At 68.9% G+C, this 56880-nt stretch carries 52 protein-coding genes (1 of these 52 only partly in view); 31 read left to right on the top strand and 21 right to left on the bottom strand.

What is annotated here, in order from left to right:
• Nucleotides 1-848, top strand: the 3' portion of a protein-coding gene (locus tag ABZX37_RS14450) for an MFS transporter (protein WP_354739505.1). The gene continues 397 nt to the left of window position 1, outside the view; only the last 848 of its 1245 coding nucleotides appear in the window; its start codon lies off the left edge, out of view; it ends in the stop codon at nt 846-848.
• On the opposite strand, the gene ABZX37_RS14445 is transcribed toward ABZX37_RS14450, so the two are convergent.
• Both ABZX37_RS14445 and ABZX37_RS14440 read right to left on the bottom strand, forming a co-directional pair.
• Nucleotides 832-1179 (bottom strand): hypothetical protein, encoded by a 348-nt coding sequence (locus tag ABZX37_RS14445; RefSeq protein ID WP_354739503.1) that lies wholly within the window; start codon nt 1177-1179, stop codon nt 832-834. The two genes, ABZX37_RS14450 and ABZX37_RS14445, sit on opposite strands and share 17 nt — an antisense overlap.
• A gap of 43 nt (nt 1180-1222) precedes the next feature.
• Entirely contained in the window at nt 1223-1900 is a 678-nt protein-coding gene (locus ABZX37_RS14440; RefSeq protein WP_354739501.1) for a GntR family transcriptional regulator, read from the bottom strand.
• A 72-nt stretch (nt 1901-1972) separates the two neighbouring features.
• Here ABZX37_RS14440 and ABZX37_RS14435 point away from each other — a divergent pair, with 72 nt between their 5' ends.
• Genes ABZX37_RS14435 through ABZX37_RS14425 form a run of 3 tightly spaced genes read left to right on the top strand, consistent with a single transcriptional unit; the run spans nt 1973 to nt 4616 of the window.
• Nucleotides 1973-2395 carry a VOC family protein gene (locus ABZX37_RS14435; protein ID WP_354739499.1) on the top strand — a complete coding sequence of 141 codons (423 nt, stop codon included), beginning with the start codon at nt 1973-1975 and terminating at the stop codon, nt 2393-2395.
• Complete coding sequence (locus tag ABZX37_RS14430) at nt 2392-3135, top strand: SDR family oxidoreductase (protein WP_354739497.1); 744 nt, start codon at nt 2392-2394, stop codon at nt 3133-3135. Before ABZX37_RS14435 ends, ABZX37_RS14430 begins: the two co-directional genes overlap by 4 nt.
• Nucleotides 3136-3191: 56 nt before the next feature.
• The gene (locus ABZX37_RS14425) at nt 3192-4616 is read left to right on the top strand and encodes an LCP family protein (protein ID WP_354739496.1); all 1425 of its coding nucleotides are present in this window, start codon (nt 3192-3194) and stop codon (nt 4614-4616) included.
• 53 nt (nt 4617-4669) lie between these two features.
• Here ABZX37_RS14425 and ABZX37_RS14420 read toward each other — a convergent pair whose 3' ends face one another.
• From ABZX37_RS14420 to ABZX37_RS14405, 4 genes are all read right to left on the bottom strand, one after another.
• Nucleotides 4670-6982 carry an FdhF/YdeP family oxidoreductase gene (locus ABZX37_RS14420; protein WP_354739494.1) on the bottom strand — a complete coding sequence of 771 codons (2313 nt, stop codon included), beginning with the start codon at nt 6980-6982 and terminating at the stop codon, nt 4670-4672.
• A gap of 46 nt (nt 6983-7028) precedes the next feature.
• On the bottom strand, nt 7029-8372 hold the full coding sequence (locus tag ABZX37_RS14415; RefSeq protein ID WP_354739492.1) for an MFS transporter: 1344 nt from the start codon (nt 8370-8372) through the stop codon (nt 7029-7031).
• 71 nt (nt 8373-8443) lie between these two features.
• Entirely contained in the window at nt 8444-8890 is a 447-nt protein-coding gene (locus tag ABZX37_RS14410; protein WP_354739490.1) for a MarR family transcriptional regulator, read from the bottom strand.
• A 109-nt stretch (nt 8891-8999) separates the two neighbouring features.
• The gene (locus tag ABZX37_RS14405) at nt 9000-9341 is read right to left on the bottom strand and encodes a hypothetical protein (RefSeq protein ID WP_354739488.1); all 342 of its coding nucleotides are present in this window, start codon (nt 9339-9341) and stop codon (nt 9000-9002) included.
• A 60-nt stretch (nt 9342-9401) separates the two neighbouring features.
• Here ABZX37_RS14405 and ABZX37_RS14400 point away from each other — a divergent pair, with 60 nt between their 5' ends.
• Nucleotides 9402-12029, top strand: a complete 2628-nt coding sequence (locus tag ABZX37_RS14400) for a valine--tRNA ligase (RefSeq protein WP_354739486.1) — start codon at nt 9402-9404, stop codon at nt 12027-12029.
• Nucleotides 12030-12404: 375 nt separating this feature from the next.
• Nucleotides 12405-13028: a uracil phosphoribosyltransferase gene (gene upp, locus ABZX37_RS14395; RefSeq protein ID WP_116205731.1), complete on the top strand. Its 624-nt coding sequence runs from the start codon at nt 12405-12407 to the stop codon at nt 13026-13028.
• Here the strand turns inward: upp and ABZX37_RS14390 are convergent.
• Nucleotides 13021-13611 (bottom strand): TetR/AcrR family transcriptional regulator, encoded by a 591-nt coding sequence (locus ABZX37_RS14390; RefSeq protein WP_354739484.1) that lies wholly within the window; start codon nt 13609-13611, stop codon nt 13021-13023. The two genes, upp and ABZX37_RS14390, sit on opposite strands and share 8 nt — an antisense overlap.
• 94 nt (nt 13612-13705) lie before the next feature.
• Between ABZX37_RS14390 and ABZX37_RS14385 the strand changes: the two genes are divergently transcribed.
• The 8 genes from ABZX37_RS14385 to ABZX37_RS14350 all read left to right on the top strand — a co-directional run bounded on the left by ABZX37_RS14385 (nt 13706) and on the right by ABZX37_RS14350 (nt 22402).
• Nucleotides 13706-14107 carry a MerR family transcriptional regulator gene (locus ABZX37_RS14385; protein ID WP_354739482.1) on the top strand — a complete coding sequence of 134 codons (402 nt, stop codon included), beginning with the start codon at nt 13706-13708 and terminating at the stop codon, nt 14105-14107.
• Nucleotides 14104-15084 carry an aldo/keto reductase gene (locus tag ABZX37_RS14380; RefSeq protein ID WP_354739480.1) on the top strand — a complete coding sequence of 327 codons (981 nt, stop codon included), beginning with the start codon at nt 14104-14106 and terminating at the stop codon, nt 15082-15084. The genes ABZX37_RS14385 and ABZX37_RS14380 overlap by 4 nt, the downstream gene beginning before the upstream one ends.
• Nucleotides 15085-15325: 241 nt before the next feature.
• Nucleotides 15326-16870, top strand: coding sequence for an NAD(P)-binding domain-containing protein (locus tag ABZX37_RS14375; protein ID WP_354739478.1), 1545 nt, complete (start codon nt 15326-15328; stop codon nt 16868-16870).
• A 1-nt stretch (nt 16871) separates the two neighbouring features.
• The gene (locus ABZX37_RS14370) at nt 16872-17897 is read left to right on the top strand and encodes an alpha-hydroxy acid oxidase (RefSeq protein ID WP_354739477.1); all 1026 of its coding nucleotides are present in this window, start codon (nt 16872-16874) and stop codon (nt 17895-17897) included.
• On the top strand, nt 17894-19216 hold the full coding sequence (locus ABZX37_RS14365; RefSeq protein WP_354739476.1) for a cytochrome P450: 1323 nt from the start codon (nt 17894-17896) through the stop codon (nt 19214-19216). The genes ABZX37_RS14370 and ABZX37_RS14365 overlap by 4 nt, the downstream gene beginning before the upstream one ends.
• Nucleotides 19213-20484, top strand: coding sequence for a cation:proton antiporter (locus ABZX37_RS14360; RefSeq protein ID WP_354739474.1), 1272 nt, complete (start codon nt 19213-19215; stop codon nt 20482-20484). The genes ABZX37_RS14365 and ABZX37_RS14360 overlap by 4 nt, the downstream gene beginning before the upstream one ends.
• Before the next feature lie 92 nt (nt 20485-20576).
• Nucleotides 20577-21224: a response regulator transcription factor gene (locus ABZX37_RS14355; protein ID WP_354739736.1), complete on the top strand. Its 648-nt coding sequence runs from the start codon at nt 20577-20579 to the stop codon at nt 21222-21224.
• On the top strand, nt 21221-22402 hold the full coding sequence (locus tag ABZX37_RS14350) for a HAMP domain-containing sensor histidine kinase (RefSeq protein ID WP_354739472.1): 1182 nt from the start codon (nt 21221-21223) through the stop codon (nt 22400-22402). Before ABZX37_RS14355 ends, ABZX37_RS14350 begins: the two co-directional genes overlap by 4 nt.
• Here ABZX37_RS14350 and ABZX37_RS14345 read toward each other — a convergent pair.
• Nucleotides 22377-23069, bottom strand: a complete 693-nt coding sequence (locus tag ABZX37_RS14345) for a DUF6198 family protein (RefSeq protein WP_354739470.1) — start codon at nt 23067-23069, stop codon at nt 22377-22379. The genes ABZX37_RS14350 and ABZX37_RS14345 overlap by 26 nt on opposite strands.
• A 23-nt stretch (nt 23070-23092) precedes the next feature.
• Nucleotides 23093-24787: an adenine deaminase C-terminal domain-containing protein gene (locus ABZX37_RS14340; RefSeq protein WP_354739468.1), complete on the bottom strand. Its 1695-nt coding sequence runs from the start codon at nt 24785-24787 to the stop codon at nt 23093-23095.
• 190 nt (nt 24788-24977) lie between these two features.
• Here ABZX37_RS14340 and ABZX37_RS14335 point away from each other — a divergent pair, with 190 nt between their 5' ends.
• On the top strand, nt 24978-25886 hold the full coding sequence (locus ABZX37_RS14335; RefSeq protein WP_354739466.1) for a LysR family transcriptional regulator: 909 nt from the start codon (nt 24978-24980) through the stop codon (nt 25884-25886).
• A gap of 3 nt (nt 25887-25889) precedes the next feature.
• Here the strand turns inward: ABZX37_RS14335 and ABZX37_RS14330 are convergent, their stop codons facing one another.
• Nucleotides 25890-26243 (bottom strand): hypothetical protein, encoded by a 354-nt coding sequence (locus ABZX37_RS14330; protein ID WP_354739464.1) that lies wholly within the window; start codon nt 26241-26243, stop codon nt 25890-25892.
• A gap of 40 nt (nt 26244-26283) precedes the next feature.
• Nucleotides 26284-26724, bottom strand: coding sequence for a hypothetical protein (locus ABZX37_RS14325; RefSeq protein WP_354739462.1), 441 nt, complete (start codon nt 26722-26724; stop codon nt 26284-26286).
• A gap of 161 nt (nt 26725-26885) precedes the next feature.
• Here ABZX37_RS14325 and ABZX37_RS14320 point away from each other — a divergent pair, with 161 nt between their 5' ends.
• Together ABZX37_RS14320 and hisS are read left to right on the top strand one after the other, a co-directional pair.
• Nucleotides 26886-27269 (top strand): hypothetical protein, encoded by a 384-nt coding sequence (locus ABZX37_RS14320; protein WP_037816084.1) that lies wholly within the window; start codon nt 26886-26888, stop codon nt 27267-27269.
• A gap of 36 nt (nt 27270-27305) precedes the next feature.
• Nucleotides 27306-28601, top strand: coding sequence for a histidine--tRNA ligase (gene hisS, locus ABZX37_RS14315; RefSeq protein ID WP_354739460.1), 1296 nt, complete (start codon nt 27306-27308; stop codon nt 28599-28601).
• A gap of 453 nt (nt 28602-29054) precedes the next feature.
• Here hisS and ABZX37_RS14310 read toward each other — a convergent pair whose 3' ends face one another.
• Nucleotides 29055-29504, bottom strand: coding sequence for an NAD(P)H-dependent oxidoreductase (locus tag ABZX37_RS14310; protein WP_354739458.1), 450 nt, complete (start codon nt 29502-29504; stop codon nt 29055-29057).
• Nucleotides 29505-29514: 10 nt separating this feature from the next.
• The gene (locus ABZX37_RS14305; protein WP_354739457.1) at nt 29515-31143 is read right to left on the bottom strand and encodes a phospho-sugar mutase; all 1629 of its coding nucleotides are present in this window, start codon (nt 31141-31143) and stop codon (nt 29515-29517) included.
• Between the two features lie 57 nt (nt 31144-31200).
• On the opposite strand from ABZX37_RS14305, the gene ABZX37_RS14300 reads away from it, so the two are divergent.
• Complete coding sequence (locus ABZX37_RS14300; RefSeq protein WP_354739455.1) at nt 31201-32352, top strand: glycosyltransferase; 1152 nt, start codon at nt 31201-31203, stop codon at nt 32350-32352.
• 102 nt (nt 32353-32454) lie between these two features.
• On the opposite strand, the gene ABZX37_RS14295 is transcribed toward ABZX37_RS14300, so the two are convergent.
• Genes ABZX37_RS14295 through ABZX37_RS14285 form a run of 3 tightly spaced genes read right to left on the bottom strand, consistent with a single transcriptional unit; the run spans nt 32455 to nt 34639 of the window.
• Nucleotides 32455-33240 (bottom strand): purine-nucleoside phosphorylase, encoded by a 786-nt coding sequence (locus tag ABZX37_RS14295; protein WP_354739453.1) that lies wholly within the window; start codon nt 33238-33240, stop codon nt 32455-32457.
• The gene (locus tag ABZX37_RS14290) at nt 33237-33665 is read right to left on the bottom strand and encodes an ABA4-like family protein (RefSeq protein WP_354739451.1); all 429 of its coding nucleotides are present in this window, start codon (nt 33663-33665) and stop codon (nt 33237-33239) included. Before ABZX37_RS14290 ends, ABZX37_RS14295 begins: the two co-directional genes overlap by 4 nt.
• Nucleotides 33662-34639: a hypothetical protein gene (locus ABZX37_RS14285; protein WP_354739449.1), complete on the bottom strand. Its 978-nt coding sequence runs from the start codon at nt 34637-34639 to the stop codon at nt 33662-33664. The genes ABZX37_RS14290 and ABZX37_RS14285 overlap by 4 nt, the downstream gene beginning before the upstream one ends.
• Nucleotides 34640-34754: 115 nt before the next feature.
• Here ABZX37_RS14285 and ABZX37_RS14280 point away from each other — a divergent pair, with 115 nt between their 5' ends.
• Nucleotides 34755-35375 carry a MerR family transcriptional regulator gene (locus tag ABZX37_RS14280; RefSeq protein ID WP_354739734.1) on the top strand — a complete coding sequence of 207 codons (621 nt, stop codon included), beginning with the start codon at nt 34755-34757 and terminating at the stop codon, nt 35373-35375.
• Nucleotides 35376-35415: 40 nt separating this feature from the next.
• Here the strand turns inward: ABZX37_RS14280 and ABZX37_RS14275 are convergent, their stop codons facing one another.
• Nucleotides 35416-36822 carry an FAD-dependent monooxygenase gene (locus ABZX37_RS14275; protein WP_354739447.1) on the bottom strand — a complete coding sequence of 469 codons (1407 nt, stop codon included), beginning with the start codon at nt 36820-36822 and terminating at the stop codon, nt 35416-35418.
• 68 nt (nt 36823-36890) lie between these two features.
• Between ABZX37_RS14275 and ABZX37_RS14270 the strand changes: the two genes are divergently transcribed.
• Nucleotides 36891-37307 carry a helix-turn-helix domain-containing protein gene (locus tag ABZX37_RS14270; protein WP_354739445.1) on the top strand — a complete coding sequence of 139 codons (417 nt, stop codon included), beginning with the start codon at nt 36891-36893 and terminating at the stop codon, nt 37305-37307.
• Nucleotides 37308-37510: 203 nt separating this feature from the next.
• Here the strand turns inward: ABZX37_RS14270 and ABZX37_RS14265 are convergent, their stop codons facing one another.
• Nucleotides 37511-39244 (bottom strand): serine/threonine-protein kinase, encoded by a 1734-nt coding sequence (locus ABZX37_RS14265; protein WP_354739732.1) that lies wholly within the window; start codon nt 39242-39244, stop codon nt 37511-37513.
• Nucleotides 39245-39485: 241 nt separating this feature from the next.
• Between ABZX37_RS14265 and ABZX37_RS14260 the strand changes: the two genes are divergently transcribed.
• The 5 genes from ABZX37_RS14260 to ABZX37_RS14240 all read left to right on the top strand — a co-directional run bounded on the left by ABZX37_RS14260 (nt 39486) and on the right by ABZX37_RS14240 (nt 46555).
• A complete protein-coding gene (locus ABZX37_RS14260; protein WP_354739443.1) occupies nt 39486-41351 on the top strand; it encodes a methylmalonyl-CoA mutase family protein in 1866 nt (621 codons plus the stop codon).
• Nucleotides 41352-41412: 61 nt separating this feature from the next.
• Nucleotides 41413-43581, top strand: coding sequence for a methylmalonyl-CoA mutase (scpA, locus tag ABZX37_RS14255; protein ID WP_354739441.1), 2169 nt, complete (start codon nt 41413-41415; stop codon nt 43579-43581).
• Between the two features lie 3 nt (nt 43582-43584).
• The gene (gene meaB, locus ABZX37_RS14250) at nt 43585-44574 is read left to right on the top strand and encodes a methylmalonyl Co-A mutase-associated GTPase MeaB (RefSeq protein WP_354739439.1); all 990 of its coding nucleotides are present in this window, start codon (nt 43585-43587) and stop codon (nt 44572-44574) included.
• Between the two features lie 189 nt (nt 44575-44763).
• Complete coding sequence (locus tag ABZX37_RS14245) at nt 44764-45078, top strand: hypothetical protein (protein WP_354739437.1); 315 nt, start codon at nt 44764-44766, stop codon at nt 45076-45078.
• 190 nt (nt 45079-45268) lie between these two features.
• Nucleotides 45269-46555 carry an amidohydrolase gene (locus tag ABZX37_RS14240; RefSeq protein WP_354739435.1) on the top strand — a complete coding sequence of 429 codons (1287 nt, stop codon included), beginning with the start codon at nt 45269-45271 and terminating at the stop codon, nt 46553-46555.
• 625 nt (nt 46556-47180) lie between these two features.
• On the opposite strand, the gene ABZX37_RS14235 is transcribed toward ABZX37_RS14240, so the two are convergent.
• Nucleotides 47181-47633, bottom strand: a complete 453-nt coding sequence (locus tag ABZX37_RS14235; protein ID WP_344288881.1) for a gamma-glutamylcyclotransferase — start codon at nt 47631-47633, stop codon at nt 47181-47183.
• Nucleotides 47634-47765: 132 nt separating this feature from the next.
• On the opposite strand from ABZX37_RS14235, the gene ABZX37_RS14230 reads away from it, so the two are divergent.
• From ABZX37_RS14230 to ABZX37_RS14210, 5 genes are all read left to right on the top strand, one after another.
• Nucleotides 47766-49169 carry an NAD(P)H-quinone dehydrogenase gene (locus tag ABZX37_RS14230; protein ID WP_344288879.1) on the top strand — a complete coding sequence of 468 codons (1404 nt, stop codon included), beginning with the start codon at nt 47766-47768 and terminating at the stop codon, nt 49167-49169.
• 78 nt (nt 49170-49247) lie between these two features.
• Nucleotides 49248-49700, top strand: coding sequence for a hypothetical protein (locus ABZX37_RS14225; protein WP_354739433.1), 453 nt, complete (start codon nt 49248-49250; stop codon nt 49698-49700).
• A 198-nt stretch (nt 49701-49898) separates the two neighbouring features.
• Nucleotides 49899-50540, top strand: a complete 642-nt coding sequence (locus tag ABZX37_RS14220) for a hypothetical protein (protein WP_354739431.1) — start codon at nt 49899-49901, stop codon at nt 50538-50540.
• 59 nt (nt 50541-50599) lie between these two features.
• The gene (locus tag ABZX37_RS14215; protein WP_354739429.1) at nt 50600-51184 is read left to right on the top strand and encodes a class F sortase; all 585 of its coding nucleotides are present in this window, start codon (nt 50600-50602) and stop codon (nt 51182-51184) included.
• Between the two features lie 94 nt (nt 51185-51278).
• The gene (locus ABZX37_RS14210) at nt 51279-52076 is read left to right on the top strand and encodes a VOC family protein (protein WP_354739427.1); all 798 of its coding nucleotides are present in this window, start codon (nt 51279-51281) and stop codon (nt 52074-52076) included.
• Between the two features lie 371 nt (nt 52077-52447).
• On the opposite strand, the gene glpK is transcribed toward ABZX37_RS14210, so the two are convergent.
• Together glpK and ABZX37_RS14200 are read right to left on the bottom strand one after the other, a co-directional pair.
• On the bottom strand, nt 52448-53956 hold the full coding sequence (gene glpK, locus ABZX37_RS14205; RefSeq protein WP_354739425.1) for a glycerol kinase GlpK: 1509 nt from the start codon (nt 53954-53956) through the stop codon (nt 52448-52450).
• Nucleotides 53957-53978: 22 nt separating this feature from the next.
• Nucleotides 53979-54725: an MIP/aquaporin family protein gene (locus ABZX37_RS14200; RefSeq protein WP_354739731.1), complete on the bottom strand. Its 747-nt coding sequence runs from the start codon at nt 54723-54725 to the stop codon at nt 53979-53981.
• Nucleotides 54726-54938: 213 nt separating this feature from the next.
• On the opposite strand from ABZX37_RS14200, the gene ABZX37_RS14195 reads away from it, so the two are divergent.
• Nucleotides 54939-56708: a glycerol-3-phosphate dehydrogenase/oxidase gene (locus tag ABZX37_RS14195; protein ID WP_354739423.1), complete on the top strand. Its 1770-nt coding sequence runs from the start codon at nt 54939-54941 to the stop codon at nt 56706-56708.
• Nucleotides 56709-56880 lie beyond the last annotated feature (172 nt).

The following is a 56880-nucleotide window of genomic DNA, read 5'->3' as shown; positions in this document are numbered from 1 at the left end:
ACCAGACTTTGCTCCGCCGGGCCAACGGCTACCTGCGCGGGGCGTCCACCGCCGCCGGGCAATTCGCCGGGCCGCCGGTCGGGAGTTTCCTTTTCACCGTGGGAAGAACGCTGCCGTTCGCGGTGAACGCGCTGACCTACGTGGCCAGTGCGGTGCTGATCCGGACGCTGCCGCCCGCACCGGTGCCGAAACGCGAACCGGGTCGCTCGGTGTGGGCGGACTCGAAGGAGGGTTTCGCTTACGTAGTCAAGGATCGGCTGCTGCTCGGCCTCGCCTTGCGGCCCGCCGTCGGGAACCTGGCGTTCGGCGCTTTCGGGGCGGTCTTGGTGGTGTTCGCGAAGGACGCGCTCGGCCTGCACACCGCTGGGTACGGCTTCCTGCTCGCCGCGGAAGCCGCCGGGGGATTGGTGGGCGCGATGGTGCTCGCCGGACCGCTGGAGAAATGGCTGGGCACCGGAACCGCGCTCACCGTCACTGCGGTGATCGAGGGCGGCGCGGTGCTGGTGTTCGGCCTCGCCCGCGACCCATGGCTCGCCGGGGCGATGTTCGCACTGTGCGGCTGTGCCATGGCGGCGACCATGGTCCTCGGCGGATCGCTGCGACAGGTCGTGGTCCCGGCGCGGCTGATGGGCCGGGTCGCCGCGGCGTCGCGCCTGGTCTCGGCCTCGGCCGCACCGGCAGGCGCCGCGCTTGGCGGCTGGCTCGCCGCGACGGCCGGGGTGCGGGTGCCGTATGTCGGGGCCGCGGGGGTGCTCGTATCGATGACTCTGGTGACGATGAGCATGACGAGCAACAAGCGGATCGAAGAGGCGCTCGCGCGGGCGAAAGAGGCTACCCCAGTCGCATAGAAGCCACGACAGCGAAGAGGATCGGGAACACCAAGGTGAGCGGGCAAACCGTGAGCCACACGCGGCGCGCTGGTCGTTTCGGCTGGCCCAGAGAAGCGACCAGCGCGCCGATTCCGGCCGCGACCGGCAGCGCGAAAAGCCCCCACTGCGCGAAGGAAGCGAGCACGATGATCCCGAGCACGACCGGCAAGCTCAGCCCCTTCGAACCAGCCGCCACTCCGGCCGCGAGCGCGCAGAGCACCAAGGCGCTGACCAGGAACGCGCCCGCGCCGTGCAGTGCACCGGCGAGCGCGGGGCGGGCTTGGGTCGGTTCGCTCGGGTCCGGGTCCACGCAAGGATCCTGGCAGGCCGGGAAGCGCGGCGGATGCGTGGAACTACTCGGTTCGGATACGGCCGAGCAGGCTTTCCCTCGCGGACTCCACGTGATGTTCGGCCACTCGGGCCAGCCGTTCCCGGTCTCCGGCACGAATCAGCTGCGCCAATTCCCGGTGCTCGGCGACCACCCGGGCCCGGTAATGCTCGTGTCCCAGCGAAACCCGCTGCAGCTGGAACAGGAACACCTGCGATCGCACGGCTTCCCAAGCCTCGGTGAGCCGTCCGTTGCCCGCCGCCGCGTAAACGCGGTCGTGGAACGCGATATCCAGCGCCAGCAGCCGCGGGCCGTCCGCATTCGTGCGGACGGCCGTCGCCAACTCCGCGACTAACGCGTCCAGTGCGTCCAGATCCTCGGCGGTCGCAGTAGTGCGCGCGGTGACCGCGGCGAGCCGGTCGAGGGCGGCGCGCACCGAGTAGACCTCTGCTACATCCTCGGCGGTCACGTCGACCACCGTGGTCGGGCGATGCCAGCCGCAGCGGACCAGGCCTTCCCGGGCCAGTTGGGCGATGCCCTCGCGTACCGAACCGCGGCTGATTTCCAGCGACGCGGCCAGTTCGACCTCGCGCAAAGGCGCGCCGGGCCGGAAATGGCCGGCGAAGATCGCTTCGCGCACCCGGTCGGCGGCCTCGTCGGCGAGCCCGCGGCGCGCGGCCTTCCTCAGGGGGGTGACTTCCACGTCCTAATGTTGACATTCGAACATTGGCCAGTCAACGTGAAGAGACCGATCCCCGTGCCGAAGGAGTGCCTCATGGCCGTCCGTCCCGCCTTCCACCTGGCCATACCGGTCGACGACCTGCCGAAAGCCCGCGAGTTCTACGGCACGGTGCTCGGGCTGGCGGAAGGCCGCTCGGCGGACGCGTGGGTCGACTGGAACTTCCACGGCCACCAGGTCGTCACGCACGTGGTCCCGGGCGCCCGCGCGGAAGCCGGCCGCAATCCGGTCGACGGGCACGACGTTCCGGTGCCGCACTTCGGGCTGGTGCTCGACGTCGACAGCTTCCAGGAGCTGGCCGGGCGGCTGCGCGCGGCGGGCACCGAGTTCGTGATCGAGCCGTATCAGCGGTTCCCCGGCGAGCCGGGGGAGCAGTGGACGATGTTCCTGCTCGACCCGGCCGGGAACGCGCTGGAGTTCAAGGCTTTCCGCGACGAGACGCGGTTGTTCGCGAAATGAACGTCCTCGTCACCGGAGCCTCGCGCGGGATCGGCCGCGCCATCGCCGTCGCCTTCGCCACCAGGGGCGACCGGGTCGCTGTCCACTGTGGATCCAACCGGGAGGCCGCGCGCGAGACGCTCGAGGCGCTGCCCGGTTCCGGCCACGTGCTCGTGTCCGGCGACCTCGGCAACCCCGACGCCGCGCAGTGGATCGCCGACGTCGCCGAGGAGCAGCTCGGCGGGGTCGACGTGCTGGTCAACAACGCCGCGGTCGGGACCACTCCGGCCACCCGCACATCAATCAGCGAAATGTCCTATGCGGACTGGCAGGAGGCGTGGCGGCGCACGCTGGACGTCAACCTCCTCGGCGCGGCCAACGTTTCCTTCCACGTCGCCCGCCACCTCATGGCTCGCGGCGTGCCCGGCCGGATCGTGAACATCGGCTCGCGCGGGGCGTTCCGCGGCGAGCCCGAATACCTCCCGTACGGCGCGAGCAAGGCCGCGCTGCATTCGTTCGGCCAGTCGATGGCGGTTCAGCTGGCACCGCACGGCATTTCGGTTACGTCCGTGGCCCCGGGCTTCACCGCGACCGAGCGCGTCGCCGACCGGGTCACTGACCAGGTGCGGGAGCAGAGCCCGTTCGGCCGGGTCGCCGAGCCGGAGGAGATCGCCGAAGCGGTGGTGTTCCTGGCCTCGTCGGACACGCCTTGGGCGTCCGGCTCGATCCTGGACATGAACGGGGCCTCGCACCTGCGCTGAGCTGTGAGCTGTGTCACGAATGCAGCAGATCGGGGCCGCCGGACGTCCAGAGGGGCGTGCGGATCGCAGGGAAAGTTATCGCCGGCACGCTGTCGATGGTGGTGTTCGCCGGCACGGCCTACGGGTTCTCGACGCTGTCGGCGCTGGACGACATCACGCGCAGCGACGTCATCGGCACCGGCGGATCGGTGGAGGAAGGCCAAAAGCACGCCGACGGGGCGCTGGACATCCTGTTGGTCGGCCGGGACGCGCGCAAGGGCCCGGACGGGACCCCGCTGCCGCAGAGCGTCCTGGACGAACTGCGCGCGGGCGCGAACGGCGACGACCTCACCGACACGTTGATCGTGCTGCGGATCCCGGACGGGCAGCAGGAGGTCAAGGCGTTCTCCATCCCGCGCGATTCGTACGTCTCCATGCCCGGCGGGAAAGGCAAGATCAACGCCGCGTTCGGCCGCGGCAAGGCGGCCGAGGCCTCGAAACTGCGCGCGGCCGGGGAGACGGACAAGGACAAGATCGAGAAGGACTCGATGACCGCGGCGCGCAAGTCGACGCGGCAGGCGGTCGAGGATCTCACCGGCGTCACCATCGACCACTACGCCGAGGTCAACCTGCTGAGCTTCTCCGAGATCAGCAAGGCTGTCGGCGGGGTCGAGGTCTGCCTGAAGAAGGCCACCAAGGACGAGAACTCGGGCGCGGACTTCCCGGCGGGCAAACAGCGGCTCTCCGGCGGCGCCGCGCTCGCTTTCGTGCGGCAGCGCGACAACCTGCCCGGCACCGACTTCGGCCGGATGCGGCGGCAGCAGGTCTTCCTCGCTTCGATGGCGCACGAGGTGCTTTCGGCCGGGACGCTCGCCGATCCGGGCAAGCTGAGCGATCTCATCGACGCGGTGAAGCGGTCGGTGGTGCTGGACCAGTCGTGGAACATCCTGGACTTCGTCAGCAAGATGCGCGGGGTGTCCGGCGGCGGCATCCAGTTCACGACGATCCCGGTGGTGAACCAGGACTACCGGTACGACAAGTCCCATCCCACGGCGACCGCGGTGCAGGTGGATCCCACGCAGGTGAAAGCGTTCGCGTCCGGGCTGATCGGCGCGGCCGCGCCCGCCGCGCCGCCGGATGCGCCGAAGGCGTCGGTGGAGATCTCCAACGCCGGCGGCGCGTCGGGCCTCGCGGCGCGGGTCGCGGATGTGCTGAAGGGCAAGGGATTCGCCGCCACCGCCGAGGGGAACGCGCCGTCGCAGCGGACGTCGATCGTGCGCTACCCGGCCGCGCTCGCCGCCGAGGGCGCGGAGGTGGCGAAGGAACTGGGCGGACTGTCCGCTAAGGAATCGGCGGACGTTCCGGCGGGGCACATCCAGGTGGTGCTCGGGAAGGTCTACTCGGGACCGGGGGTGTCGGACGGCGGGTCTGCGGCTGGGGTGCCGGCGAAGGCCGACCAGCCGCAGCCCGTCACTTCTGACGGGGACAACTGCATCGACTGACGTGTCATGAGCGGCGATCCCGGTTCTCACCGGGATCGCCACTCATGAGCAGGTCACGCGTGGTTGTGCGGCTCCAGTCGAATCACCACGGCCTTCGACACCGGCGTATTCGACTTCTCCGCAACAGAATCCAACGGCACCAACGCATTGGCCTCCGGGAAATACGCAGCCGCACACCCGCGAGCCGTCGGGTAAGCCACCGCCCGGAAGCTCGGCGCGCGCCGGTCCCCGTCCCGCCACTCCGAGACCAGGTCGACGATCTCGCCGTCCGCAACCCCGAGCGCGGCCAGGTCGTCCGGGTGCACGAACACCACCCGACGCCCGTCCTCAATACCGCGATAACGGTCCGACAGCCCGTAAATCGTGGTGTTGTACTGGTCGTGGCTGCGCAGGGTCTGCAGCAGCAACCGGCCCTCGGGAACTTCCGGATACTCCAGCTCCGACACCGTGAACGTGCCCTTGCCGGTAGCCGTGCCGGTGAATTCCCGCGAGTCGCGCGGTGCGTGCGGCAGCACGAAACCGTCCGGCTCGCGGACGCGCTGGTTGTAGTCGTGGCAGCCCGGCACCACGGCGGCGATGCGGTCGCGGATCAGGTCGTAGTTCTTTTCGAACGACCGCCACGGCACCGAGTGGTCCGCACCGAGCAGCTTCTCCGCCAAGCGGCACACGATCGCGACCTCGGACAGCAGCTCGTTGCTCGCCGGAGCCAGCCGTCCGCGCGAGGCGTGCACCTGCGACATCGAGTCTTCGACGGTCACGAACTGCCGTCCGGATTCCTGTTCGTCACGCTCGGTGCGGCCGAGCGTCGGCAGGATCAGCGCGGTGCGGCCCGGGACGACGTGCGAGCGGTTGAGTTTCGTCGACACGTGCACGGTCAGCGAGCACGCCCGCAGCGCGTCCGCGGTCCGGTCCGAATCCGGGGTGGCGGAGGCGAAGTTGCCGCCCATCGCGAAGAACACCTTGCCGCGGCCGTCGAGCATCGCGCGGATCGAGTCGACGGTGTCCCAGCCGTGCTTGCGCGGCACGGCGATGCCGAACTCCCGGTCGAGCGCGTCCATGAACGGCTCGGGCATCTTCTCCCACACGCCCATGGTGCGGTCGCCTTGCACGTTCGAGTGGCCGCGCACCGGGCACAGGCCCGCGCCCGGCTTGCCGATCATCCCGCGCACCAGCGCCAGGTTCACGACCTCGGCGATCGTCGGCACCGCGTGCTTGTGCTGGGTCAGCCCCATCGCCCAGCAGTAGATCGTGCGCTCGGACGTCGCGATCATCCGTGCGATGTGCTCGATCTGCTCGCGAGCGAGGCCGGTGGCCTTCTCGGTTTCCGGCCAGTCGATCTCGCGCAGCTGCTTGGCCCAGTCCTCGAAGCCGTGCGTGGACTTCTCGACGAACTCAAGGTCCACAATGGACCCCGGCGCGGCGTCCTCCCACTGCAGCAGCAGATGCCCGACCGCCTGGAACAGCGCGAGGTCGCCGCCGAGCCGGATCTGCGCGAACTCGTCGGCCAGCGGCGTGCCCTTGCCGACGACGCCGCGCACGTTCTGCGGGTTCTTGAACCGCATCAGCCCGGCCTCGGGCAGCGGGTTGACCGCGACGACCTTCGCGCCGTTGCCCTTCGCCTGCTCCAGCGCGGACAGCATCCGCGGGTGGTTCGTGCCGGGGTTCTGCCCGACGACCACGATCAGGTCGGCCTGGTGGATGTCGGCCAGCGACACCGAACCCTTGCCGATGCCGGTGGTCGCCGACAGCGCCGCGCCGGACGATTCGTGGCACATGTTCGAGCAGTCCGGCAGGTTGTTCGTGCCGTACGCGCGCACCAGCAGCTGATACGCGAACGCGGCCTCGTTGCTGGTGCGGCCGGAGGTGTAGAAGATCGCCTCGTCCGGGCTCGCCAAGCCGTTCAACTCGTCGGCGATCACGCCGAACGCCTCGTCCCAGGAAATCGGCTCGTAGTGCGAAGCGCCCTCGCGCAACACCATCGGCTCAGTGAGCCGGCCTTGCTGGCCCAGCCAGTAGTCGGTGCGCTCGTTCAGCTCCGACACCGGATGCGCGGCGAAGAACTCGCGGCCGACGCGCCGTTTCGTCGCTTCCTCGGCGACCGCCTTCGCGCCGTTTTCGCAGAACTCCGCGAACTTCCGCTTCTCGCCGTCGACCTGCCGCGGCTCCGGCCAGGCGCAACCGGGGCAGTCGAAGCCGTCCCGCTGGTTCAGCAACCGCAGCGTGCGCGCGGTGCGGACCGGGCCCATCTGCTCCACTCCGCGCGCGAGCGAAACCGCGACTCCCGGGATTCCGGCCGCCCAGCCTTTCGGCTTGCCCACTTCGAGGCGGGCTTCGTCCACGTCACCAGTCGGAGCTTCGCGAGTCATGGGCTCATCGTCCGCCTTTGTCTCGCGGAACCCAAGACGGGGGTGGTCACACTGCCGCCTCGCGGTCCCGTTCCCGGCGTTCGGCCCGCAGCAGCGCGCGGTCGGCGGCGGTCACGATCAGCAGCAACCCGCTGGTCACGATCAGCACGACGGCCAGCCGGTGCAGCCCGCCGGAGTCGGCGTGCCCGCCATAGCACTGCGCGATGACCGTGGCCGCGACTATCGCGCCGAGGTATTGCGCGGTCCGGAAGAGCCCGCTCGCGGTGCCCATCGTCTCGGACGGGGTCTCGCGGTACAGCGTCGTTTGGTTGGCGACGCTGGTGAGCCCTTGCGCCAGACCGAACAGCGCGGCGAGCACGAGGAGCCAGATCAACGCGGTGTCGTCGTTCACGAACAGCAGTGCGACGGAGCCCGCGAGGAGTGCGGCGCCGACGAGCAGCAGCCTCAGCCGGACGCCGGTCGGTCGGCCGGACAGCGCGGCCGCGCCCACTGCGATCCCGGACATCGGCAGAAGCATCAGCCCAGCGGCGGATTCGGCGAACCCGCGAGCCTCTTCCAGCCATTGCACGTAGCCGAACATGATCGTGTAGATCGCGAGGAAACTCAGTGCCTGCCGCAAATACGTGCGCAGGACCGCGCCGTTCGCGGCGAGCATCCGCAGGTCGATGAACGGCTTCCGGGCGCGCAGTTCCACTCGCACGAACAGCGCGCCGAGCACGATCGCCGCGGCCAGCAGCCACAGATCGCCGATGCCGGGAGCCATCAGGTAGCACAACAACACCAGCAGCGCGGCGGAAAACAGTGCGATCCCGGCGACGTCGATCCGCTCGGTCGGCTTCTCCGCCGGAGTGTCCTTGGGCACCCACAGCAGCGTGAGCACCAGCGAAATGCCAGCCAGCGGCAGGTTTACCGCGAAGATCGCCGGCCAGCCGAAGAGCGCGATCAGCACGCCGCCGAGCGTCGGGCCGATCACCATGACCGTCTGCGCGGACATCGCCAGCACGGACAACACCCGCGAGGGCACGCCTTCGCCGATCTCGTCGGCGCGCCGCCGCAGCACCGCCATCGCGGCCGGGAACCCGGCGCAGGTGCCGATGCCGAGCACCGCTCGCACGCCGGTGAGCCATTCGACCGAGATCGGGATCATCCCGGCGATCCCGGCCACCATCACCACGGACGCGCCGCCGAGCAGCACGCGCCGCGCGCCGTAGCGGTCCACGAGCAGTCCGACGACCGGCTGCCCGACCGCCGTGGCCAGGTACAACGAGGAAATCAGCCAGGCCGTGCGGCCCGGTCCGGCGCCGAAGGCCTGCCCGATCGGGACGAGCGCGACGGCGATGAGCGTGGAGTTGATCGGGTTCAGCACGGCGCTCGCGACCAGCGGGGTCACCAGGCGCGCGCCGAAGCGGGATTTCGCGGGGGCGGTCGCGGTGTTCGTCAGTGCTCCTCAGGTTCAGGGGGTCAGCGCTGGGCGATCCGCTGCAGCAAGGGCAGCGCGCGCCGGACCGTTTCGAGTTCGTCCTCGGTGAGTTCGTCGGCCAGCGCGGCGGCGAGCCATTCGTCGCGGTGCTGCCGGATCCCGATGACGGTCTTGGCACCGAGATCGGAGAGCGAAATCACGACGCGCCTGCCGTCGGCGGGGTCACGCGTGCGGTTCAGGTAGCCGAGTGTGTCGAGCACCCCGAGGGTGGCGGCCATGGACTGCTGCCGGACGTGCTCCGCCGCGGCCAGTTCGGCCTGGGTCCCGGGACCCTCGCGGTGCAGCCGGTTGAGCACGGCGGTCTGCGTCGGCGTGAGGATCTCGGCGTTGTCGACCTGCCGCAACCTGCGATGCAACTGGCCGACGACGCCGCGGATCCACCCGGCGGACTCGGCTACCTGCGGCGGGACGGACGGGTGTTCAGGCATAAGCACAGTCTAGCCTGTTGAGTCCAGGCTGTGCATCCTCGGCTGAAAAGCAGTGAAGGGCTCCTTGGGGGAATCAGATTCCCTCAAGGAGCCCTTCACGGACTTCGAGCTAGAGCGGCTGGCTGCTGGTCTCAGCGGACGAACCGAGCCCGACGATGTACCCGATCTTCTCGTCGTTCACCCCGATCGGCTGAACCTGGTGCACCACGATGGCTGCGGCCAGCAGCAGCACCAGGCCGACGATCGCCGCGATCCCCGGCAAGCGGCTCGGGGCCGCGCCGCCGCGGCCGTAGACCGCGGCCGGGGCGGTGCGGCGTTCGCGCTTGCGCCGCTTCTTCATGTCCTTCTTCGCGCCGAGCCACGCGTCCCGCTGGGCGTGCTTGCGCCACTCCGGGTCCATGAGGTCCGGATGGGTTTCCATCCGGTCGTCCGGATCCTCCGGCCGAGTCATCGGCGCACCGCCTTTCCCCCTGCGTAACCCCGCCGCGGCGGGTTCGTAGACTTGTCCATTGTGACCGAGAACGCTCCGCAGCAGAAAACCGACCTTCCGGGTGCCTGGGACCCGGCCGCCGAGGAAGCCCCGATGTACGACCGCTGGGTAGCGGCCGGGTACTTCACGGCCGACGCCTCGTCGGGGAAGCCGCCGTTCTCGATCGTACTGCCGCCGCCGAACGTCACCGGCAGCCTGCACATGGGCCACGCGCTCAACCACACCCTGATGGACGCGATGAGCCGCCGCCGCCGGATGCAGGGCTACGAGGTGCTCTGGCTGCCGGGCATGGACCACGCGGGCATCGCGACGCAGAACGTCGTCGAGCGCCAGCTGGCCGGCGAGGGCCTGTCGCGCCACGACCTGGGCCGCGAGAAGTTCGTCGAGCGCGTCTGGGAGTGGAAGGCCGAGTACGGCGGCAAGATCCTCGGCCAGATGAAGCGGCTCGGCGACGGCGTCGACTGGTCCCGCGAGCGCTTCACCATGGACGAGAACCTGTCCAAGGCCGTCCAGACGGTGTTCAAGAACTTCTACGACGCCGGCCTGATCTACCGCGCCGAGCGGATCATCAACTGGTGCCCGCGTTGCCAGACGGCGCTGTCGGACATCGAGGTCGACCACAGCGACGACGACGGCGAACTCGTGTCGATCCGCTACGGCGACGGCGACGCCTCGATCGTCGTGGCCACCACGCGCGCCGAGACGATGCTCGGCGACACCGCGGTGGCCGTGCACCCGGACGACGAGCGGTACGCGCACCTGGTCGGCACCGAGATCGAGCTGCCGCTGACCGGCCGGAAGATCCCGGTGGTCGCGGACCGGCACGTCGACCCGGAGTTCGGCACCGGCGCGGTCAAGGTGACCCCGGCGCACGACCCGAACGACTTCGAGATCGGCCGCCGTCACGACCTGCCGATGCTGACCGTGATGAACGAGCGCGCCGCGATCACCGTGCCCGGTCCGTTCGAGGGCCTCGACCGGTTCGAGGCGCGTCCCGCGGTGGTCGCCGCGCTGTGCGAGCAGGGCCGGATCGTCGCGGAGAAGCGGCCGTACGTGCACGCGGTCGGGCACTGCTCCCGCTGCGACACGGTCGTGGAGCCGCGGCTGTCCCTGCAGTGGTGGGTCAAGGTCGCCGAGTTGGCGCAGGCCGCTGGCGACGCGGTCCGTGACGGGCGGACGAAGATCCACCCGGCGGAGCTGGAGAAGCGGTACTTCGACTGGGTCGACAACATGCACGACTGGACGATTTCCCGTCAGCTGTGGTGGGGGCACCGGATCCCGGTCTGGTACGGGCCGGACGGCGAGGTCGTGTGCGTGGGTCCGGACGAGCAGCCGCCGTCGGGTGACGGGTGGACGCAGGACCCGGACGTGCTCGACACGTGGTTCTCGTCGGGGCTGTGGCCGATGTCGACGCTGGGCTGGCCCGGCGAGACGGACGACCTGGCGAAGTTCTATCCGACCAGCGTGCTGTCCACCGGCTACGACATCCTGTTCTTCTGGGTCGTGCGGATGATGATGTTCGGCGTGCAGCAGATGGACGGCCGCCAGCCGTTCGACCACGTGTACCTGCACGGACTGATCCGCGACGCGAACGGCAAGAAGATGTCGAAGTCGCGCGGCAACGTGATCGACCCGCTGGAGTGGATGGACGCCTACGGGGCCGACGCCACCCGGTTCACCCTGGCCCGCGGCGCGAACCCGGGCACGGACATGGCGCTGGCCGACGAATGGGCCGCGGGGTCGCGCAATTTCTGCACGAAGCTGTGGAATGCCAGCAAGTTCGCGATGATGAACGGGGCGACCGCGGCGGGTTCGCTGCCGTCCGCTGCCGAGTTGACCGAGCCTGATCGGTGGATTCTCGGGCGGCTCGCGACGCTGGTGTCCGAAGTGGACGGACTGTTCGAGGACTTCCAGTTCGCCAAGGTCGCCAACGCGTTGTACCAGTTCACCTGGAACGAGCTGTGCGACTGGTATCTGGAGCTGGCCAAGGTTCAGCTGTACCAAGGGGATTCCGCGCGGGTCGAGGCTACGCGGAAGGTGCTTGGGCAGGTGCTCGACACTGTGCTGCGGTTGCTGCACCCGTTCGTTCCGTTTGTGACCGAGAAGCTGTGGACTGCGTTGACCGGCGGCGAATCGCTGGTGATCGCCGAGTGGCCGAAGGCGGTCGAGGGCTACGCCGACCCGGTCGCCGACGCTCGGGTGGCCGACGTGCAGAAGCTGGTCACCGAGATCCGCCGGTTCCGCGCCGACCAGGGCTTGAAGCCGGGGCAGAAGGTCGCCGCGCGGCTGACCGGCGAGGCGTATCCGGAGGGACACTCGGGCGCGATCCGGTCGTTGGTGCGGCTTACGGAGCCGGAGGACGGTTTCTCGGCCAGTGCTTCGTTGGAGGTGGCGCTGGCTGGTGGCTTGGTGACTGTGGAGTTGGATACTTCCGGGACCATTGATGTCGCTGCCGAGCGGAAGCGGCTGGAGAAGGATCTCGGGGCTGCGCGGAAGGAATTGGCGCAGACTGAGGGGAAGCTCGGGAACGAGGCGTTTATTGCCAAGGCCCCGGAGCAGGTGATCGAGAAGATCAAGGTGCGGCGGGAGACTGCTGTGGCTGATATTGGGCGGATTGAGGCTCGGTTGGCTGCGTTGCCTGCTTCCTGAGGTCTCGCGTTCGGCTCGTCGCCTGGCGGCGACATTGCGCCCTGAGTGGGGCCACCACCCCGAAGTTTGATTGTGCTGACGGTTCGGGGGTGCTTGTCAAGGCGGGAAAGATGCCTTGACAAGCACCCCCGAACCGCAGGGAGGCTTCGTATCGGGGTGCGGGGGAGGGGCTGGGTGCCTCGAACGTCGGGTGCACCGGTGCGGTTTGGGTGGTGGCTGGGGCGCATCGCGGAGGGGTTCGCGCGGGTCGGAGGTACGTGAGGGGAACCCTGAGGGAATCAGAGTTCCTGAAGGTGGCCCTCACGGACGTAATCGGGCCCACGAACGCGCGGGGAATGAGTGGCGTCCCCGAACTGGGCGGCTAAGTTGTGCGGCATGGATGTGCACGTCGTCGATCACCCGCTGGCCAAGGCTCGTCTCTCGACCATGCGGGACGCTCGGACGGACAGTGCCGCGTTCCGGGCCGCGTTGCATGAGTTGACTGTCATGCTCGTTTATGAAGCCACGCGGGATGCGCCGGTGCGTACTGAGCGGATTCATACTCCCGTTGCCCGGACCGACGCGTATCGGCTGGCCAGTCCGCCGTTGCTGGTGCCTGTCTTGCGGGCTGGGCTGGGGATGGCTGACCAGGCGCACAAGCTCATCCCGGACGCGCAGATGGGGTTCGTCGGGCTCGCTCGGGACGAGGAGACGCTCAAGCCGACTCCCTACCTCGAGTCGCTGCCCGAATCTCTCGCGGATCGGCCGGTGCTGGTGCTTGATCCGATGCTCGCGACCGGTGGGTCGATGGAGTACACGATCCGGCTGCTGACCGATCGCGGGGCTACTGACGTCACCGCGATCTGTGCGCTTGCCGCGCCGGAGGGGCTCGCGCATCTTGAGCAGACTGGGCTGCCGGTTCGGGTGGTCACCTCGAGCATTGACGAGCGGCTCAACGACTCCGGGTTCATCGTGCCGGGGCTGGGGGACGCGGGGGATCGGCAGTACGGGGCTAGGTAAGCCAGCCGGAAGCGTTGGCGTGCAAGGCCTTTTCGTACGCATCGGAGACGCTGAAGTCGGCTGGCAGGCGGCCGGACAGTTCCAGGGACACCAGGCCGTGCACGAAACCCCACAGGCTGACTGTGATCAGTTCCGGCGCGACATCCTGGAACTGGCCGGACGACACCGCGGCGCGGACGACTCCGGTCAAGGGGGCGAGGGTGGACTGGGCGACCTCGTCGGCTTCGGCGTTCGGTTCGAAGCCGGGGACGGAGCGGCTGAACATGATCGCGTACAGGTGCGGGTCGGCCAGGGCGCTTTCGCGGTAGGCGATGCCCAGGCGCACGAGGTCGGGTACTGGCTCGCCAGTGAGGGGGACCATCGCGAGGCGGGCGCCGAAGCGGCGGAAGCCTTCTGCGTACAGGGCGTTCACCAGGTCCGGTTTGCTGCCGAACAGCGAGTACACCGCGGTGGTCGACGTGCCGGAGTCGGCGGCCAGTTTTCGCAAGGACAGCGCCTTGGGGCCGTCCGCGGAGATCAGTTCGCCTGCCCGGTCCAGGAGCTTCAGCCGGAGGGATTCGTCGTGGGTACGGGGGCGAGGCATGTACCCAGCGTAACGCAACAACGTTATAAAACGCGACCGTGACCGTCGTTGAAGATTTGACCTGGAGTGCACTCCAGGTCGTACTGTCGAGCGCATGAGCTACTCGATAGCGGAAGCCGCACGACGTAGCGGCCTGTCGATCGACACCCTCCGGTACTACGAACGGATCAAGCTTCTCGAACCGCCCGCTCGCGATTCGGCGGGGCGGCGCGCCTACTCCGACGAGGACCTGAACTGGCTCGGCTTCCTCACGAAGCTGCGGCTCACCGGGATGCCGATCAAGAGCATGCGCGAGTACGCCTCGCTGCGCAGGCACGGGGTGGCCAGCGCCGGACGGCGCAAGGCGATCCTCGTGGAGCAGCGGCAGTCGGTCGCCGACCGGATCGCCGAGCTGCAGGGTTGTCTCGACATCCTGGACTACAAGATCGCCAACTACGAGCAGGTCGAGCGCAAGGCCTTCGGCGTCGCGCCCGAAATGGAGGGAATTTCCGCGTGATCGGTACGAGGAAGCTCGGCGCACTGGAGGTCGGCGCACAGGGGCTCGGCTGCATGGGGATGAGCTCGGCCTACGGCGTGCGCGACAACGACGGCGAGTCCGTCGCCACGGTGCACCGGGCGCTGGAACTGGGGGTGACCCTGCTCGACACGGCCAACGTGTACGGCGCGGGGGAGAACGAGAAGCTCGTCGGCAAGGCGATCGCGGGCCGTCGCGACCAGGTGGTTCTCGCGACCAAGTTCGGCATCGTGCACACCGACGCGGGCATGACCGCGCGCGGTGACGCCGCGTATGTGAAGCAGTGCTGCGACGAGTCGCTGCAGCGACTCGGGATCGACCACGTCGACCTCTACTACCAGCACCGCGTCGACCCGAACGTCCCGATCGAGGAGACCTGGGGAGCGCTTGCTGAGCTGGTCGAGGCCGGGAAGATTCGCTACGCCGGGATTTCCGAGGCGGGCGCGGAGACGATCCGCCGGGCGCACGCGGTGCATCCGGTGACCGCGTTGCAGAGCGAATGGTCGCTGTGGACGCGCGGGATCGAGGACGAAATTCTCGGTACTTGCCGGGAGCTGGGGATCGGAATCGTGCCGTTCTCGCCGCTGGGCCGCGGGTTCCTGACCGGCGCGGTCACGTCGGTGCAGGAGCTGCCCGAGGGCGACATGCGTCGTGGCCTGCCGCGGTTCGCCGAGGACAACCTCGCGCGCAACATGGCGATCGTCGAGGCGCTGCGTGCGCTGGCCGCGGACAAGGGCGTCACGGCGGGGCAGTTGGCGCTCGCCTGGGTGCAGGCCAAGGGGGCCGACGTCGTGCCGATCCCGGGCACGAAGCGGCGGAAGTACCTGGAAGAGAACGTCGGCGCGGCCAAGCTGGAACTGTCCGAAGAGGACATCGCGGCGATCGAGAAGGCCGCTCCGGCCGAGGCGGTCGCGGGTGCGCGGTACCCGGAGGCGCTCGCGCGCGTCACCGGCAAGTAGCGGTCGAGCCGAACGCCCCAATGCCACATTGGGGCTTGTCAGTGGTGCGGTGTGTGGCTCGGCTGCTGCGAAGGCATCGCGTGCGCCGGGTCAGCCGCGCGGCGCGAGAACTCCCGCGCGCTGCTGAGAAACCAGCGTTGGGCACCGGCGTCCCGAAGACCGGGTACGTTCTGAGGGATTTCTGAGATCTTCCGACCACTCTGATCGCCGTCAGATCAAGGCGACGCGGGAGGTCGGTGTCATGGCGGACGTGCTGGACTACCTGGTGGTCGGAGCCGGGCCGGCGGGATTGCAGTTCGGGCGGCAGCTGGGCGGGGCCGGGCGAAGCTACCTGGTCCTGGAGCGCGGGTCCGTGCCCGCCGCGTTCTTCACGCGATTTCCCCGGCACCGCACGCTCATCTCGGTCAACAAGAAATACACCGGATGGACCGACCCCGAGCTGAACCTGCGGGTCGACTGGAACTCGCTGCTCGACGACGGGCCGGACCCGCTGGTCTTCACCGACTACAGCGCCGAGATGTTCCCTCCGGCGGAAGCATTTCTCAGCTACACCGCCGATTACGCGGCGAAACACGACGTCAAAATCCGGTACGACACCGAGGTTGCGCGAATTTCGCGCGCGGACGACGTCTTCACGGTCACCGCCGGCGACGGGGAGAAGTTCAGCGCGCGGCGGCTGATCATGGCAACCGGCGTGACCAAGCCGTATGTCCCGGACGTGCCGGGCATGGAGCTGGTCGACCAGTACGCCGATTACGACACCGATCCGGAGCAATTCATCAACCAGCGCGTTCTCGTGCTGGGCAAGGGAAACTCCGCATTTGAGACGGCCGACAGCATCAACGCCTTCGCCGCGGTGCTGCACGTCGCCGGCCCGCGACCGGTCAAGCTCGCGTGGCGTACGCACTTCGTCGGACACCTGCGCGCGTTCAACGCGGGCGTGCTCGACATGTATCAACTCAAGCTGCAGCACGCGATCCTCGACGGCGACGTCCGCGAGATCACCAAGGACGAGAACGGCTACCACGTCAAGTTCGCCTTCGCGCGGGCCAATGAACTGGTCAAGGAAATTCGCTACGACCGGGTCATCGCCGCGACGGGGTTCCGGTTCGATGCCTCGATGTTCGACGAGGATTGCCGCCCGGAGATGACGATCAACGACCGGTTCCCGGCGCAGACCTCGTCGTGGGAATCGGTGAACGTGCCGGGACTCTATTTCGCCGGGACGATCACTCAGGCCCGCGATTTCAAGAAGGCCACCAGCGCGTTCATTCACGGCTATCGCTACGGCGTGCGCGCGCTTTCCAAGGTCCTCGACGAGCGTTACCACGACACCGAATGGCCGAGCACGGCGGTGGCTAATAAAACCCCCGAACTCGTCGACGCGGTCATTCAGCGAATCAACCGTACTTCCGCGCTGTACCAGCAGTTCGGCTTCCTCGCCGACGTCCTCGTGGTCGACGGCGACCAGGCCCGCTACTACGAGGAAGTCCCGGTCGACCGGTTCAAGGACACCGCGCTGGGGGAGAGTGCCAACGCGTTCGTGATCACCCTCGACTACGGTCCGGACCACGACAAGATCGATCCGTTCGACTTCACCGTCACCCGCGCGAGCCAGGATGTCGCGAACGATTCCGGCGAGGGGCATTACCTGCATCCGATCGTCCGGCATTACCAGGGCGGCGAATTGGTCGCGACCCATCACGTCACCGAGAACCTCGAAAACGAGTGGAACCGCCCGGTGCACGTGGACGCGTTGACGGCCTTCTTCACCAAGCAGCTCTGAAATGCGCACGATCGCGGAGCTGGAAGCCATCGCACGCGAACGGATGGAACCAGCGCACTACGACTATTACGCCGGTGGAGCGGGCGAGGAAGCCACCTTGCGCGCCAACGAAGAAGAATTCCGCCGCCGGGTGCTGGTGCCGCGTGCACTGCGCGGAGTCGGCAAACGCGACCTGACGGTGGAAATCTCCGGCTCAACGATGTCGATGCCGATTCTGGTGTGTCCGACGGCTTTCCACCGTCTCGCGCACTCCGACGGAGAACTCGCGACCGCGCAAGCAACTGCGGAAGCGGGCACCGTCTTCGTGTGCAGCATGGCCTCGACGACGGCTGTCGAGGATGTCGCCAAGGTCGCCGACGTGTTCTGGTTCCAGCTATATCCGCAATCAGACCGGGAGTTCACCGAAGCGGTCATCAGCCGGGCGGAGAACGCGGGCGCGCGGGCATTGGTGGTGACGGTCGATTCCGCGGTGCACGGACGGCGGGAACGCGACCACCGCCACGCATTCCACGATCTCCCTCCGGGGCTGGCCGCCGAGAACATGCGCGACGCCACCGGCCGGGTGCGGGATATCGAGATGCCCGCCGACCTGGCCTGGGACGATCTCGCCTGGTTGCGCGAAACCACGAAAATGCCGGTGCTGCTCAAGGGAGTGCTGCATCCGGAGGACGCCCGCCGCGCGGTGGCGGCCGGAATCGACGGGATCTTCGTGTCCAACCACGGCGGACGGCAACTCGACGGCGCGATCTCGAGCCTGGCCGCGCTCCCCGAAATCGTGTCCGTTGTGGACGGTCAAGTGCCGTTGATCCTCGACGGCGGCGTGCGAAGCGGCGCGGACGTCGTCAAAGCGCTCGCTCTCGGCGCGGACGCGGTCGGCGTCGGCAGGCCGGTGCTGTGGGGGCTCGCCGCGGCGGGTCAGGAAGGGGTCGCTGAAGTGCTGGAGCGGTTGCGCGAGGAAACGGACACCGCGCTCGGGCTTTGCGGCGCGCGGACGCCCGGCGAGCTGACAGCGGACCTGGTCCGATGAAACGGCTCGTGCTCGCCGCCGCGGCCGGGCTGGTCGCGACCAGCCCGAGGTGGCTGCCGGGCCGGGTCGTCGCGATGCGGAACCGGATCTTCACCCTGGTCAACGGGGACGAGGGCTACCAGGTGCCGGTCGAGGACTTCCGCCGGGTGTACGCCGATCCGGCGGCCGACGGACGCAGCGAGGGCGCCGCGCTGTCCGACCTGTTCTGGTACTGGCTCGCGCCCGGACCGCAGGTGCACCAGGAACATCTGGAACCGGGCCCGCGCTACGACGAGGTCGCCAAAACCACCCGGAACATCCTGGTCAAGTCCAAGGCCGAATCGCAGGCGCTGACCGAACGGGTCGCCGCGCGCGTGCTCGGCCGGATCGAAACCGGGCCGGGACGGCTGCTCCGGCTGCGCGACGAGATGATGCCGGTCTGGGCCGAGCTGTACTACGAGCTGGTGTTCGGCGAACCGTGCCCGCCGGAGGCCCGGGATCTGATCGTCGGGCACGCCGACGACGTCGTGTCCGCGCTGAAATGCGTACGCCCGCGCAACATGCGTCGCCGCGCTCGGCTGACCGCGTACCTGCGCCGCCGGCTCGACGACGTGCCGCATCCGCTGCCGTCGCGGCTCACCCGCGAGGAGCAGGTGTTCTACCTGCAAGGGACGTTCTTCAACACCGCGGTCGTGCAGATGTCCGAGGCGATGGCGCACCTGCTGATGGTGCTCGCCGAACACCCGCAGGTGCAGCGCAGGCTCGCCGAAAACCCGGACGACGACGAGTATTTCGACCGCGTGCTGGACGAATGCCTGCGCACGTACCCGCTGTTCGGCATCGCGCACCGCATCACCACCGGAGACATCGAACTGGCCGACCGGACCATCGACGCGGGCACCGTGCTGTTGTTCAGCTATCCGGAGTTCCACCACGCCGGAGTGGACCGTGCCGACGAGTTCGACCCGGAGCGCGGGGCCGGTTGCCCCGCGCACCAGCAGCGAAATTTCTTGCCGTTCGGCGTCGCGCAAAACCGGCCGTGCCCCGCGCGCGGCCTCGCCCCGGTGACGATGCGCGTGGTCACCAGGGAATTCCTGCGCCGGTTCGCCCTCACTACGAGCGCCGCGCACACCCGCTCGATTCCCAATCGCGGACCGGTTTTCGCCACCCCGCGCGGATCGCGGCGAAATCCCCGCACCGCATTGGCCTACCTGGCGGTGCGCGATCGCTGGGAAGACGTGTGGCGCAGCCTCGCGCAGCTGGTCTTCGGCACCTACATGGTGCTCGACGCGCGGCGGCTTCGGCTGTGCACCAAACACTTCCAAGGAGGAACCCGATGAGTGCCGTAGAAGCCGCACCCGCGTTTTTCCTGGCGGCCGTGGTGATCCTGGTGGCCTGCCGGGCGGTGAACGCGCTTGCGGTGCGGCTCGGGCAGCCGCCGGTGGTGGGCGAGATGGTCACCGGCGTGCTGCTGGGTCCGTCGCTGCTCGGGCTCCTGCTCCCGGGTGTACAGGAATGGCTGTTCCCGGACTCGGTGCGCACGCTGCTGTACCTCGGCGGCCAGATCGGGCTCGTCATCTACATGTTCGGCGCGGGCTACGAGTTTCGGCTGAGTGCGCTCAAGGAAGGGAGGAAGACCGTCGCGGCGGTTTCCGCCGCGGGCACAGTCGTGCCGCTCGCGCTCGGCGTGGGGGTGAGCGTGCTCGGCGCGAACTGGGCCGGAATCCTGAAACCCGGGGTGTCGCCGGTGGTTTCGGCGGCGTTCGTCGCGGTGGCGCTCGCGATCACCGCGTTCCCGATGATGGCCCGGATCATCACCGAACGCGGCTTGGGCGGCACGAGGTTCGGCGCGCTCGCGCTGGCCTGCGGCGCTCTCGACGACGTCCTCGCCTGGATCCTGCTGGCCGTCGTCCTCGGCATGCACGCCGGCACGGCCGGTCCGATCGCGACGGCCATCGGCGGCGGCCTGCTGTTCGTGCTGCTGATCTGGCTGGTGGTCCGGCGGATCGTGGCGCGGGTGATGGACAACCCGCGGGTACCGGTGGATCAGCGGATGCTCGTCACCGCCATGTTCCTGTTCGGCGCCGCGTGGTTCACCGACGTCATCGGCCTGTACGCGGTGTTCGGCGCGTTCATGCTGGGGCTGGTGTTCCCGCGCGGCGAAGCGGCCGACGCGGTGCTCGCGCGGATCATGCCGGTCGGCCGGGTCGTGTTCCTGCCGCTGTTCTTCACCTATTCCGGCCTCAACACACGATTCGCGCTGCTCGCCGACCCGAAGCTGCTGATGTTCGCGCTGGTCTGCATCGCGGTCGCGGTGGTCGGCAAACTCGGCGCCTCGTGGGGCGCGGCGCGGCTGACCGGCGAACCGCAACCGGTCGCGCTGCGGATCGGCGTGCTGGTGAACGCGCGCGGACTGATGCAATTGGTGGCGTTGAACGTGGGGCTGTCCGCCGGAATCGTTTCGCCCGCGCTGTTCACCGTCCTGGTGCTCGTCGCGCTCGTCACCACGATCATGACCTCGCCGGTGCTCGGCTGGCTGGACAAACGCGACGCCCGCCGGTACTCCGACGGGGAAATGCCCGAATTTCTCCTCACCGGACGAAGCTGAACGATTGCCTACGAAAGTCGAGGGTCGGATGGCCGGATCACTGCGAGTATGGACCTGTGCACGATGAGGCAGAGACCCCGGCGGCTTCCCGGGTGCTCCTGGTCGAGGACGATCGCGATCTCGCCGGGATGCTCGTCGAATTGCTCGCCGGAGAAGGTTACGAGACCGAAGTGGCCCACGACGGCCAGCGCGGCCTGCACCTCGGGCTCACCGGACGGCACGCGGTGGTGATCCTCGACCGGCGGCTGCCGGTGGTCGACGGCCTCTCGGTGCTGGCCCAGCTGCGCCGCCGGGCGGTGCCCGCGCGGGTGCTGGTGCTGTCGGCGCTGGGCGAGCTGGCCGACCGGGTGCACGGCCTCGACACCGGGGCCGACGACTACCTGGTGAAACCGTTCGAGACCGACGAGCTCCTCGCCCGGGTGCGCGCGTTGTGCCGCCGCGACGAGGAGCACGCCGAATCCCTCCCGCTCGGCGCGGCGGCGCTGGACCTGCAGCGGCACGAGGTCGTGCTGCCGCGCGGCGAGCGGGTGACGCTGTCCGGACGCGAGTTCGAACTGTTGCGCACGCTTGCCCAGCGGCCCAAAGCAATCCACCCGCGGGCGTCCCTGCGCGCGGGGGTGTTCACCGAATCCGCCGCCGAGTCCATTGTGGACACCTATGTGTACTACCTGCGGCGGAAGCTGGGGCGGGACGTGGTGAAGACGGTGCACGGCCTTGGCTACCAGATCGGGGCGGTGTGACCACCGTCGTCGCCCCGGAGGCGCGGGCGCTGCGGCGCGCGCGGCGGACCATCGCGGGCCAGATCGCCGTGGTGATCACGATGGTCGTGCTCGCCGCGGGCGTGATCGCGTACTGGGTGCTCCTGCGCGGGCAGTCCGCGGAGACCGAGCGGCAGCTGGAATTCGCGTTGAGCCACGGGCTTTCCGCGACCCCGCCCGGATGCACCTACCTGGTGACGCCGGAGGGACACGCGCCCGCCGGGCGGCTGCCGTTCACGCTCCCGCCGGTGCCGCAAGTGCCGCACGACGGTGATGTGGCGACGGAAGAACGCGTGCTCGACGGCGCGACGTACACCATCCGCACGGTGAACCGCGGCGGCGAGGTCTGGCAGGCGTACTTCAACGAGCATTACCTGATCTCTGACCGCGAACAGCTGTTGTTAGGGCTCGGGGTGGCCGAGCTGGTGGTGCTGATCGCGTCGGTGATCAGCGGGTATCTGCTGGCAGGGCGGGCAATTCGGCCGCTGGGCGAGGCATTGCGCCGGCAACGGACGTTCGTCGCCGACGCGTCCCATGAGCTGCGTGCGCCGCTGACCCGGTTGCACACCCGCACGCAGCTCCTCGCCCGGCGCGGCGGCGCGGGACCGGCCGAGCTGCAAACCCTGGTCTCGGGCACCCGGGAATTGGGCGCGGTGGTCGACGATCTGTTGTTGTCCGCGCAGGCCTGCGCCGAGCGGCCGCACCTGGAGCCGGTGCAGCTGGCGGTGCTGGCGGAACAGGCGGTGGCGGCGGAATCGGTCCGGGCGAACGACCGGCAGGTGGACCTCCGGCTGAGTCGTTCGCCGGGGCTGGAGGACGTGGTGCCGGGCGTGCCGACCGCGTTGCGGCGGGTGTTGTCCGCCTTGCTGGACAACGCGATCGGGCACACGCCGCCCGGCGGGTCGATCGAGGTGATTCTCGCCAATCCGGACGCCCGGCACGTCGAACTGCGCGTGTGCGACACCGGAACCGGCTTCCCTCAGCAGGAAGCAGAACGGCTTTTCGAACGGTTCGCCCATGGGGCGCACGGCGAGGGACGACGGTTCGGGTTGGGATTGGCGTTGGTGCAGGAAGTCGTGACCGGACACGGCGGGACCATTGCCGCGTTCGGAAAGCCTGGGGTCGGCGCGACGTTCACGCTGCGCTTTCAACGGGCTTGAGCTTTCGGGCCTGGAACTTCTTGTACAGGAAGAAATAGAGCTTGATGTACTGGCCGACCAGGACGGCGTTGATGATCGTGCCCTCCCGGATGAAATGCGGTCCGCCGAGGAAGATCAGCCCGATGCCCGCCGAGATCGCCAGCAGCGTGCAGTCGAAGACCGTCTTGATGTTTCCCCATTTGCGGCCGGTCTTCTTCTGCAGGGTGTTGACGAACAGGTCGATCGGCATCAGCACCAGATTGGCGCGGATCATCAGGAAGAGCCCGAACGCCAGCATCGCGTCGGCGAGGAACAGCAGCGCGAGATTAGCCGCGTAGGGCGCGAGCGAGATCCACTTCGTCGCCATCAGGTTGAAGTCGAGCAGGGCGGCCAGAATCAGTGCTGGAACCAGCGAGAACAGATTCTTGAGTTTGAATGCCCTTGGCAGCACCAGGAAAGTCAGCCCGAGCATGAGCACTTCGAGCATGAGATTGAACGTGCCCTGGCTGAGCGGCGGGAGCACGAGCGTCATCGTGCGGGTCAGGCTGCTTTGCGGGGAGATGCCGATCCCGGCCCGGATGGCCAGGCCGAGACCGAGCGTCAGCAGGTAGATGCCCGCGATGTAGGTGATCCACCGCCGCACCACGTTTCCGGTGTCGATTACTCCCGCGTCTTTGTCGTAAGGCACGACCGCGACCTCCTCGTTGAGGGTTACTTCATGAATCCGAAACGGTCGAGCGAGATGAACAGGGTCAGGAGTTTGTTGACGACGGGCTCGCCCTCGTTGCGGTTGCCCAGTTTCTCGAGCGCGGCGTCGACCGAGCGGGTCGCGTCGACGAGTTCGGCGAGGTTCATGTCAGCCATCACGCCGTAGAATTCCAAGGGCAGACAGGCTTTCGTCTCGCCGTCCTCGGTCACGATGCAGCCGCCGACCAGGGTGTCCAACTGCTTGAGGTTGGCGTACATTTCCGCGCTGTCGCTGCCGACGCTCACGAAGTACGCCGACGGGGCGGGCCAGAACGTCGACACCGCACCGCGGTCGATCGAGACGCCCTTGAACAACCCAGTGACGATGTGCCGCTTTCCGTCGGCGTAACGCTGCACGACCGAGATCCGGTTGAGCCGCTCGCCTTCGTGCTCGGGCACGACCGCGCCGTCGCGGAACGGCACCCAGATTTCTTGGGCGAACTTGAGATGTCCGCGCCCGTAGACGTCGAAAAGCAGCACCTTCGCCCGGTTGCCTTCGGGAGAAATTTCGAGCGGCGTCAGGTCGAGTTGCTCGGCGGTCAGCTCGGCGATGCCCGGCTTCGGTTCCTTGGCCAGGCTGGAGTAATCGATGCCGACTCGGTTGAGCAGCTTGCGGTCGCGTGCGACGAGTTCGCCGCCCTTGAACACGTACCGCGGGTTGATCTTCGCGAGGCTGTCGGTGAGGACGATGTCGGCGAAGCGACCCGGGCTGAGCGAACCGAGATCGCGGTCCTTGCGGAACGAGCGGGCGGCGTACAGCGTGCCCATTTTGATCGCCTTGATCGGCGGCATTCCCATTTCGATGGCCAGCGAGATCACCCAGTCGATATGGCCCTGCCGCAGGACGCGGTCCACCGAAATGTTGTCCGCGCAAAGCTGGAAGTTCTCCGCGGGCCAGCGCCGCTTCACGATGGCGCGCAACATGGTCCGGATGACTTCCGGACTTCCGACGCCGAACTTGATCTGCGTGTTCAGCCCGTAGCGGACGCTCTTTTCGATGTCGTCCTCGTTCCAGACGTCGTGATTGTTGTCGACGCCGATCGCGGGCATGTAGTTCAGCAGCATGTCCGACAGCGCCGTGACGCCCCAGTGGCAGTTCACGAAACCGGAATTCGCCCGGCCCAGCGCGGACTTGCGGAAGTCGTCGGCGTCCCCGGTCATGTAGGACAGGTGAGCCAGTTCGCCCAGCCCGATCACCGGATCCATCTTCAGCATGGCCTCGGTGACGTCGGTCGAGGTCTTCTTCCCCGGCGCGAACGCGTAAAGCCGATACGGCAGCTTTTCGTGGTCGGCAAACAACGTCTGGACGGCTTCCACCGCCTCGTCCCCGGCCGCGCTGGCGAAGTCCAGGGTTTCCCCGAACACCGTGGTCGTTCCACTCGGGACGATCGCCTCCCCGAACGCGGCCGGATGCGCGAGCTGCGATTCGAAATGCAGATGCGCGTCGATCAACCCGGGGATCGCGTAAAGCCCTTCGCCGTCGAAGACCTCGCGCACCCGCACGACCGACTCGTCGGGGTTCAGCGCGACGATCCGCTGCCGGTAAACGAGAAGCGAGCCGGGATAGACACTTTCCGTGTGCACGTCGACGATGTGGAGATTGCGCAGCAGCAGGTCCGCCTCCTGCTCGCCGGAGAGGATCCCGAAGATCGTCCGCACGTGATCTTCTTGCGCGGCAACGTCTTCGGCCGGGATCGGGGGATACGTCGTCGGATCCTGCACAGTGTCCTCGCTTCGCTGTCGTTGGTGCACTGATAGAACCCGCCGCATACCGTTGCTGACAAGCATTCATTTTCGTACGACGTGTACTCTTTTTTCGTACGCTAAGGAGGGCTAGGGAGGTTCACCCGTGCTCCACTCGCGGTTGCTGCAGTACATCGACGAAGTGGCGCGCCTCGGCTCCATCCGCGCGGCCGGCGCGCGGCTGCACGTCGCGCCGTCGGCGATCAACCGGCAGATCCTGCTGCTGGAAGCGGAACTCGGCCAGCCGCTGTTCGACCGCCTGCCGCGCGGGATGCGCCCGACACCGGCCGGGGAGGCGCTGCTCGCGCATGTCCGGCGCACGCTGCAGCAGTACCGCGAGACCGTCGCGGACATCCGCGACCTGCACGCGCTCGGCAGCGGCGAGGTCGTGATCGCCACGATGACCGGCCTGGCCAGCAGTGTCGTCGCCACCGCCGCGGCGGCGTTCCGGGCGCGACATCCGCGAGTCCGGATCTCGATCCGCACGATGACGACGCAGGACATCCTGCACGCGGTCGAGGCCAGCGAAGCCGATCTCGGACTCGGCTTCAACGTCCCGCCGTCGGCGCACCTCGAGGTCTGCTGGCAGATGAACACCCGGCTCGGCGTGGTCGTCGCCCCGCACCATCCGCTCGCCGGCGCGGACCCGATCCCGCTCGCGCAGTGCCCGCCCTACCCGCTGATCTTCGCCGACCGCTCGATGGTCATCCACGGCATCGTCGCGGAAGCCTTCGCCAAAGCCGGTCTCGACATCGAACCGGCCTTCCACACCAACTCGATCGAGACGATGAAACGACTCGCGGCCTCCGGCGACGCCATCGCGTTCCTCAGCGAATTCGACATCGCCGAGGAGATCCGCGACGGCCGCCTCGTCTTCCGCCCGGTCCGCGACGCGTTCAGCAACAACGTGGTTTCGTTGGTGCGGCGGGAAAAGCACGGCCACGGACTGGCGAGTTTGTTGCTGGCCGAGGACATCGTGGGCGCGCTGGCCCACGCGCAGACTCCGCGGCCGTAGGGCTCAGTCGGTGAGACTGTCCGTCGGCAGCAACGCCCGCAGCCGCCGAGTCGTCGCCTCATATTCGACGTAAGCGCGCGAGTTATCCGGCCCTCCGGCGGCCATCAGCTCGTCGTGCGCGATCGCCTGTTCCGCGATCACCGACGCGAGCAGCACCAGAAACCGGGCCGAACGCTCGGAACGGACCGCCATCTCGGCGGAACCCGGCAGACCCCGCTCGGCGAACCCCTCGAACACCGCAGTGTTCTCGCGCTGCTTCTCCGCCAGCAACCGGCAGGTCGCCGATTGCTGGCGGAGTTGGTCGGCATAAGCCACCTGCGGCGAAGCGGCATCCCCGGGCTGGCTCACGCCCGACATGATGCCCGTTCCCCGCCGCGGGCAGCCACTGGCTCGGTTCCTAGAGCACGACCACCGCGAACACCTCGGAGGTGGCGGTGGCGAACAGGGCGGTTTCGGGGTGGAAGACCCGCAGCGTCAGCGTCCCGGAGACGTTCAGCCGGAGGCCGAGGTCGAAGTCGTTGTCCGGCAAGCACGAGGCGGAGGCGAGGTTCACCCAGACCCCGGCCTGGGTTTCTTCCTGCAGGTACAGGATCTCGTCGTCGGCGCGGCCCGCCGGTCCGGTCGCCACGTGCCCGTGGATCCGGATCTGCTCTCCCTTGTGCACCCTGGACTTGACCGGCCCGGCCTTGATGTGGACCGGCTTCTTCTTCGCCGCCTGGTGCGTGGCCGGTGCCGCGGGGGCGGCCTGAGCGGGCAAGGAGGTCAGGCAGAGGCCGCTGAGGGCGAGGGACAAGGCGAGACCGGCCCATCGGGCGGGGCGCCGCATCGAGGTAGTCATGAACTTCACCGCAGTCCACTGCCGCTCGCGCCGCTGCCCAATTCCCTCGACGGTCGGGGGACAGCCACCGGCAAGAGGGAAGGCGTGACCGGCGGAAGAAGTTTCGTGACAGTGTTTTAAAAACGGTGTTATGGTCGCTTCCGCACCCCAAGGAGGCGACCATGCACGGCCCAGTCCAGTTGTTCACCGTCATCGCGCTCGTATCGCTGCCGACCGTCATGTACGGCGGCTACGCGCTCAGCGGCGTCCTGCGCCGCGGCGACCTCACCGAGAAGCAGCGCGGGTTCTTCCGCGCCGGACACGCGCACGCCGGCGTGCTGCTCGTCCTCACGCTCGCCGCGTTGCAGCTGGTCGAGCACGGCGGGCTCGGCGACACCGCGCGCTGGATCGTCTGCTTCCTGCTGCTGTTCGGCGTGCTCGCGCAGTCCGGCGGGTTCTTCCTCGCGATGCTGCGCACCCGCGTCGGCATGAGCGTCACCACCGGCGGCGCGGTGCTGCTCGGCGCGGCCATGCTGCTCACCGCCTACGGCGTCGCGTTCCCCTGACGAAATGGCTGGCGCCGGGTCGTTAAGCTGGATGACGTGCCTGAATACCTGTCAACTGCGCCTGTCAAGGGGACCCGAGACTTCCTCCCCGCCGAAATGTCCGTCCGTACGCAGGTGTTCGGCCATCTCTACGACGTGCTGGAGCGCTACGGCTACCTCCGCTACGACGGCCCGGTCCTGGAGCAGGCGGAGGTCTACGAGCGGAAGTCCGGCCAGGAGATCGCCGACCAGCAGCTGTACACGCTCACCACGCGCGGCGGCGAGCGGCTCGCGCTGCGCCCGGAGATGACGCCCTCGGTGGCCCGGATGATCGCCGGCCACGCGAAATCGCTGTCGTTCCCGGTGCGCTGGTACAGCCACCCGAACTGCCACCGCTACGAGCGCCCGCAGCGCGGCCGCGTCCGCGAGCACTGGCAGATCAACGCCGACATCTTCGGTTCGGAAAGCGCGAACTGCGAGATTGAGATGTTCGAGCTGATCCACGACCTGATGGGCGCGGTCGGCGCGAGCCCGGACATGTTCGCGGTGCGCGTCAACGACCGGAATCTGCTGTCGTCGGCGCTGACCGACGTCGTCGGCATCTCGCCGGACCACCTGCCGCAGGTGTTCGCGCTCGTCGATCGGTGGGAGAAGACCTCGGCCGAGGAGCACGCGGCCAGCGCGGCCGAGATCGGGTTGTCGGACAAGCAGTACGAGAAGCTCGCCGAGGCGCTCAGCGCGGGCCCGGCGCTGCTCGACGAACTGCCCGCGGAGGTCAAGGCCGAGTCGAACCTGGTCAAGGTGCTCTCCAGCAGCGCGGCGAGCCTGGTCCGGTACGAGCCGCTGATCGTGCGCGGGCTGGCGTACTACACGTCGACCGTGTTCGAGGTCTTCGACACCTCGCCGCAGAACCGCCGCGCGCTGTTCGGCGGCGGCCGGTACAGCAACCTCGCCTCGATGTTCACCAAGGAGCAGATCTCCGGCATCGGGTTCGGCATGGGCGACGTGACGCTGATGGACTTCCTCGACACGCACGGCCTCACGCCGCAGCCGCGCAGCGAGGTCGACGTCACCGTCATCCCGGTCATCGAGGACCTGGCGGACCCGGCCCGCGACGTCGCGACGACGCTGCGGAAGGCGGGCCTGCGCACGTCGACCCCGCTGGAACTGCGCAAACTGGGCAAGGAGCTCACTCGCGCGGACAAGGCGGGCGCGGTCGCGGTCGTCATCGTGGGCGAGGAGGACTGGGCGGCGGGCCGGGTGACGGTCCGGAGCCTGGCCACCCGCGAGCAGCAGCAGGTCGCGCTGGCCGACGTGCCGGCGGCGGTGCGGGCGATGGTCTCGCCTGCCTGATTTCGCCGAGACGGGCGTCGGTCTCCGGACCGGCGCCCGTCTTGTTTATCCGTCGAGCGGCGGATCCGGTGCGGTTTCGTCACTCACGGCAGTCGGTCGCCGCTGAATCGGCCACTCGACTGGACGCTCCACAATGGACAGTCAAGATCGCCGCGCTCGCCCCGGGCGCGAGGGTCGATGGTCCACTGACTGGGACGACAGCCGGGCCAGATCCAGGTTTCTCCGGCTTTGCGGGCCTGGTCGGCGCCCTCGGAGTTGATTCGAGCACGCTTGGTTGTCATTGCAGGGTCGTCATGATCGGTTCTTTGTAGTACCCTTGCGTAGTCGAGGTTGATCGCCTTCGTTGCGAACCCTTGACTTGGCCTGTTGCCGGAGGTCGACCCCCAGGGCTTCCGGTGACAGGCCTCTTTACTTTCCCCGCACCGGCTTTCGGCCCCGCTCAGCGGCCGCCGCTCACATGAGCGTCGCGGCAAGGGTTCCGCCGAGTTCGGTCACCGCTTCCAGCGCGGCTTTGTCCGGTTCGCCCGTCACGAGCACGGGCTCGGCCACCCGGGTCCAGCCGAGCCCGGTCGTGATCGCGTCGAGTTGCCGCACGGTCCCGGACGTGTCGTTGTTGCCGTGCACGTACGCCCCGAACGGACGGCCTTTCGTCGCGTCCAGGCACGGGTAGTACACGGTGTCGAAGAAATGTTTCAACGCACCGCTCATGCTGCCGAGGTTCGCCGGCGTGCCCAGGAGGTAGCCGTCCGCGGCCAGCACGTCGGCCACTGTCGCGCCGAGCGCGGGACGGCGGACGACGTCGACGCCTTCGATGTCCGGATGGTTCGCGCCGGCGAGCGCGGCCTCGAACATCGCCTGCATCGACGGCGACGGCGTGTGGTGCACGATCAGCAACGTGGGCATGGTTCTCCCGTCAGCGCAGCAGCGCGGTGATCTCCTCGCGGACCGCGTCGAGAACTTCCGTCGCGCTGCGCCGCGCGTCGGCGAGCTCCCCGGTCACCGGAGCCACCACTTGCAGGTACGCCTTCAGTTTCGGTTCCGTGCCGGACGGCCGCACTACGACACGCACGCCGTCGCCGCTCAGCCGGAGCACGTCGGCGTCCGGCAGGAGGTCTTCGAGCGTCACCGGCACGCCGCCGAGAGAGGCGGGCGGGTTCGCGCGCACCGAGGCCATGAGACGGCCGCGCACGGCGAGATCGGTGACCCGCAACGAGACCTGGTCGGTGAGGTGCACGCCGTGCCGGGTCGCGATGTCGTCGAGGACGTCCAGCAGGGTGCGGCCTTCCGCCTTGAGCGTGGCCGCCAGGTCCGCGCCCGCGACCGCGGCGGAGATGCCGTCCTTGTCGCGAACAAAACTCGGGTTCACGCACAGTCCGAGGGCTTCCTCGTACGCGAACACCAGACCGTCGCCAGCGCGGACCAGCCATTTGAACCCGGTGAGCGTTTCCGCGTAGCGCGCGCCCTTTTCCTTCGCCACTTCGCCGAGCAGCGACGAGGACACGATCGTGGTGGCCACCAACGGATCTGGATTGTCCGTTGTGGACAGAACGTGCGCCCCGAGCAGGACGCCGGTCTCGTCGCCGCGCAGCATCCGCCAGCCGTCGGGGCCGCGGACGCCGAGCGCGCACCGGTCGGCGTCCGGGTCGAGCGCCACCGCGAGGTCGGCGTCCACTTCGGACGCCAGCGCCAGCAGGAGGTCGGTCGCTCCGGGTTCCTCGGGGTTGGGGAACGAGACGGTGGGGAAGTCGGCGTCCGGTTCGGACTGGGCGGAAACCAGGTGTACATCGGTGAATCCGGCCCGTGAAAGCGCGGCCCGCAGGGTCTCCGCGCCGACGCCGTGCAGCGCGGTCGCGGCGATCCGCAGCTCGCGTGTCGTGCCGCGCGGCAGTGCGCCGACCGCGGAAAGGTACGCCTCGCGCGGGTCGACAACTTCGGCGCCGGGCTTGCGCGGAATGCTCCGAGTGGCCGGGGCGGACTGGATCGCGCGTTCGATTTCGCCGTCGGACGGCGGCACGATCTGTCCGCCGGTGGCGTCGTAGAGCTTGTACCCGTTGTCCGCGGGCGGGTTGTGCGACGCGGTGATCTGGATTCCGGCGACCGCGCCGTAGTGCAGCACCGAGAACGCCAGCACCGGCGTCGGCAACGGCTGCGGCAGCACCTTCACCGCGAATCCGGCGGCAGTCAGCACTTCGGCCGCCGCGGTGGCGAACGCCTCCGAACCGTGCCGGGCGTCGCGGCCGACCACGACCACGCCGCCCGCGTGCCCCTGCGCTGCGAGCCACGCGGCGACGCCCGCGGTGGTCCGCGTGACGACTGCGACGTTCATCCCGTTCGGACCCGCGCGCACCGGCCCGCGCAGCCCCGCGGTCCCGAACTCCAGCGGCCCGGCCATCCGGTCGGCGATCTCCTCGGCCGCGCCGGGCTCCTTGCCCATCGCGCGGGCGAGAACGGCGGTCAGTTCCTCGCGCGACGCCGGATCCGGGTCGTCGGTGATCCAGCGGTAGACGGAATCGCGCAGGCGGGAATCGAGGCTGTCGGACACCCGGGCCAGCTTACGCGGATCCGGAAACTGGGTGGTGCCTGGCGATACGCTCGAGCGGTGCGCATACTTTTCACTTCCCTCGCGTCTTACGGACACCTCTATCCGTTGCTGCCGCTGGCCGTCGCCGCGCGCGCCGCGGGCCACGACGTGGTTTATGCGACCGCCCCCGACTTCCATCCGACGCTCGAGAAGGCAGGCCTCGAAACCGCCGCCGCCGGGCTGACCCTGCAGGAGGCGTTCGGCCGCCTGTTCACCGGAGACACCCGCGGCCGCCACGAGGTCCCGGAAGCCGAGTTGAACGAGGCGATCGGCAAGGGGTTCGGCCGGCTGCTGCCCACCGAGTTCATGACCGACCTCGCCCCGGTGCTCGCCGAGCGGAAACCGGACCTGGTCGTGTACGAAATGGGCAATCCGGGCGGCGCGTTCGCCGCGCACCGGGCCGGGATCCCCGCGATGGCACACGGATTCGGCCGGGTTTCGGCCGGTGGCCTGGTGGAGCACATCGCCGAGCGAATCGGCGAGTTCGCCGCCGAACTCGGGCTCGCCGGCGACAGCAGGCTCTTCTGGGGCCATCCGTTCGTGGACATCTGCCCGCCGTCGGTGCAGGCGCCCGAGTTCGTCGCCGGGGCGCGGCGCGTGCCGCTGCGTCCGGTCGGCTGGAGCGAACCGGGCGAGCTGCCGTCCGGCATCGAAGGCCGCGACCGCAGCCGTCCTCTGGTGTATCTGACGCTCGGCACCACCGGAGCGAGCCAGGCGCATCTGCTGACGGCGGCGTTGCGGGGCCTGGCCGCGCTCGATGTGGACGTGCTGGTGGCGACCGGTCCGTCCGTCGACGTCGAGGCGCTCGGCGAGGTGCCGTCGAATGTGCGGCTGGAGGCGTGGGTTCCGCAGTCGGAACTGCTGCCGCACGTCGATCTGGTGGCGCACCACGGCGGAAGCGGGACCACGCTGGGCGCGTTCGCCGCGGGGGTGCCGCAGCTGGTGCTGCCGCAGGGCGCGGACCAGTTCACCAACGCCGACGCGGTGGTCGAGGCCGGTGCGGGAGCGAAGCTCCTCGGCGACGAACTGACGACGGACGCGGTTCGGGAGACCGCTGGCCGGTTGCTGTCGGACAGCACGGTGGCGGACGTCGTGCGCGCGCTGGCGGCGGAGGTCGCGGGGATGCCTTCGCCGGAAGAAGTAGTCGCGCAGCTGCCGCAATACGTGTGAGCTGCTTGCGCCCCAATGTGGCGTTGGGTGCGTGGGACGCACCGAACGCCACATTGGGTGCGTGGGACGCACCCAATGCCACATTGGGGCGCTCGCCGGAACTCACGCGCGTGCGACGAGTTCCTTCAGCAGCGAGCCCATCCGCGTCGCCGACTGCCGCCCGGCCTCGAGGACTTCCTCGTGGTTGAGCGGTTCGCCGGTCATGCCCGCGGCCAGGTTCGTGACCAGCGACAGCCCGAACACCTCGAGCCCGGCCGCGCGGGCGGCGATCGCCTCCAGCACGGTCGACATGCCGACCAGGTCCGCGCCCATGGTGCGCAGCATCCGGATCTCGGCGGGCGTCTCGAAGTGCGGTCCGGGCAGGCCCGCGTACACGCCCTCCTCCAGCGAATCGTCGATCTCCCGCGCCAGGTCGCGCAGCCGCTTGGCGTAGAGATCGGTGAGGTCGACGAAGTTCGCGCCGACGATCGGGGAGCGCGCGGTCAGGTTGAGGTGGTCGGAGATCAGCACCGGCTGTCCGACGCTCATGCCCTCCCGCAGCCCGCCCGCCGCGTTGGTGAGCAGCACGGTCCGCGCGCCCGCCGCCGCGGCCGTGCGCACGTTCTGCACAACCGGGTCGATGCCCTTGCCCTCGTAGTAATGCGTGCGGCCGAGCAGGACCAGCGCGCGTTTCTCGCCGATCCGCAGGGACCGCACCGTGCCGCCGTGGCCGACGGCTCCGGGCGGGGTGAAGCCCGGCAGTTCGCCGAACGGGATCTCCGCGTCGGCGGTCCCGATCACGTCCGCGGCCGGACGCCATCCCGAACCCAGCACCACGGCGATGTCGTGCTTCTCGACGCCGGTGCGCTCGGCGATGACGGCCGCGGCCGCCTCCTCCAGGTTGCTCATGCCGCCGAGCGTATCCGGGCACTGCGCACGACGAGGAACGCGACCAGGCCGAACGGCGACAGGAAGATCGTCAGCAGGAGCAGCGGGCTGAGCACCCACCACGGGATCCGGTGCGTGCGCGCCTCGAAAAACATCCAGCGTGCGATGAACAGGTCGAACGCGATGAGGTGCGCCCAGACCAGCGCGGCCCCGTACGGCGTGCTCAGAAACCCTTGCAGCACCCCGAGATCTGGCCGTTGCATGGCGTGCCACAGCTCCCCGAAGTGCGGGATGGCCAGCACGAAGTACCAGACCAGCGGCAGCAGCGGCACCCACGGCGAGGCCAGGATCCGGCGGGTGCCGCGCCAGCCGGGCAGGAAGATCATCAGTGCCCAGAACGGCACCGCGACCGGGAACGTCCAGGCGAAGACGGTCAGGTCGCTCACCGGACCGCCTTGCGGACCGGCACCAGCACCGACGCCGCGACAGCCGCCGCGACGACGCCGACCAGCAGGCCGGCCGCGGCCAGCGTCGTGCCGCTCGGGTAGATGAGCGGCTCGCCGCGTTCGGCCTGCCACAGGATCAGCCCGACGAGACCCGCGTAGCCGATCGAACCCGTCCACACCAGCCGCACGCGCACCGCGCTCTCGCGCAGCCGGGGCAGTCGCGTGGCGAGCACCGCGAGTCCGAAAGCCAAGAGCGGCAACGCTTGCAGCCCGTGCAGGCCGATGAAGTGCGCGATGCGCAGGTCGCCGCCGGTGGTGCTCCAGCCGAGCAGCGGAAGACCGGGGCCGCCGTCCGCGACGCCGACGCTGTGCGCGCCGATGAGGTCGGAATGGCCGGTGGCCTTGATCGTGGCCCGCTCGATCGGAGTCGGCTGGGTCATGGTCGCGCCGAGACCGGCGCCGATCAGCGCGACGACCGCGCCGGTGCGCACCGCCCAGTACACCGCGCGGTCCTCGATCCGGGTGAACATGAGCACGACGGTGCCCACGAGCGTGGCGAGCCAGAGCGCCGCCACCATCACGCCCATCGCCTGGAACAGCGCGGCGTCGAACGGGGACGTGTTCGCGAAGTGGCTCGGCCGGGCGCGGGCCGCCTGGAAGGCCATCGCCACGTATTCGGCGGCGAACAGCACGACGGCGACGGTCGTGGCGACGCTCGCGACCTTGCGCAACCGGCCGCGCAGCAGCGAAACGAGCCAGCTCCAGGTGAAGAAGTAGAGCCCGCCGGACACGGCGAACTTGAACGGCTTCGCCCACACCGGCGAGCCGAGCAGGGTCCGGTGGTCGATCAGCATCGCCGCGATGGAAAGCACGGTCGCGACGGCCATCGCCCCGGCGAACCACAGCGAAGGCCGGTGCCAGGTCCGCATCCGTGCGGTGTTCAGCGTCGCGGGCGGGTCGACAGTGGTGGTCATGAGGTTCCTCCCAGCATGGATAGTGCTGCTCTCCACTATGGGAAGTTAAACTATCCATCCTGAGATGTCCTCAGGGTTTTCCCGGAAGTCCGGAAGTAGGGTCGAGTGGGTGCGGATGGCAGAGCTGAGCGCCGAGTCCGGGATCCCGGTGGCGACGATCAAGTACTACCTGCGGGAGGGGCTGCTCCCGGCCGGCGAGCGGACCAGCCCGAACCAGGCGCGCTACGGCGAGGAGCACGTGCGGCGGCTGAAGCTGATCCGCGCGCTGGTCGAGGTCGGCGGGCTGTCGGTGGCGACCGTGCGGGAAGTCGTGGCCGCGGTCGATTCAGATCGGGCCGCGTACAACGTGCTGGGGGTCGCGCAGCGGGCGCTGACCGTGTTCAAGGCCGAGGTTCCCGCTGATGACCGGGAGTGGGCGATGGGGTTGCTGACCTCGATCGCCAAGGAGCACGGGTGGAAATTCGGGCCGGACAATCCGGCGGCGGATTTGCTGGTGGGGACTCTCTGCACGATCCGGGCGCTGGGGCACCAGGCGTTGCTCGATCAGCTCGGGCGGTACGCGGAGATCGCCGATCGGATCGCTGAGGCCGACTTGGACACCCTTGAGGCGGGGGTGTCGATGGACCGGATCGTCGAGGCCACGGTGGTGGGGACGGTGCTGGGGGATCGGCTGTTCGAGGGGTTGCGGAGGCTGGCGCAGGCCGCGGAGACCGCGCGGCGGTATACGGAGGGGTGAGCGCGGTCCCCGGGAAGGCTTTCCCGGGGACCGCTTGTGGTCAGGCCAAGGGCAATTCGGCCATCGCGTTCGCCAACTGTCCGGCGGTGTCTCCGGCGGCCCAGACGTGTCCGTCCGGGCGTATCAGCACGGTGGACGTCGGCCAGGGCAGTTCGGTTTCGTACAGCTGGAGGTCCGCATTCGCGGCCAGGTCCTTCAGCTCCGGGCTGGCTTCCTTGGCGAGCAGCACCGGACGGCCTTCGCGTAGCAGGTGCAGTTGCTCGCGGGTGGCCGGGAAGCGCTGGCCTGTCAGGGGACTGTTGCCCGGGTAGCGCACGTCCAGTGCGGTGACCGTGTTGGCCAATGCGGTCGCTACGTCGGGATGGGTGCGCAGCAGGTCCGTCATGAACCGGCGCAGAGACTGGCCTTCCTCGGTGGTGGCGGTGATCAGGGCGGTCTGGGCCTTGGTGTGTTCGCCGAGTGCGACGCCGACGGGGTGGCGTTCCGGGTGGTAGGTGTCGAGTAGTGCGGGGTCCGCGTGGCCTCGCTGGACTGCGGCGAGCTTCCAGCCCAGGTTCATCGCGTCCTGGAGGCCTACGTTCAGTCCGACGCCGCCTGCCGGGAAATGTCTGTGCGCGGCGTCGCCTGCCAGGAACACCCGGCCTTTTCGGTACTCCGCCGCGAGCCGGGTGGCGTTGCCGAAGCGGGACAGCCATACCGGGGAGTGCGGGCCGAAATCTGTACCCGCGATCAGGTTTGCCGTCTCCCGCAGGGATTCCAGGGTCGGGCTGGGGTCGGACGGCGCGGAGCCGGTGACGCGCCACAGCCCGCCGGGGAGCGGGGCCACGATCAGCGCGCCGTGTTCGTTGTGCCAGTAGCCGGGTCCCTCCGGCGGGTCGGTCAGCTCGACGTCGCCGAGGAATCCGAAGACGGTCGAGTCGGTGCCGGGGAAGTCGATGCCTGCCGCGTGGCGGATGGTGCTGCCCGCGCCGTCTGTTCCGACGACGTAGTCCGCGGTGATCTCGTACTCCCCGTCTGGCCCGATGACCTGCAGTGTCACGCCGTGGTCGGCTTGGCTCAGCCCGGATACCCGGTGTCCGCGCCGGAGTATCGCGCCCTGGGCCAGTGCGTGTTGTTCGAGGAGTTCTTCGGTGCGCAGTTGCGGGTGAGCGAGTTGGAATGGGAACGGCGTGGCCAGGTCTCGGAAGTCCAGGCGGGCGGGCAGCATGCCGAAGTGCCCGTTCGGCAGGGACAGTCCGCCGTCGAGGAAGGCTTGTTCTTGTTCGCGCATCGCGAGGACTTCGATGGTGCGCGGGTGGATGGCCAGCGCTTTCGAGTGCGGGCTGCGGTGTTCGGCCTGTTCCAGAACTAGGGGATGGCTGCCGCCTAGGGCCAGCTCGGCTGCGGTCCACAGGCCTACTGGGCCTGCTCCGACGACGATGGTGTCGGGTGCGTGCACAGTGCTCACTTCTCTCTCAATTGAGGTGTGACGTGGTTGCATACTGGTAGTGCGGTTGCACTCGGAAGGAGAGTGAGATGGCGTCAGCGCGACAGGTCAGCGGTCCGTGTCAGGCGTGGCCGGAGGACAGCGGCTTTATCCGGGAGGTGCTCGACCGGATCGGTGACAAGTGGACGGTGTTGACCATCAGCACTTTGAGTGGTGGTTCGCTGCGTTATTCCGATTTACAGGCGAGTGTGCCGGGGATTTCGCAGCGGATGTTGACTCAGACGCTGAAGCATCTTGAGCGGGACGGGTTGCTTACCCGGACTGCGCATGCCGAGGTTCCGCCGCGGGTGGAGTACGCGTTGACGGATTTGGGGCGGTCGTTGATCGACGCGGTGCGGGGGATGGTGGATTGGGCTGTTGCTCACCACGGGGAGGTTGCCGGTAATCGGGCTGTCAGTGCGGTTCGTGGGGTTGGGCGGGATGGGGCTTGGGTTCGGATGGGGTGATTTGGTTGTAACACCATGATGGATTAGTTGGGGAGGGGGTGCAAAAGGCACTTTTAAGTGCGTGTCGGCGGCTCGTCGCGTGGCGGCGAAATTGCGCACGTTGGTTGCGTGGGGTACCCCGAAGCTTGATCGTGCAGGAGAGCTTCGTATCGGGGTGCGGGGGAGGGGCTGGGTGCCTCGATTGTGGGTGCAGCGGTGCGGTTTTATGAAGTTGCTGGGAAAGACAAGGTTGGCGCGATTTGGTTAAAGGTCGCGGAGCCGGTGTCTTCTTGTTCCGCCGGGACTGTTAGCGATAGCAGCCACAGGGTGTTGTCCGCTTGTTTGATCAGTGCGTAGGTTGCGCGGGTGATCACTGCGTCCGGGTTGGCGGAGCGGCTTTGTGCTCGTTCTACTGCGCGGAACATGACTTCGACGCCGTTGTTCGTGTTGACTGGTTCTCGGGTGAAGTTGAATGAGTCTTGCGAACCTGAAGAGCGCAGTGCTGTCAGCGCGTCGCTGAGCGAATACTTCTCGTAGAAGTTCGGGATTCGTTCCAGGCGCAGGGATTGGCGGCCGTCCTGGGAAAGGTATTGGACTACCGTTGAGGCGCCAAAAGAGGATTTCCGGGAGGCGATGAAGCGTTTCCATCCCTCAGGCACTGAGACGGTGTATTCGCTGTCGCGCGAGACGTTCGCGGTTGCGCTGGCGTTCCCGTGTTGCGGGACCAGCTTCAGCGGCTCCGATGAGCCTGCGACGGTGCCCAGGGTGGCCAGCACTCCGGTTCCCGGGCCTTGTGGTGGCAGCAGGTTTTGACCGCTCACGACCCGCGCCAGGGCGAAACCGCCGCCGCAGGCCAGGGCGAACAGGACCATTGAGGCTACTGCCAGCATCGCCGTTGCTTTGCTGCTGCGGCGCGGGGGCGGGGGTGGCAGCGGAGCGGGCAACGGGGGCGGGGCGGGCAGCGGGGGCGCGGGGGTGAAGACGGGGGCGGAGCCGGTGTTTCCCGAGCGCATGAAGGGCAGCGGGCCCGGGTCTGCTGCCAGCGCGGCGGGTTGATCGGGGGTGTCGGGTTTCGGGGCGACCGTTTTGATGACCTGGGTGTCGGTGGCGTCCAGGTGGGCGGCCGTCTTTTTGCCGTCTGGGGTGCGGAACAGTTCTGGGCCGAACAGGTCGAGGGCGGCCTTGTTCTGCATGGGATAGAGGCGGTGGCGCACCTCGCGCAGCGAGATTCGCTTTTCCGGCTCCTTCTTCATCAACGCCGCGATGACGTCGGCCAGCGGGCCGGGTTTCGGGCGCGGGACTTTGCCGTTGACGACCTTGCCGACGGTTTCCAAGGGGTCGCCGTCCGCGTCGTAGGGGGGTGCGCCTTCGACGGCGGCGAAAAGCGTCGCGCCGAGGCCCCACAGGTCGGCGTTGGGGGTGACTGCGCCGCCGGAAGCGACTTCCGGCGAGATGTAGGCGGGCGAACCCAGCATGATTCCGGTTCGCGTCATGGTGGCTTCGGAGACGTTGCGGGCGATGCCGAAGTCGGTGAGCTTGATTCGGCCGTCGCTGGCGACGAGGACGTTGCCCGGCTTCACGTCACGGTGCGTGATGCCCGCGTCGTGGGCTGCTTCAAGGGCCGCCGCGACCGCGATGCCGACGGCTGCGGCCTGTTCGACAGTCAGGGGGCCGTGGTCGCGCAGCAGGTGGGCGAGGCTGCGCGACGGCAGCAGCTCCATCACGACGAAGGGGGCGTCGTTCTCGCGCGCGACGTCGTGCAGCGTGATGACGTTCGGATGCGACAGCACCGCGATCGCGCGGGCCTCGCGCAGCGTGCGCTCGCGGAGTTCGTCCGCCTGTTCGGCCGGGATGCCCGGCGGCACCTTCATCTCCTTGACCGCGACCGGGCGGTGCAGGAACTCGTCGTAGGCCGACCAGACCGTGCCCATCGAGCCCGACCCCAGAACCGACCGCAGCCGGTAGCGCCCGGCGACTACCCGCGGCTGGTCGCCGCCGGTCGACGGCCCGGCTTTCGCCGAGCCGGTGCTGTCGGTGTTGCCGGGCTGGTCCAGGTCGCTGTTCTCCGAGGGCACCCCATGATTGTGGCCCAAGGGGCCGACACTCTTCGACCCAGCACCGCTACCCCTGAGTTCACCCGTACGGGGGGCGAGCAGAGTCACAGGTGCGGGTGGTGGCCTGCCTCTACCATCACTGGGTATGACGAACGTGGCTGGTCCGGAGTCGGCGCCGACCTCCGAGCCCGGGCTCGCGCTCGCGGCGGAGTTCCCGACCGCGGACCGCGCCCAGTGGCAGGAGCTGGTGGCGGGAGTGCTGCGCAAGAGCGGCAGGCTCCCCGAGGATTTCGCGGGGGCGCCGGAGAGCAAGCTCGCCTCGCGCACCTACGACGGCATCGAGATCCAGCCGCTGTACACGTCTGACGACGCGGGCGGCGACCTCGGCTTCCCCGGTCTGCCGCCGTTCGTGCGCGGGGCTCGGCCGGAGGGTGTCGTCGACACCGGATGGGACATCCGGGTCCGTCACCAGCGGGAAGACATCCGCGCGGCGAACGCCGCGATCCTCGCCGACCTCGAAGGCGGCGCGTCCTCGGTGTGGCTGCGGCTCGGCGAGGGTTCGCTGCCGATTTCCGCGCTCGCGGACGCGCTGAACGAGGTTTACGTCGGCCTCGCGCCGGTCGTCCTCGACGCCGGTGCGGAGTACGAAACCGCAGCTCAGGAGCTTCTTGACCTCTTCGCCGAGCGCGAGGTCCCGGCCAGCGAAGCCGTCGGCACGCTCGGTGCGGACCCGCTCGGGACCACGGCGCGCACCGGGCGGGCGCTGCCGCTCGGCCCGGCCGCCGAATTGGCCGCGAAGGTTGCCCCTAAATACCCCAAGGTCCGCACGATCGTCGCCGACGGACTGCCGTTTCATGAGGCAGGCGGCTCCGATTCGCAGGAACTCGGCGCGACGATCGCGTCCGGCGTCGCTTATCTGCGGGCGCTCACCGAGGCCGGGCTGGACGTCGCCGCGGCGGCCGCGCAGCTCGAGTTCCGGTTCGCGGCGACTGCGGACCAGTTCCTCACCATCGCCAAGTTCCGCGCCGCGCGCCGGCTGTGGGACCGGGTCCTCGAGGTTTCCGGCGCGGCCGCGGACGCGCGCGGGATGCATCAGCACGCGGTCACGTCGCCGTCGATGTTCACCCAGCGTGACCCGTGGGTGAACATGCTGCGCACCACCGTCGCCTGCTTCGCGGCCGGGGTCGGCGGCGCGGACGCGGTCACCGTGCTGCCGTTCGACGCGGCGATCGGCCTGCCGGACGCGTTTTCCTCGCGGATCGCCCGCAACACCAACGCGATCCTCATCGAAGAGTCGAAGCTGGGCAGCGTGATCGACCCGGCAGGCGGCTCCTGGTACGTCGAGAAGCTCACCGACGAACTCGCCGAAGCCGCGTGGCGCGAGTTCACCGCGATCGAAGCGGCGGGCGGCATCGAAGCCGAGTTGGCGTCCGGTGCGCTGGCCGGGCGGCTGGCCGAGACCTGGGAGAAGCGCGCGAGCCGCCTGGCCACCCGGCGCGACCCGCTCACCGGCGTCAGCGAGTTCCCGAACCTGGAGGAGAAGCCGGTCACCCGCGACCCGCTTCCGTCCACTGTGGACGGCGGGCTGCCGCGGCACCGGTACGCCGAGGAGTACGAGAAGCTGCGCGACGCGGCCGACGCCTACCTCGCCGAGCACGGCGAGCGGCCGAAGGTTTTCCTGGCCACGCTGGGTCCGGTCGCCGCGCACACCGGCCGCGCGTCCTTCGCGACGAACCTGCTGCAGGCAGGCGGCATCGAGGCGGTGAACCCCGGCGCGACCGACGATCTGCCCGGCGCGTTCCGCGAGAGCGGCACGAAGGTCGCCTGCGTCTGCGGCACCGACGCGGCGTACGAAGAGCAGGCCGCGTCCGCTGCGGCCTCACTCGGCGCGAAGCAGGTTCTGTTGGCGGGCAAGGGCACCTACGACGGAATCAGCGGCAATCTGTACGCCGGGTGCGACGCGCTCGAAGTCCTGACCAGCCTCCACGCACAGCTGGGAGTCGCTCAATGAAAACCATCAGGAAGCGTGAGGCAGCAATGCGCTCCGGCGCGGGTCTAAAGACGGTGATTCGATGAGCATCCCCAACTTCGCCGACATCCCCCTCGGCACACCGGAACCAGGCGACCGCGCCGCGTGGGCACAGGCCGTACAGGAAGCCACCGGAAAGGGCCCCGACGCGCTGGCCTGGGAAACCCCCGAGGGCATCGGCGTGAAGCCGGTCTACACCGCCGCCGATCTGTCCGATGTGGACTTCCTCGGCACGTACCCGGGCATCGCGCCGTACCTGCGCGGGCCGTACCCGACGATGTACGTGAACCAGCCCTGGACGATCCGCCAGTACGCCGGGTTCTCCACCGCGCAGGAGTCGAACGCCTTCTACCGCCGCAACCTCGCGGCCGGGCAGAAGGGCCTGTCGGTCGCGTTCGACCTCGCGACCCACCGCGGCTACGACTCCGACCACCCGCGCGTGTCCGGCGACGTCGGCATGGCGGGCGTGGCGATCGACTCGATCTACGACATGCGCCAGCTCTTCGACGGCATCCCGCTGGACAAGATGTCCGTCTCGATGACGATGAACGGCGCGGTGCTGCCGGTGCTCGCGCTGTACGTGGTCGCGGCCGAGGAGCAGGGGGTGAAGCCGGAGCAGCTCGCGGGGACGATCCAGAACGACATCCTCAAGGAGTTCATGGTCCGCAACACCTACATCTACCCGCCGCAGCCGTCGATGCGGATCATCTCCGACATCTTCGGCTACACCTCGCAGCACATGCCGAAGTACAACTCGATCTCCATCTCCGGCTACCACATGCAGGAGGCCGGAGCGACCGCCGATCTGGAGCTGGCGTACACGCTCGCGGACGGTGTCGAGTACATCCGCGCGGGCGTCGAAGCCGGGCTGGACGTCGACAAGTTCGCGCCGCGGCTGTCGTTCTTCTGGGCCATCGGCATGAACTTCTTCATGGAGGTCGCGAAGCTGCGCGCGGCTCGGCTGCTGTGGGCGAAGCTGGTGAAGCAGTTCGACCCGAAGTCGCAGAAGTCGCTGTCGCTGCGTACGCACTCTCAGACGTCAGGCTGGTCTCTCACCGCGCAGGACGTCTTCAACAACGTCACGCGTACGTGCGTCGAAGCGATGGCTGCCACCCAGGGGCACACACAGTCGTTGCACACCAACGCTCTCGATGAAGCGCTGGCGCTGCCCACCGACTTCTCCGCGCGGATCGCGCGCAACACACAGCTGTTGCTGCAGCAGGAATCCGGCACCACGCGCGTCATCGACCCGTGGGGCGGCAGCGCGTTCGTCGAGAAGCTCACCTACGACCTCGCGCGCAAGGCGTGGGGTCACATCACCGAAGTCGAAGGCGCGGGCGGCATGGCGCGCGCGATCGACGAAGGCATCCCGAAGCTGCGCATCGAAGAGGCAGCCGCGCGTACGCAGGCGCGTATCGACTCGGGACGACAGCCGGTCATCGGCGTGAACAAGTACCAGGTCACCGACGACGAGCAGATCGACGTCCTGAAAGTCGACAACGCAGGCGTACGCGCACAGCAGCTCGAGAAGCTGCGTCGGCTGCGCGAAGAACGCGACCCGCAGGCCACCGAGGACGCTCTGCGCCGCCTCACCGAGGGCGCGCAGAACAACGGCAACCTGCTTGAACTGGCCATCAACGCCGCGCGCGCGAAGGCCACCGTCGGCGAGATCTCCGACGCGCTGGAGAAGAACTGGGGCCGCCACTCCGGCCAGATCCGCACGATCTCCGGCGTCTACCGGGAAGAGGTGGGGAAGTCGGACAACGTCGAGAAGGCCCGCGAGCTGGTCGACAAATTCGCTGAAGAGGAAGGCCGCCGCCCGCGCATCCTCGTCGCGAAGATGGGCCAGGACGGCCACGACCGCGGCCAGAAGGTGATCGCGACCGGCTTCGCCGACCTCGGCTTCGACGTCGACGTCGGCCCGCTGTTCTCCACCCCGGCCGAGGTCGCGCGCCAGGCGTCGGAAGCCGACGTGCACGTGATCGGCGTGTCCTCGCTGGCCGCCGGGCACCTCTCGCTGGTGCCCGCGCTGCGCCACGAGCTGGCCGAGCTGGGCCGCGAGGACATCATGGTCGTGGTCGGCGGCGTGATCCCGCCGCAGGACTACCCCGAGCTGCGCGAAGCGGGAGCGGCGGCGATCTTCGGCCCGGGCACGGTGCTCGCGGACGCCGCGATCGACCTGCTCCAGCAGCTGGCCGCGCAGGAGTCCTGAACCTTGCCGCGGCGGATCGACGTCGGCGAATACGCCAAGGGCGTGCTCGCGGGCGACCGGGGGACCCTGTCCAAGGCCATCACGCTGGTCGAATCGCACCGGGAGGACCACCGGCGCCAAGCTCAGGAGCTGCTCGTCGAGCTGCTCCCGCACGCCGGCGGGGCGAAACGCGTCGGTATCACCGGCGTGCCCGGAGTCGGCAAGTCGACATTTATCGACCAGCTCGGCACCGACCTCACCACGGCCGGGCACCGGGTCGCGGTGCTGGCCGTCGACCCGTCCTCGACCCGAACCGGCGGTTCGATCCTCGGCGACAAGACCCGGATGGCGCGGCTGGCGGTGGACCCGAAGGCGTTCATCCGCCCGTCGCCGACGTCCGGCACGCTCGGCGGGGTCGCCCGCGCGACCCGCGAGACGATAGTGCTGATGGAAGCGGCCGGCTTCGACGTCGTGCTGGTGGAGACGGTCGGGGTCGGGCAGTCCGAGGTGACCGTGGCGAACATGGTCGACTGTTTCCTCTTCCTGACGCTGGCGCGCACCGGCGACCAGTTGCAGGGCATCAAAAAGGGCGTGCTGGAACTCGCCGACGTCATCGCCGTGAACAAGGCCGACGGCCCGCACGAACGCGACGCCAAGCGCGCCGCGCGCGAACTGCAGGGCGCGCTGCGGATGATCTACGGCAAGGACGCGCTCTGGACGCCGCCGGTGCTCACGTGCAGCGGGCTCGAGGGCAGCGGCCTCGACGAGGTGTGGGCGGCGATCGGGAAACACCGCGAGGTGCTCACCGAATCGGGTGATCTTGGCGAGAGGCGCAAAAAGCAGCAGGTGGACTGGACCTGGTCGATGGTCCGCGAACAGCTGCTCGACCGGCTCACCGCGCATCCGGCGGTCCGTGCGCAGGTAGCCGACGTGGAACGAGCCGTGCGCGACGGAGAACTCACCGCGACGCTGGCCGCGCAGCGGATCTTGGCGGCGTTCGCCGGGCCGTCGTGAACCCCCCTTCTTGAACGTTGTCCAAGAAGAAAAAGCGCTCTGCGCACAAGTGTCTTTTGGCCGTCTCAGGGGCTTGTTGCGCCCGGCGGTCGTCAGCACGGGGCGAGCGGGCCCGGCTCCACCGCGTGGCGGCTGACGCGCCCGAGCTTCGGCGGGCACAATGCACGGTGACGGCGTAGAAGGGAAGTCATGGCGAAGGTGCGGGGACTGCTGCTGGCCGGTTTGCTCGGCGTGCTGCTCACCGGGGTGCTGCCGGTGGCGGCGTCCGCGGCGACCTCGGCTCCCGCCGCGGTCACCGTGGCGGCCGAGACGGCGATCACGCAGGTGAACGCGGTCCACCAGGCACCCCCCGGCCCGGTGCTGGACCCGACGCAGACCGACAAGGCCAACGCCGACAAGACGAAGAAGAACCTCGTCGCGGGCGGGGCCGCCGTGGTGCTGCTCGCCATCGTGTTCTTCGGCCGCCGCCACCGCATCAAGCGCCGCAAGGCCCAAGGCGGCTGAGCTTTCCGGCGTTCACCCACGCCGAACTTCATCAGCCGTTCGCCGCAGATCTTCTACCGGCCGTCTTGGCCGAAGCGCACCGCGCCGCCGCTTGCCACCTGCATGGTGCACGATCGACCGCAATGCGTAAGACAGATCGATCGGCACGTTGCGTGTTCCCCTGCGCTCGTGTTGCGGGAGGAGGTGCGGCGTGACGGTGCTGGACTCACGGCCGGACGTTCCAGGTGACCACAACCCGATCGCGGCGCCCGGCGCGCTGCTCACCGAAGCCGGCGTCAGCATGGCTCCGGTGGAAGACCTTGGTGCGGGCCGCGGCCCGTTCTGGCTGGACGACTGGCTGCGCGCGAACGCGACCGACGTGCTCGCGTGGCGGCGGCACATCCACGCCCACCCCGAGCTGTCGCGGAACGAGTACGCGACGACCGAGCTGATCGTGTCGCTGCTGCGCCGGGTCGGGCTGAAGCCGTGGGTGCTGCCCGGCGGCACCGGCGTGGTGTGCGACATCGGCAAGGGCGAGCGCTGCGTCGCGCTGCGCGCGGACATCGACGCGCTGCCGCTCACCGAGGACACCGGCCTGCCGTACTCCTCCACCACCGAGGGCGCGGCGCACATGTGCGGCCACGACGCGCACACCGCGATCCTGCTCGGCGCCGGTCGCGCCCTCGCCGGCGCGCCCGAGCTGCCCGGCCGCGTGCGGCTGATCTTCCAGCCCGCCGAGGAGGTCATGCCCGGCGGCGCGCTGGACATGATCGCCGCGGGAGCGCTGGAGGGCGTCGAGCGGATCTACGGCCTGCACTGCGACCCGCGGCTCGAAGCGGGCAAGGTCGGCACCCGGGTCGGCGCGCTGACGTCCGCCGCCGACCTCATCGAACTGCGTCTCACCTCGCCCGGCGGGCACACGTCGCGGCCGCACCTCACCGCGGACCTCGTGTACGCGCTGGGCACGGTCATCACGTCGCTGCCGTCGGTGCTGTCCCGCCGCGTCGACCCGCGGTCCGGCACGGTGCTGGTGTGGGGCGCGGTGCACGCCGGACAGGCCGCGAACGCGGTGCCGCAGGACGGCGTCCTGCGCGGCACGCTGCGGACCGCCGACCACGAGGTGTGGAAGGCACTGGAGCCGCTCGTCGCGTCGTCGGTGGAATCGCTGCTGGCCCCGACCGGTGTCGGCTTCTCGCTCGACTACCGCCGCGGCGTGCCGCCCGTGGTCTCCGACGCGGAGTCGACCGCGCTGATGCGCGCCGGCGTCGAGGCGGCGGTCGGCGAAGCGGGGCTCGCCGGGACGGAACAGTCGTCCGGCGGCGAGGACTTCGGCTGGTACCTGGAGCACGTCGGCGGGGCCTTCGCCCGGCTCGGCGTGTGGTCCGGCCCGCCCGCTCCGCAGGCCGACATCCACCGCCCGACGTTCGTCCTCGACGAGCGCGCGCTGCTCGTCGGAGTCCGCACTTTGGTGCACACCGCACTGGCCTCGCTGGCCTGAGTTATCCACAGGCTTAGCGCCGATGTGGATAACTTGGGTGGGTGAGAGGTACCCCTCGTGCGGGGGTGTCAGCGGGGAGTTACGCGCTGTGGTCTAGACCGCCGATGCCCTTGCCTAGCCCTGTTCACCGAGAGTCATTTCGGACTTTTGTGCGGCCTTGGCTGAGCAGTTGGCCGGTGACTGCCTCTGGCGGATTTCGCGTTGTGTGGCAACGGCTTTGGCGGAATCCGCGGCTGTGCGCGGTGATGTGCTGTCCTGAATTGTGCCGCCGATTTCGGTGACGCGCTGCGATTTTTCCTGCGCGCTGAGGTGCTCGATGCCCGTGTGGGTGAGCCTCTGCCGTGTGGTATTGGGCAGCTGTCCGGCCAGGTTGTGGATAGTCCGGAGACGCAGAGTTATCCACAGGGCCGCACCGCTGGGGACAACTTCCCGGCTCGCCTGGGGACGGCCTGGGCGGGCTGTGGATGGCTCGGAAAACGAGCCTCCCGGACCGCCGCCGCGAGGCCGGGCGCACTCCGGAGGAGCGGTTTGGTTCGCCTCTCGAACGGCTGAAAGTCCGTGAGGGGAACCCTGAGGGACTCAGAGTCCGTGAGGGTTCCCCTCACGGACAGTCAAGCGGAAAGCGTCAGCCGCTGATCCCGGTGCACGGCCGGGTGCGCAGATCGTCCACGTAGTCCACCGGGGCGCCGGCCGCCTCCGCGGCGTCCGCGAGCACCCCGAGATACCGCGCCGAGGGCAGCCCGCCCTCGTAGGCGTCCAGGACGTAGAGCCAGGCCAGCACCGACCCGTCCATGGTCTGCACGCGCAGCCGGATCTTCGTGTGCATCCCCAGCTCGCCGCCTTCCCAGCGGTCGAGGCGTTCCTCGTCGAGCCCGGTCACGTCGTAGATCACCACGAAGACCCGCGACGACGGGTCCTCGACGATGGTGGCCAGCGCGCCTTCCCACCCGATGTCCTCGCCGCCGAAGGTCAGCCGCCAGCCTTCCAGCCAGCCGGTGCCGGCCATCGGCGAATGCGGGGCGCGCTCCAGCATCTGGGCGGGCTCCATGTTGGATCCGTAAGCGGCATACAACGGCACGCGGCACAGCCTAGCGACCCTTCCTTCGCATATCCGGATGCACATGCCGTGTCCGGGCACTTCGCCTGCCGGTCAGGTTCGCCGCGTAGGGTCAGGACCACCGCCAAGCACGTGTGACATAGGAGGACCCAGGTGACCAGGATCGTGATCATGGGTGGCGGCCCGGCGGGCTACGAAGCCGCCTTGGTCGCGGCGCAGCACGGCGCCGACGTGACGATCGTCGAGCGGGACGGCCTGGGCGGCGCCTGTGTCCTCTACGACTGCGTGCCCTCGAAGACGTTCATCGCCTCGTCCGGCGCGCTCGCGAAGATGCACGACCTCGGCGAGCTGGGCATCAACACCGACCTCGCGGACACCACCGTCGACCTGCCGACGGTGCACGGCCGGGTGAAGGGCCTCGCGCTCGCGCAGTCGGCCGACATCCGCGCTCGCGTGCAGCGTGAGGGCGTGCGCGTGATCACCGCCGAGGCCCGCTTCGCCGACGACGAGCCGGGTCTGGCCACCCACACGGTGGAGATCACGCACGCCGACGGGAAGGTGGAATCCCTGTCCGCCGACGTCGTCCTGATCGCCACCGGCGCGACCCCGCGCGTGCTGCCCGGCGCGGTGCCGGACGGCGAGCGGATCCTGGACTGGCGTCAGCTGTACGACCTGACTGAGCTGCCCGAGCACCTCGCGGTGATCGGATCCGGTGTCACCGGGGCCGAGTTCGCCTCCGCGTACACCGAGATGGGCGTGAAGGTCACCGTCGTGTCCAGCCGCGACCGCGTGCTGCCGCACGAGGACGCCGACGCCGCCGCGGTGCTCGAAGAGGTCTTCACGCAGCGCGGCACCACAGTGGCCAAGCAGGCCCGTGCGGAACGCGTCGAGCGCACCGAGAAGGGCGTCGAAGTTCACCTGGCCGACGGTCGCGTGATCGAGGCAAGCCACGCGCTGATGACCGTCGGGTCCGTCCCGAACACCGCCGACATCGGCCTCGACCGCGTCGGCATCGAACCCGGCCCCGGCGGCTTCATCGCGGTGGACCGGGTGTCGCGCACGAGCGTCCCCGGCGTCTACGCGGCGGGCGACTGCACCGGCGTGCTGATGCTCGCGTCCGTGGCGAGCATGCAGGGCCGCATCGCGATGTGGCACGCGCTGGGCGAGGGCGTCGCGCCGATCAAGCTCAAGACCGTCGCGGCGAACGTCTTCACCCACCCGGAGATCGCGACCGTCGGCATCAGTCAGCAGGCGATCGACTCCGGCGAGGTTCCCGCGCGCACGATCATGCTGCCGCTGGCCACCAACGCGCGCGCGAAGATGGAAGGCCTGCGCCGCGGTTTCGTGAAGCTGTTCTGCCGCCCCGCCACCGGCGTGGTGGTCGGCGGCGTGGTGGTCGCGCCGTCGGCGAGCGAGCTGATCCTGCCGATCGCGCTGGCCGTGCAGAACCAGCTGACGGTGGACCACCTCGCGCTGACGTTCTCGGTGTACCCGTCGCTGTCCGGCTCGATCACCGAAGCGGGCCGTCAGCTCATGCGGCACGACGATCTGGACTGATTTTTCTCCTCAGGGCAACCCCGTGCCGCACACCGCGTCTTGCGGGGTGAAGACGTGTGGCACGGGGAAGGAACGAGGGTGCGCAAGAGCGCGATTTTCGCGGTGGCGGCGGCGATCGGACTGGCGGGGACAGCGGTCCCGGCGGTAGCGGCGGACGGGCCGGCCCCGGATCCGGTGACCGTGCAGCTGAACCAGGACACCGCGGTGCGGCACGGCCAGATGAACGCCTACCAGCGCGGCTCGGACCCGAACCTGGCGCTCGCCTACTGCCCGGGCGCCAAGGCCGGTGCGGCGACGTTCAGCTCGCCCGCGCTCGCGTTCTCTCAGTACTACTACGGCGAGATGGTCGGCGTGAAGGCCACGATGAGCGCACGCGCGAACCTGGTGCCTGGCACCAAACCCGGCAGCTACCCGCTCACCGTCACGTGCGACGGGAAGCAGTACAACGCGACCTTCACCGTGCCCGCCGCGCAGGTGTCCCGGGTGCCCCAGGGCGCGGCGAAAGCGGGCGACGGAAGCCTCGCCGGCTAATCGTCCATACTTGCCGAAAACCGCCGGAAAATTGTTTCCGGCGGTTTTTTCGTTCCCGGGGCAACCCCGCGGCGGGTGGAGACGTCTTGGTTGTTGTCGGAACGAAAACGCCCGGGCCGCAGGGGGAACTGCCGGCAGGGCGCGGATTCGCCGCTGTCGTATGCGGCGGGAATCGCATTTTTCATCAAGGGGAGTGTCATGAAGCGTACCGTTGTTTTCTCCACCCTGGTCGCCGCCGGAATGCTTTCGGCCGCACCGGCTTTCGCCGCCGAAGCGCCTACTGCGCCGCCCGCGACGAGCACCGCCGCCGCTCCGTCTTCCTCTCCTGCCGCTGAGGAGCCGACGGACGACAACGCGGGTGTCCCGAAGGCGTTCATCCGCGTGCTGCCTTCTTCGGGCCACGCCGGGGACCGCGTCACGGTGCGCATCGGCTGCGAGGCCTCGGAAATCAAGAACCTGAACTCGGCGGCGCTGCAGTTCGGCAAGCTGCACCCGGTCGGCCCGCAGAACGACCCGTCGAAGGCTCCGATCTCGCAGGGCACCGCGACCGTCCGCACCGGCGTGAAGCCCGGCGTGTACAAGGTGGCGTTCTCCTGCGGCAGCGCGGACCTCACCACGAAGTTCACCGTGCTGGGCGCGAAGCCCGCGCCGAAGCCGACGCCCACCCCCGCGCCCAAGCAGGTCAGCAAGGTCCCGTCGGGCGCTCCGCAGACCGGCGGCACCGACGGTCCGGTTGCGGACAGCTCCAGCCTCGGCCTGCCGATCGCGGCTGGCGCGATGGGCGTGCTCGCACTCGGCGGCACCGGGCTCGTGGCGGCGCGTCGTCGCCGGCGTGGCTGACTAGTCTCCTGGGCCTGGCTGCGTTCTCGCGGCCAGGCCTTGGCCGGATCGGGGGAATGATGATCAGGAAGACAATCGCCGCGTCGGCCGTCGCGCTCGCCGCGCTGGTGTCCGGATGCTCAGTCGGCTCGACGACCGCGGCGCCCGCTTCCAGCGTTCCGTCCGCCTCGTCGGCCGCGATGCCGAAATCGGAGCCGGTGTCGCTGGACATCCCGAGCATCGACGCGCATTCCAGCCTGGTGCCGCTCGGCCTCAATCCCGACAATTCGGTGCAGGTCCCGCCGGTCAGCACGCCGTTGCAGGCAGGCTGGTACGAAAACGGCCCGACGCCCGGCGAGGTCGGTCCCGCGGTCGTGCTCGGACACGTGGACGGAAACAAGCACAAAGGGATCTTCTACCGGCTCAAGGAAATGAAGCCGGGAGACGACGTCGACATCGCCCGTCGCGACGGCTCCACCGCGCACTTCGAGGTGACCAAAGTGGACCAGGTGCCCAAAGACGTCTTCCCGAGCGACGCGGTCTACGGGGACACTTCGGACCCGCAGCTGCGCTTGATCACCTGTGGCGGCGCGTTCGACCGGGCCGAGCACAGCTATGTGGACAACATCATCGTGTACGCCCACCTGGTGAACGGCTCGCACTGATCGGGCGATTGCGCGGGCATTGAACAAGACGCCCCCGATTTTGTCGGTCCCCGGTGCGACACTGTGGCGGTTGGCACAAGTCTGGGAGGCACGCATGATGACCAGGACAGAACCGTGGCCCGCGGGCACACCGTGCTGGGGCGACCTGATGGTGCCGGACCGCGACAAGGCGGTCACGTTTTACGAGGGTTTGCTGGGCTGGACAGTCGAATCCGGCGGTCCGGAGACCGGTTTTTACGGAATGGCGCAGATAGCCGGAAAACCGGTGGCGGGCATCGGCCAGATCCCGCCGGAGCAGGCCGGGATGCCGCCGATGTGGACGACATACCTGTCAGTGTCCGATGTAGACAAAACGGTGGCCGCGATCGCCGAAGCGGGCGGACAGGTCATCGCCCCGCCGATGGACGTCCTGGCCGAGGGCAGGATGGCCATCGCGACCGACCCGACCGGCGCGACGTTCGGCCTGTGGCAGCCCGGTCGGCATTCGGGAACGCAAGCTGCTTTGACTCCGGGCGCACCCGCGTGGAACGAATGCATGACGCGGGATTTCGCTGCGGCTAAGCAGTTTTATGGCGATGTGTTCGGGTACGGGTTCGGGGATATGTCCGGGCCGGGGTTCACTTATGCGACGTTGGACGTGGACGGTCGTCCTGTTGGCGGCCTTGGCGAGCTGTCTGCGGATAGCCCCGCGCAGCCTGGGTGGATGACGTACTTCTGGACCGCGGACGCGGACGCGTCGGCGGCACGGGTTGCCGAGCTGGGCGGGACTGTGGTGAACCCGCCGGTGGATACGCCGCACGGTCGGCTGGTGGTCGCGGTGGATGACCAGGGGGCGGGCTTTTCGTTGATGGCGCCCAACGCTCAGTCCGGGACGCAGGACGGGTGGGGGTGAGGTTGGGGAGGGGTTGAACCTGGTCCGTGCCCGTGCCCGTGCCCGTGCCCGTGCCCGTGCCCGTGCCCGTGCCGTGCCGTGCCGTGCCGTGCCGTGCCGTGCCGTGCCGTGCCGTGCGGGCCGAGTCGGTACCGGTGGAGCCGTGCTGGGCCGTGCCGTGCTGGGCCGGGCCGTGCTGGGCCGGGCTGGGGCGGACCGGGCCGAGTCGGTACCGGTCGGGCCGAGTCGGGTCGAGCTGTACCGGTACCGGGTTGAGCCGAGCCGGTACCGGGTCGAGCTGTGTGAGAAGCCCGTGAGCGGAACCCTGGGGGAATCTGCTTCCCCCAGGGTTCCCCGCACGGACCTTCAACCAGCCAAGCTCACCGGAAGGATCAGTCCTCCACCCAGTCGAACGTCTTCGTGACCGCCTTCTTCCAGTTCCGGTATTCCTTCTCCCGCCGGGACTCGTCCATCGACGGGTCCCACTGCTTGTCCTTCGCCCAGTTGGTCCGGATGTCGTCCTCCGACTCCCAGAACCCCACCGCGAGCCCGGCCGCGTAGGCCGCTCCCAAAGCGGTCGTCTCGTTCACCACCGGGCGGATCACCGGTACCCCGAGGATGTCGGCCTGGAACTGCATCAGCAGCTCGTTCACGACCATTCCGCCGTCGACCTTCAGCGACTTCAGCGGGACACCCGAGTCGGCGTTCATCGCGTCGATCACCTCGCGCGACTGGAACGCCGTCGCCTCCAGCACCGCCCGCGAGATGTGGCCCTTGTTCACGAACCGGGTCAGGCCGACGATCGCGCCGCGGGCGTCCGAGCGCCAGTACGGGGCGAACAGGCCCGAGAACGCCGGGACGAAATACGCGCCGCCGTTGTCGTCGACCGTTCGGGCGAATTCCTCGATCTGGCTCGCCGACGAAATCAACCCCAGGTTGTCCCGCAGCCACTGCACGAGCGAACCGGTGACCGCGACCGAACCCTCCAGCGCGTACACCGTGTCGTTCGAGCCGATTTTGTAGCAGACCGTCGTCAGCAGGCCGTTCTCCGACAGCACCTTCTCCGTGCCGGTGTTCAGCAGGACGAAGTTGCCGGTGCCGTAAGTGTTCTTGGCCTCGCCCGGCGAAAGGCACGCCTGGCCGAACGTCGCCGCCTGCTGGTCGCCCAGGATGCCCGCGATCGGCACCTCGGCGAGGGCTCCGCGCGGGCGGACCTTGCCGTACACCTCCGACGACGACCGGATCTCCGGCAGCATCGACAGCGGAATCCCCATCTCCGCCGCGATGTCCTCGTCCCACTTCAGGGTGTCGAGGTCCATCAGCAGCGTGCGCGACGCGTTCGTCGGGTCGGTCACGTGCACGCCGCCGTCGGTGCCGCCGGTCATGTTCCACAGCACCCAGGTGTCCATGTTCCCGAACACCAGGTCGCCCGCCTCGGCCCTGGCCCGCGCGCCCTCGACGTTGTCCAGGATCCACTTGATCTTCGGACCGGAGAAATACGTCGCGAGCGGGAGGCCGGTCTTCGAGCGGTAGCGCTCCTGGCCGCCGCCGAGCGCGCCCAGCTCGCCGGCGATCTTGTCGGTGCGGGTGTCCTGCCAGACAATCGCGTTGTACACCGGCTTCCCGGTGTTGCGGTCCCACACGACGGCCGTCTCGCGCTGGTTCGTGATGCCCACCGCGGCGATGTCGGTCGGCCGCAGGTCGGCCTTGGCGAGCGCGCCCGCCGCGACCGCGCGGGTGTTTTCCCAGATCTCCTCGGCGTTGTGCTCGACCCAGCCCGCCTTCGGGAAGATCTGCTCGTGCTCGCGCTGGTCGACCGCGACGACACGGCCGGAGTGGTCGAAGATCATGCAACGCGTCGACGTGGTTCCCTGGTCGATCGCGGCCACGTACGAAGTCATGGATTTCCTCCAGGAAAGGGGATCAGGTCAAGTTGTGGACGGCGAGCCACACCACCGCGGCCAGCGCCGCGCCGACGAGCGGCCCGACGACCGGCACCCACGAGTAGCCCCAGTCGGGGTCGCGCTTGCCCTTGATCGGCAGCAGGAACGCGTACGCGAGCCGCGGGCCGAGGTCGCGGGCGGGGTTGATGGCGTAGCCGGTCGGCCCGCCGAGCGAGATGCCGATCACCAGCACGACGAACGACACCCCGGCGTAGCCGAGCGCCGAGTTGCCGAAGTCCGGCCCGGACGCGGCGGTCTTGAAGACCGGGGTGAACAGGATCCAGCCGACCAGCACGAAGGTGCCGATGATCTCGGTCACCAGGTTCCACGCCTTGTTCCGGATCTGCGGGGCGGTGGAGAAGATGCCGAGCGTTTCCTCGGGGTTCGGGTGGTCGTCGAACTGGAGCTTGTACGTCAGCCAGCACAGCACGGCGCCGAGAATCGCGCCGAGCATTTCCCCGATCAGGTAATACGGCACGACGGTCCACGAGACTTTGCCCGAAATGGCGAGCCCCAGCGTGACCGCGGGGTTGAGGTGGGCGCCGGTCGGCGCGGCGATGCTGGCCCCCGCGAACACCGCGAAACCCCACCCGAAAGTGATGAACAGCGTTCCGGCTTGGAAGCCGTTGTTCTTGCGCAGCACGACGTTGGCCACGACGCCGTTGCCCAGCAAGATAAGCACTGCTGTGCCCAGCAGTTCCCAGACGATGATCGCGCCCGGACTCAGACTTACGCTCACGCTCTCCGCACCTCCACACTGGACAGTCTGTGCAGGGCCGAACACGTCCGGCCACCGCTCCGTCGCCGACCCCAGTCCGCGGCACGTTACCGCCGCGTACGCGCGCAATCCATAAGCCGGGCGAAGCAATGTGACCATGATCGTCATGGGTTCCGCCACACGTGTCACCTCGGGGTCAGCAGACGATCACGCAGGCGTGCGATGCTGGGGAAGGTGGAGCACGAGGAGGAACGAGTGGTGACGAATCCGCGCAGCGGCAGCGACCCGGCCCAGCTGGGTCCGGCGGGCCGGGAGGAATCCTGGCGGCGCTTCGGCGACGAGACCTTCGACCTGGTCGTGATCGGCGGCGGGGTCGTCGGCGCGGGCACGGCGCTCGACGCGGCGACCCGCGGCCTGCGGGTGGCTCTCGTCGAGGCCCGCGACCTGGCGTCCGGCACGTCGAGCCGGTCCAGCAAGCTTTTCCACGGCGGCCTGCGGTATCTCGAGCAGCTCGAGTTCGGCCTGGTGCGCGAAGCGCTGCACGAGCGCGAGCTGATGCTGACGAAGATCGCGCCGCACCTGGTGAAGCCGGTGAGCTTCCTGTACCCGCTGACGCACCGGATCTGGGAGCGCCCGTACACCGCCGCCGGCTTGCTGATGTACGACACGATGGGCGGCGCCCGGTCGGTGCCGGGCCAGAAACATCTCACCCGCGCGGGTGCCCTCCGAATGGTCCCCGCGCTCAAGCGGTCCGCGCTGATCGGCGGCATCCGGTATTACGACGCGCAGTCGGACGACGCGCGGCACACGATGACCGTCGCGCGCACCGCCGCGCATTACGGCGCGGTGGTCCGGACCTCCACCCAGGTCGTCGGCTTCCTGCGCGAGGCGGACCGGATTTCCGGCGTGCGCGTGCGCGACGTCGAGGACGGCCGCGAGACCGAGATCCACGCCGGCGCGGTGGTCAACTGCACCGGCGTGTGGACCGACGAACTGCAGCGGCTGTCCGGCGGCCGCGGCCGGTTCCGCGTGCGCGCGAGCAAGGGCGTGCACATCGTGGTTCCGCGCGACCGGATCGTGTCGGAGTCGGGGATGATCCTGCGCACCGAGAAGTCGGTGCTGTTCGTGATCCCGTGGCGCAACCACTGGATCGTCGGCACCACCGACACGGACTGGAACCTCGACCTCGCCCACCCGGCGGCCACCAAGCACGACATCGACTACCTGCTCGAACACGTGAACTCGGTGCTCGCGACGCCGCTCACGCACGACGACATCGAAGGCGTGTACGCAGGTCTGCGCCCGCTGCTGGCCGGAGAGAGCGAAGAGACGTCGAAGCTGTCGCGCGAACACGCGGTCGCGCGCGTCGCGCCGGGTCTGGTCGCGATCGCGGGCGGCAAGTACACGACGTACCGGGTGATGGCGGCCGACGCCGTCGACGCCGCGGTGGTCGACCTGCCGGGCCGCCCGCCGTCGTCCATCACCGACAAGGTCCCGCTGATCGGCGCGGACGGCTACCACGCGCTGGTCAACCAGGCCGACCACCTCGCCGCGGAGCACGGGCTGCACCCGTACCGCGTGCGGCACCTGCTCGACCGCTACGGCTCGCTGGTGCACGAGGTGCTGGCGCTCGCGGCGGACCGGCCGGAGCTGCTCAAGCCGATCGAGTCCGCGCCGGATTACCTCGGCGTGGAGGTCGTGTACGCGGCCAGCCACGAGGGCGCGCTGCACCTGGAGGACGTCCTCGCGCGGCGCACGCGGATCTCGATCGAGTACGCCCACCGCGGCGTCGACTGCGCCGAGCAGGTCGCCCAGCTGGTGGGTGGCGTGCTGGGCTGGTCGGAGGACGAGACGAAGCGCGAGGTAGAGGTCTACCGGGCGCGGGTCGAGGCGGAGCGGGATTCGCAGCTGCAGCCGACGGACGAGTCCGCGGACGCGTTGCGGGCGGCGGCTCCGGAGGCTCGGGCTGGGTTGATCGAGCCGGTTAGCTGAGGTTTCCTCGTGAGTGGCGATGCCGGTTCTCGCCGGCATCGCCACTCGTGAGGTCGTGGTGCTCTGCGGGTTCGGGTTGCGCGCGGTCTGGCGCGCCCCAATGTGGCATTGGGTGCGTCCCACGCACCGAACGCCACATTGGGTGCATCCCACGCACCCAATGCCACATTGG

The organism is Amycolatopsis sp. NPDC004079 (assembly GCF_040610415.1).
GTDB classification, from domain to species: Bacteria; Actinomycetota; Actinomycetes; order Mycobacteriales; family Pseudonocardiaceae; genus Amycolatopsis; species Amycolatopsis halotolerans.
Note: the sequence above shows the minus strand (reverse complement) of the source record. Positions and strands in the feature narration are given on the sequence as shown.

What these genes read in the sequence shown, in the direction of transcription:
- ABZX37_RS14435 (WP_354739499.1), top strand. Translation starts at nt 1,973, where the DNA reads ATGGCCGTCCGTCCCGCCTTCCACCTGGCCATACCGGTCGACGACCTG.
- ABZX37_RS14430 (WP_354739497.1), top strand. Translation starts at nt 2,392, where the DNA reads ATGAACGTCCTCGTCACCGGAGCCTCGCGCGGGATCGGCCGCGCCATC.
- ABZX37_RS14420 (WP_354739494.1), bottom strand. Translation starts at nt 6,982, where the DNA reads ATGACTCGCGAAGCTCCGACTGGTGACGTGGACGAAGCCCGCCTCGAA.
- ABZX37_RS14410 (WP_354739490.1), bottom strand. Translation starts at nt 8,890, where the DNA reads ATGCCTGAACACCCGTCCGTCCCGCCGCAGGTAGCCGAGTCCGCCGGG.
- ABZX37_RS14405 (WP_354739488.1), bottom strand. Translation starts at nt 9,341, where the DNA reads ATGACTCGGCCGGAGGATCCGGACGACCGGATGGAAACCCATCCGGAC.
- upp (WP_116205731.1), top strand. Translation starts at nt 12,405, where the DNA reads ATGGATGTGCACGTCGTCGATCACCCGCTGGCCAAGGCTCGTCTCTCG.
- ABZX37_RS14390 (WP_354739484.1), bottom strand. Translation starts at nt 13,611, where the DNA reads ATGCCTCGCCCCCGTACCCACGACGAATCCCTCCGGCTGAAGCTCCTG.
- ABZX37_RS14385 (WP_354739482.1), top strand. Translation starts at nt 13,706, where the DNA reads ATGAGCTACTCGATAGCGGAAGCCGCACGACGTAGCGGCCTGTCGATC.
- ABZX37_RS14375 (WP_354739478.1), top strand. Translation starts at nt 15,326, where the DNA reads ATGGCGGACGTGCTGGACTACCTGGTGGTCGGAGCCGGGCCGGCGGGA.
- ABZX37_RS14370 (WP_354739477.1), top strand. Translation starts at nt 16,872, where the DNA reads ATGCGCACGATCGCGGAGCTGGAAGCCATCGCACGCGAACGGATGGAA.
- ABZX37_RS14365 (WP_354739476.1), top strand. Translation starts at nt 17,894, where the DNA reads ATGAAACGGCTCGTGCTCGCCGCCGCGGCCGGGCTGGTCGCGACCAGC.
- ABZX37_RS14360 (WP_354739474.1), top strand. Translation starts at nt 19,213, where the DNA reads ATGAGTGCCGTAGAAGCCGCACCCGCGTTTTTCCTGGCGGCCGTGGTG.
- ABZX37_RS14330 (WP_354739464.1), bottom strand. Translation starts at nt 26,243, where the DNA reads ATGTCGGGCGTGAGCCAGCCCGGGGATGCCGCTTCGCCGCAGGTGGCT.
- ABZX37_RS14325 (WP_354739462.1), bottom strand. Translation starts at nt 26,724, where the DNA reads ATGACTACCTCGATGCGGCGCCCCGCCCGATGGGCCGGTCTCGCCTTG.
- ABZX37_RS14320 (WP_037816084.1), top strand. Translation starts at nt 26,886, where the DNA reads ATGCACGGCCCAGTCCAGTTGTTCACCGTCATCGCGCTCGTATCGCTG.
- ABZX37_RS14310 (WP_354739458.1), bottom strand. Translation starts at nt 29,504, where the DNA reads ATGCCCACGTTGCTGATCGTGCACCACACGCCGTCGCCGTCGATGCAG.
- ABZX37_RS14295 (WP_354739453.1), bottom strand. Translation starts at nt 33,240, where the DNA reads ATGAGCAACCTGGAGGAGGCGGCCGCGGCCGTCATCGCCGAGCGCACC.
- ABZX37_RS14285 (WP_354739449.1), bottom strand. Translation starts at nt 34,639, where the DNA reads ATGACCACCACTGTCGACCCGCCCGCGACGCTGAACACCGCACGGATG.
- ABZX37_RS14280 (WP_354739734.1), top strand. Translation starts at nt 34,755, where the DNA reads ATGGCAGAGCTGAGCGCCGAGTCCGGGATCCCGGTGGCGACGATCAAG.
- ABZX37_RS14270 (WP_354739445.1), top strand. Translation starts at nt 36,891, where the DNA reads ATGGCGTCAGCGCGACAGGTCAGCGGTCCGTGTCAGGCGTGGCCGGAG.
- ABZX37_RS14260 (WP_354739443.1), top strand. Translation starts at nt 39,486, where the DNA reads ATGACGAACGTGGCTGGTCCGGAGTCGGCGCCGACCTCCGAGCCCGGG.
- scpA (WP_354739441.1), top strand. Translation starts at nt 41,413, where the DNA reads ATGAGCATCCCCAACTTCGCCGACATCCCCCTCGGCACACCGGAACCA.
- ABZX37_RS14245 (WP_354739437.1), top strand. Translation starts at nt 44,764, where the DNA reads ATGGCGAAGGTGCGGGGACTGCTGCTGGCCGGTTTGCTCGGCGTGCTG.
- ABZX37_RS14220 (WP_354739431.1), top strand. Translation starts at nt 49,899, where the DNA reads ATGAAGCGTACCGTTGTTTTCTCCACCCTGGTCGCCGCCGGAATGCTT.
- ABZX37_RS14215 (WP_354739429.1), top strand. Translation starts at nt 50,600, where the DNA reads ATGATCAGGAAGACAATCGCCGCGTCGGCCGTCGCGCTCGCCGCGCTG.
- ABZX37_RS14210 (WP_354739427.1), top strand. Translation starts at nt 51,279, where the DNA reads ATGATGACCAGGACAGAACCGTGGCCCGCGGGCACACCGTGCTGGGGC.
- glpK (WP_354739425.1), bottom strand. Translation starts at nt 53,956, where the DNA reads ATGACTTCGTACGTGGCCGCGATCGACCAGGGAACCACGTCGACGCGT.
- ABZX37_RS14195 (WP_354739423.1), top strand. Translation starts at nt 54,939, where the DNA reads ATGCTGGGGAAGGTGGAGCACGAGGAGGAACGAGTGGTGACGAATCCG.